Source organism: Streptomyces thermodiastaticus (genome assembly GCF_014656135.1).
In the GTDB taxonomy this organism is placed as follows: Bacteria; Actinomycetota; Actinomycetes; order Streptomycetales; family Streptomycetaceae; genus Streptomyces; species Streptomyces thermodiastaticus.
This window is the reverse complement of record NZ_BNBV01000035.1, coordinates 1-55,146: the sequence shown is the minus strand read 5'-3', so window position 1 is coordinate 55,146 and position 55,146 is coordinate 1. Positions and strand designations below refer to the sequence as shown.

The 55,146-nt window shown below is 72.9% G+C and carries 44 protein-coding genes and 3 pseudogenes; 21 read left to right on the top strand and 26 right to left on the bottom strand.

Features of this window, described 5'->3' with window-relative positions:
- Nucleotides 1–224, top strand: a pseudogene (locus IE286_RS24115) (Dyp-type peroxidase domain-containing protein); the annotation flags it as partial.
- A gap of 175 nt (nt 225–399) precedes the next feature.
- Complete coding sequence (locus tag IE286_RS24110; RefSeq protein WP_189798879.1) at nt 400–2,241, top strand: phospholipase C; 1,842 nt, start codon at nt 400–402, stop codon at nt 2,239–2,241.
- Nucleotides 2,242–2,373: 132 nt separating this feature from the next.
- Here the strand turns inward: IE286_RS24110 and IE286_RS24105 are convergent, their stop codons facing one another.
- The 4 genes from IE286_RS24105 to IE286_RS24090 all read right to left on the bottom strand — a co-directional run bounded on the left by IE286_RS24105 (nt 2,374) and on the right by IE286_RS24090 (nt 9,143).
- Nucleotides 2,374–3,708 (bottom strand): lipase family protein, encoded by a 1,335-nt coding sequence (locus tag IE286_RS24105; protein WP_189798878.1) that lies wholly within the window; start codon nt 3,706–3,708, stop codon nt 2,374–2,376.
- A 285-nt stretch (nt 3,709–3,993) separates the two neighbouring features.
- Nucleotides 3,994–6,768 carry a SpoIIE family protein phosphatase gene (locus tag IE286_RS24100; protein ID WP_189798877.1) on the bottom strand — a complete coding sequence of 925 codons (2,775 nt, stop codon included), beginning with the start codon at nt 6,766–6,768 and terminating at the stop codon, nt 3,994–3,996.
- A 283-nt stretch (nt 6,769–7,051) separates the two neighbouring features.
- A complete protein-coding gene (locus IE286_RS24095) occupies nt 7,052–8,506 on the bottom strand; it encodes a glyceraldehyde-3-phosphate dehydrogenase (RefSeq protein WP_189798876.1) in 1,455 nt (484 codons plus the stop codon).
- A gap of 196 nt (nt 8,507–8,702) precedes the next feature.
- Nucleotides 8,703–9,143, bottom strand: coding sequence for an SPW repeat protein (locus IE286_RS24090; protein WP_189798875.1), 441 nt, complete (start codon nt 9,141–9,143; stop codon nt 8,703–8,705).
- 369 nt (nt 9,144–9,512) lie between these two features.
- Here IE286_RS24090 and IE286_RS24085 point away from each other — a divergent pair, with 369 nt between their 5' ends.
- The 5 genes from IE286_RS24085 to IE286_RS24065 all read left to right on the top strand — a co-directional run bounded on the left by IE286_RS24085 (nt 9,513) and on the right by IE286_RS24065 (nt 12,408).
- Nucleotides 9,513–10,058 carry a hemerythrin domain-containing protein gene (locus IE286_RS24085; RefSeq protein WP_189798874.1) on the top strand — a complete coding sequence of 182 codons (546 nt, stop codon included), beginning with the start codon at nt 9,513–9,515 and terminating at the stop codon, nt 10,056–10,058.
- Entirely contained in the window at nt 10,055–11,140 is a 1,086-nt protein-coding gene (locus tag IE286_RS24080; protein ID WP_189798873.1) for an NADH-quinone oxidoreductase subunit B family protein, read from the top strand. Before IE286_RS24085 ends, IE286_RS24080 begins: the two co-directional genes overlap by 4 nt.
- A gap of 58 nt (nt 11,141–11,198) precedes the next feature.
- A complete protein-coding gene (locus IE286_RS24075; protein ID WP_189798872.1) occupies nt 11,199–11,405 on the top strand; it encodes a hypothetical protein in 207 nt (68 codons plus the stop codon).
- 189 nt (nt 11,406–11,594) lie between these two features.
- A complete protein-coding gene (locus tag IE286_RS24070; protein WP_189798871.1) occupies nt 11,595–11,744 on the top strand; it encodes a hypothetical protein in 150 nt (49 codons plus the stop codon).
- A 145-nt stretch (nt 11,745–11,889) separates the two neighbouring features.
- Nucleotides 11,890–12,408, top strand: a complete 519-nt coding sequence (locus IE286_RS24065) for a hypothetical protein (protein ID WP_189798870.1) — start codon at nt 11,890–11,892, stop codon at nt 12,406–12,408.
- A gap of 38 nt (nt 12,409–12,446) precedes the next feature.
- Here IE286_RS24065 and IE286_RS24060 read toward each other — a convergent pair whose 3' ends face one another.
- Complete coding sequence (locus IE286_RS24060; protein WP_189798869.1) at nt 12,447–13,379, bottom strand: DMT family transporter; 933 nt, start codon at nt 13,377–13,379, stop codon at nt 12,447–12,449.
- 240 nt (nt 13,380–13,619) lie between these two features.
- The gene (locus IE286_RS24055) at nt 13,620–14,429 is read right to left on the bottom strand and encodes a YhjD/YihY/BrkB family envelope integrity protein (protein WP_372462577.1); all 810 of its coding nucleotides are present in this window, start codon (nt 14,427–14,429) and stop codon (nt 13,620–13,622) included.
- Nucleotides 14,430–14,806: 377 nt separating this feature from the next.
- Here IE286_RS24055 and qcrB point away from each other — a divergent pair, with 377 nt between their 5' ends.
- Nucleotides 14,807–16,480 (top strand): cytochrome bc1 complex cytochrome b subunit, encoded by a 1,674-nt coding sequence (gene qcrB / locus IE286_RS24050; protein WP_189798868.1) that lies wholly within the window; start codon nt 14,807–14,809, stop codon nt 16,478–16,480.
- A gap of 80 nt (nt 16,481–16,560) precedes the next feature.
- On the opposite strand, the gene IE286_RS24045 is transcribed toward qcrB, so the two are convergent.
- The 4 genes and pseudogenes from IE286_RS24045 to IE286_RS24030 form a co-directional block, all read right to left on the bottom strand.
- Nucleotides 16,561–16,986: an SPW repeat protein gene (locus tag IE286_RS24045; protein ID WP_229863503.1), complete on the bottom strand. Its 426-nt coding sequence runs from the start codon at nt 16,984–16,986 to the stop codon at nt 16,561–16,563.
- 156 nt (nt 16,987–17,142) lie between these two features.
- Nucleotides 17,143–17,553, bottom strand: coding sequence for an aa3-type cytochrome oxidase subunit IV (ctaF, locus tag IE286_RS24040; RefSeq protein WP_189798866.1), 411 nt, complete (start codon nt 17,551–17,553; stop codon nt 17,143–17,145).
- The gene (ctaD, locus tag IE286_RS24035; RefSeq protein ID WP_189798865.1) at nt 17,550–19,268 is read right to left on the bottom strand and encodes an aa3-type cytochrome oxidase subunit I; all 1,719 of its coding nucleotides are present in this window, start codon (nt 19,266–19,268) and stop codon (nt 17,550–17,552) included. Before ctaD ends, ctaF begins: the two co-directional genes overlap by 4 nt.
- A 19-nt stretch (nt 19,269–19,287) precedes the next feature.
- Nucleotides 19,288–20,211, bottom strand: a pseudogene (locus IE286_RS24030) (radical SAM protein); the annotation flags it as partial.
- 654 nt (nt 20,212–20,865) lie between these two features.
- Here IE286_RS24030 and IE286_RS24025 point away from each other — a divergent pair.
- Nucleotides 20,866–21,660 carry an SAM-dependent methyltransferase gene (locus IE286_RS24025; RefSeq protein ID WP_189798864.1) on the top strand — a complete coding sequence of 265 codons (795 nt, stop codon included), beginning with the start codon at nt 20,866–20,868 and terminating at the stop codon, nt 21,658–21,660.
- 105 nt (nt 21,661–21,765) lie between these two features.
- Here IE286_RS24025 and IE286_RS24020 read toward each other — a convergent pair whose 3' ends face one another.
- The 4 genes from IE286_RS24020 to IE286_RS24005 all read right to left on the bottom strand — a co-directional run bounded on the left by IE286_RS24020 (nt 21,766) and on the right by IE286_RS24005 (nt 23,801).
- On the bottom strand, nt 21,766–21,960 hold the full coding sequence (locus tag IE286_RS24020) for an antitoxin (RefSeq protein WP_189798863.1): 195 nt from the start codon (nt 21,958–21,960) through the stop codon (nt 21,766–21,768).
- Between the two features lie 110 nt (nt 21,961–22,070).
- A complete protein-coding gene (locus IE286_RS24015) occupies nt 22,071–22,559 on the bottom strand; it encodes an ATP-binding protein (protein ID WP_189798862.1) in 489 nt (162 codons plus the stop codon).
- 209 nt (nt 22,560–22,768) lie between these two features.
- A complete protein-coding gene (locus tag IE286_RS24010) occupies nt 22,769–22,924 on the bottom strand; it encodes a DUF6131 family protein (RefSeq protein WP_189798861.1) in 156 nt (51 codons plus the stop codon).
- An 82-nt stretch (nt 22,925–23,006) separates the two neighbouring features.
- A complete protein-coding gene (locus IE286_RS24005; protein WP_189798860.1) occupies nt 23,007–23,801 on the bottom strand; it encodes a polysaccharide deacetylase family protein in 795 nt (264 codons plus the stop codon).
- Between the two features lie 272 nt (nt 23,802–24,073).
- Between IE286_RS24005 and IE286_RS24000 the strand changes: the two genes are divergently transcribed.
- Both IE286_RS24000 and IE286_RS23995 read left to right on the top strand, forming a co-directional pair.
- Entirely contained in the window at nt 24,074–27,448 is a 3,375-nt protein-coding gene (locus IE286_RS24000) for a pyruvate carboxylase (protein WP_189798859.1), read from the top strand.
- A 172-nt stretch (nt 27,449–27,620) separates the two neighbouring features.
- Nucleotides 27,621–28,448, top strand: coding sequence for an alpha/beta fold hydrolase (locus tag IE286_RS23995; protein WP_189798858.1), 828 nt, complete (start codon nt 27,621–27,623; stop codon nt 28,446–28,448).
- A 13-nt stretch (nt 28,449–28,461) separates the two neighbouring features.
- Here IE286_RS23995 and IE286_RS23990 read toward each other — a convergent pair whose 3' ends face one another.
- On the bottom strand, nt 28,462–29,892 hold the full coding sequence (locus tag IE286_RS23990) for an amino acid permease (RefSeq protein WP_189798857.1): 1,431 nt from the start codon (nt 29,890–29,892) through the stop codon (nt 28,462–28,464).
- A gap of 239 nt (nt 29,893–30,131) precedes the next feature.
- On the opposite strand from IE286_RS23990, the gene IE286_RS23985 reads away from it, so the two are divergent.
- Nucleotides 30,132–31,214, top strand: a complete 1,083-nt coding sequence (locus IE286_RS23985; protein ID WP_229863501.1) for an ABC-2 transporter permease — start codon at nt 30,132–30,134, stop codon at nt 31,212–31,214.
- A gap of 382 nt (nt 31,215–31,596) precedes the next feature.
- On the opposite strand, the pseudogene IE286_RS23980 reads toward IE286_RS23985, so the two are convergent.
- Nucleotides 31,597–32,517, bottom strand: a pseudogene (locus tag IE286_RS23980) (LysR family transcriptional regulator); the annotation flags it as partial.
- Between the two features lie 266 nt (nt 32,518–32,783).
- On the opposite strand from IE286_RS23980, the gene snpA reads away from it, so the two are divergent.
- Entirely contained in the window at nt 32,784–33,461 is a 678-nt protein-coding gene (gene snpA, locus IE286_RS23975) for a snapalysin (protein ID WP_189798856.1), read from the top strand.
- A 264-nt stretch (nt 33,462–33,725) separates the two neighbouring features.
- Here the strand turns inward: snpA and IE286_RS23970 are convergent, their stop codons facing one another.
- Nucleotides 33,726–34,310, bottom strand: coding sequence for a TerD family protein (locus tag IE286_RS23970; protein ID WP_189798855.1), 585 nt, complete (start codon nt 34,308–34,310; stop codon nt 33,726–33,728).
- Nucleotides 34,311–34,649: 339 nt separating this feature from the next.
- Between IE286_RS23970 and IE286_RS23965 the strand changes: the two genes are divergently transcribed.
- Complete coding sequence (locus IE286_RS23965; RefSeq protein WP_189798854.1) at nt 34,650–35,510, top strand: serine hydrolase; 861 nt, start codon at nt 34,650–34,652, stop codon at nt 35,508–35,510.
- Nucleotides 35,511–35,610: 100 nt separating this feature from the next.
- On the opposite strand, the gene IE286_RS23960 is transcribed toward IE286_RS23965, so the two are convergent.
- Together IE286_RS23960 and IE286_RS23955 are read right to left on the bottom strand one after the other, a co-directional pair.
- Nucleotides 35,611–35,826: a hypothetical protein gene (locus IE286_RS23960; protein WP_189798853.1), complete on the bottom strand. Its 216-nt coding sequence runs from the start codon at nt 35,824–35,826 to the stop codon at nt 35,611–35,613.
- A 71-nt stretch (nt 35,827–35,897) separates the two neighbouring features.
- Nucleotides 35,898–38,225 carry a GH92 family glycosyl hydrolase gene (locus IE286_RS23955; RefSeq protein WP_189798852.1) on the bottom strand — a complete coding sequence of 776 codons (2,328 nt, stop codon included), beginning with the start codon at nt 38,223–38,225 and terminating at the stop codon, nt 35,898–35,900.
- A gap of 628 nt (nt 38,226–38,853) precedes the next feature.
- On the opposite strand from IE286_RS23955, the gene IE286_RS23950 reads away from it, so the two are divergent.
- The 5 genes from IE286_RS23950 to IE286_RS23930 all read left to right on the top strand — a co-directional run bounded on the left by IE286_RS23950 (nt 38,854) and on the right by IE286_RS23930 (nt 43,522).
- Nucleotides 38,854–39,105 (top strand): LysM peptidoglycan-binding domain-containing protein, encoded by a 252-nt coding sequence (locus tag IE286_RS23950; protein ID WP_189798851.1) that lies wholly within the window; start codon nt 38,854–38,856, stop codon nt 39,103–39,105.
- Nucleotides 39,106–39,623: 518 nt separating this feature from the next.
- Nucleotides 39,624–41,255, top strand: a complete 1,632-nt coding sequence (locus IE286_RS23945) for an MFS transporter (protein ID WP_189798883.1) — start codon at nt 39,624–39,626, stop codon at nt 41,253–41,255.
- Nucleotides 41,256–41,340: 85 nt separating this feature from the next.
- Nucleotides 41,341–42,546, top strand: coding sequence for a cytochrome P450 (locus IE286_RS23940; protein ID WP_189798850.1), 1,206 nt, complete (start codon nt 41,341–41,343; stop codon nt 42,544–42,546).
- Entirely contained in the window at nt 42,543–42,821 is a 279-nt protein-coding gene (locus tag IE286_RS23935; RefSeq protein ID WP_189798849.1) for a ferredoxin, read from the top strand. The genes IE286_RS23940 and IE286_RS23935 overlap by 4 nt, the downstream gene beginning before the upstream one ends.
- A 95-nt stretch (nt 42,822–42,916) precedes the next feature.
- A complete protein-coding gene (locus tag IE286_RS23930; protein WP_189798848.1) occupies nt 42,917–43,522 on the top strand; it encodes a TetR/AcrR family transcriptional regulator in 606 nt (201 codons plus the stop codon).
- Between the two features lie 13 nt (nt 43,523–43,535).
- On the opposite strand, the gene IE286_RS23925 is transcribed toward IE286_RS23930, so the two are convergent.
- The 7 genes from IE286_RS23925 to IE286_RS23895 all read right to left on the bottom strand — a co-directional run bounded on the left by IE286_RS23925 (nt 43,536) and on the right by IE286_RS23895 (nt 52,842).
- Nucleotides 43,536–44,732 carry a lanthionine synthetase LanC family protein gene (locus IE286_RS23925; protein WP_189798847.1) on the bottom strand — a complete coding sequence of 399 codons (1,197 nt, stop codon included), beginning with the start codon at nt 44,730–44,732 and terminating at the stop codon, nt 43,536–43,538.
- A 71-nt stretch (nt 44,733–44,803) separates the two neighbouring features.
- Nucleotides 44,804–44,956 carry a hypothetical protein gene (locus IE286_RS23920; protein ID WP_189798846.1) on the bottom strand — a complete coding sequence of 51 codons (153 nt, stop codon included), beginning with the start codon at nt 44,954–44,956 and terminating at the stop codon, nt 44,804–44,806.
- Between the two features lie 22 nt (nt 44,957–44,978).
- Complete coding sequence (locus tag IE286_RS23915; RefSeq protein WP_189798845.1) at nt 44,979–47,615, bottom strand: lantibiotic dehydratase family protein; 2,637 nt, start codon at nt 47,613–47,615, stop codon at nt 44,979–44,981.
- A 2-nt stretch (nt 47,616–47,617) separates the two neighbouring features.
- The gene (locus tag IE286_RS23910) at nt 47,618–48,592 is read right to left on the bottom strand and encodes a thiopeptide-type bacteriocin biosynthesis protein (RefSeq protein WP_229863495.1); all 975 of its coding nucleotides are present in this window, start codon (nt 48,590–48,592) and stop codon (nt 47,618–47,620) included.
- 318 nt (nt 48,593–48,910) lie between these two features.
- Nucleotides 48,911–50,464 carry an MDR family MFS transporter gene (locus IE286_RS23905; RefSeq protein ID WP_189798882.1) on the bottom strand — a complete coding sequence of 518 codons (1,554 nt, stop codon included), beginning with the start codon at nt 50,462–50,464 and terminating at the stop codon, nt 48,911–48,913.
- 178 nt (nt 50,465–50,642) lie between these two features.
- Nucleotides 50,643–51,335: a TetR/AcrR family transcriptional regulator gene (locus IE286_RS23900; RefSeq protein WP_189798881.1), complete on the bottom strand. Its 693-nt coding sequence runs from the start codon at nt 51,333–51,335 to the stop codon at nt 50,643–50,645.
- 169 nt (nt 51,336–51,504) lie between these two features.
- On the bottom strand, nt 51,505–52,842 hold the full coding sequence (locus IE286_RS23895; RefSeq protein ID WP_189798843.1) for a dicarboxylate/amino acid:cation symporter: 1,338 nt from the start codon (nt 52,840–52,842) through the stop codon (nt 51,505–51,507).
- 737 nt (nt 52,843–53,579) lie between these two features.
- Between IE286_RS23895 and IE286_RS23890 the strand changes: the two genes are divergently transcribed.
- Nucleotides 53,580–54,365: a polysaccharide lyase family 7 protein gene (locus IE286_RS23890; protein WP_189798842.1), complete on the top strand. Its 786-nt coding sequence runs from the start codon at nt 53,580–53,582 to the stop codon at nt 54,363–54,365.
- Between the two features lie 566 nt (nt 54,366–54,931).
- Nucleotides 54,932–55,146: Hsp70 family protein (locus IE286_RS23885; RefSeq protein WP_189798841.1), on the top strand; the 215-nt coding region annotated here is incomplete at its 3' end.

Here is a 55,146-nt window from a genome sequence, read left to right as displayed (position 1 = left end):
CCTACAACTACGACCGGGGCACGGACACCAACGGCAACCTCGACATGGGCCTGCTGTTCTGCTGCTACCAGCAGGACCTCACGCGCCAGTTCGAGACCGTGCAGCGGCGGCTGGAGGGCGAGCCGCTCACCGACTACATCACGCCGTTCGGCGGCGGCTACTTCTTCGCCCTGCCCGGAGTCCGGGACGAGACCGACTGGTACGGGCGCGCGCTGCTGAGCTGACGGAGAACTGCACGGAGTTGACCCATTTGGTCAATACAAGATCAGAAATTGTTGCGCGTCCTCTTTCCCCGGCGTTCACCCGCACGCCATCATGGCTCAGCCGTCGCACCGCCGAGCCGGCGGAGCGTCCCGGTCCGTTCGCAGCGAGAACGATCCTGCCCGGAGGGTGACGAACATGGCCAGCAGGAGGAGACGAGCAACGATACGGAGTCTCGGGGCGCTGGCCGGCGCCGCGGCACTCGCCGTGCTGGGCGGCAGCGCGCCCGGCTGGGCCGCCGCGTCCGCCGGCGAGGGACAGCCGCGCACGGCCACACCGATCGAGCACATCGTCGTCCTGTTCGACGAGAACATCTCCTTCGACCACTACTTCGCCACCTACCCGAAGGCCGCGAACACCGACGGCACCAGGTTCACCGCGGCGAAGGACACCCCGAAGGACATCGACACCCTCGCCAACGCCGGGCTGCTGAAGCACAATCCGAACCAGTACCCGCCCAAGCGTCTCGGCCCCGACCAGGCGGTCACCTGCGACCAGAACCACTCCTACGGTCCCGAGCAGTACGCCTACAACGGCGGCAGGGCCGACCAGTTCGTGCAGAACACCGAGGTCGACAAGTGCAGCGGCGGCCTGTTCGGCGAGCCGGGCCTGGTGATGGACTACTACGACGGCAACACCGTCACCGCCATGTGGAACTACGCCCAGCACTACGCGATGAGCGACCGTTCCTTCAGCTCCACCTACGGGCCGTCCACACCCGGCGCCATCAACCTGATCTCCGGTCAGACGCACGGCATCATCTCCGTCGACCCGGCCTCCGGCACCGAGAACCCCGAGCAGACCGCCACGCCCGACCCGTACGTGGTCCAGTCCCCCGACGAGCACGGCGTGGGGACGATGATCAACGACCCGGACCCGGCCTTCGACGACTGCTCCGGCAACAACCACACCAGCGACAGCGCGCTGGCCGTGATGACCGGCCGCAACATCGGCGACCTGCTCAACGCCAAGAACGTCACCTGGGGTTGGTTCCAGGGCGGCTTCAGGCCCTCCACCGCGTGGAGCGGCACAAAGGGCGAGTACGCCCGGTGCGAGACAGCCCACGCCAATGTCGGCGGGGCCGAGGTCGTCGACTACAGCCCGCACCACAACCCGTTCGCCTACTACAGGTCGACGGCCAACCCGCACCACCTGCCGCCGGCGAGCGTCGACGAGATCGGCCACGACGGGCAGGCCAACCACAACTACGACCTGACCGACTTCCACGCGGCGCTCACGGCGGGCAAGCTCCCGGCCGTCAGCTTCGTCAAGGCGCCCGCCTACCAGGACGGCCACGCCGGCTACTCCGACCCCATCGACGAACAGCACTTCCTGGTCGAGCAGATCAACGCGATCCAGAGCTCGCCGCAGTGGAAGTCCACCGCGATCGTCATCGCCTACGACGACTCCGACGGCTGGTACGACCACGCCTACGCGAAGGTGCGCAACGGCTCGACCGACACCTCGATCGGCTCCAACGGCAAGGCCACCGACAGCCCGGCCTGCCAGAGGGGACCGAAGCCGGCCGGCGGCTACCTGGACCGCTGCGGACCCGGCACCCGCCAGCCGCTGCTGGTCATCTCCCCGTACAGCAAGGTCAACAAGGTCGACCACACGCAGACCGACCAGGCCTCGATCATCCGCTTCATCGAGGACAACTGGCACACCGGCCGCATCGGCGACCACTCCTTCGACGCCACCGCGGGGCCGCTGACCGGTCTGTTCGACTTCCGGCACCCCAACAACAAGCAGGTGCTGCTCACCATGGACGGATCGGTGAAGTCCGTGGGACCGATCCGGCCGGTGCGCCCGGTGGCCACCAGCATCACGCCGGGCCCGGACATGCAGAACACGGCCGTCGCCACCGAGTCCTCCGCCTTCCCGGCCGTGCCGGTGGGGCTCGCGGTGGGCGGGCTGCTGGCCGTCGGGGCCACCGGCACGTATCTGACCATGCGGCGCCGGGCCCGGGGCACCGCCTGAGTCCTCACCGCCACGGGTCTTGCTCCTCACGACGGGATGTCCGGCCCGGGCCGGCGCAGGCCGGGGAGGAAGGGAGACACAAGGGGCCGTCCCGCCCGCGGCAGGGCGGCCCCTCGTCGTGCACGGACGCCGTCAGGGCTGTGACGGCAGCGTCGCGCAGGTGGAGGCGGCCGGCTTGCCGGCCAGGCGGTCGGTGAGCCAGTCGACGGCCGCGCCCTGGTCGGTCAGCAGCGGCCCGAAGTGGTTGAGCAGCGGGCTGACCACGTCCGGCAGGACGACGGGTTCGTAGACGACGTCGGCCCCCTGGGCGCACCAGTCGACGGCGAGCTGCCGGGCCTGACCGTGCGGCACGAGGTTGTCCTGGGTGCCGGTGGCGACCCGGACCGGACCGGCCGGACGGAGCCGGCCGATGCGCTGGGTGTCCAGGAACTCCTGCAGCTGCGGGGCGGAGTCGATGATCTCGCTGAGGGTCTGCCCGTCGGTCGTCCACGTGCTGCTCTTGGCGTAGCCGTAGCGCAGGATCGCGTCGCCCACGCACATGGTCGACAGGTCGGCCAGGGCGTCCTTCCCGGCGGCGTCGAGGTGGGCCTCGGCGATGGGCCGCAGCTCCGGGTCGCTCTGCAGGAAGCCGTTGAGCGACCAGCCCAGCGCGCCCGTCAGCTCGGTGCCGTCGATGCCCTCGGTGACCTTCGTGAGGTCGGCGGGCGGTGCGCCCGCGTAGGTGCCGGCGAGGCGGACGTCCGGGGCGTACTGCGGCTGCAGTTCGGCGGCCGCCGCGGTGGCGCCGCCGCCCTGGCTGTAGCCGAACAGCCCCACGGGCGAGTCGGCGGTGACCGAGGCACCCTGCACGGACCGGGCGGCGCGGGCCGCGTCCAGGACGGCGTGGGCCTCGTCGACGCGGTTGACGTAGGTGTGCAGCCGGTCCGTGGCGCCCAGGCCGACGTAGTCGGTGACCACGACCGCGGTGCCCCGGGCCAGCAGCCGGTAGACGGACAGGTCCTCGTAACCGACCGACACCGTCTGCCCGTTGACCGTGACCGGATGCTCCAGGCCCAGGGAGGCCGCGCACTGGTCGCCCTGGCCCATGGTGCCCGGTGCCACGACGACCAGGGGACGCGGCCCGGATCCCGTCCAGCGGGCGGTCGGCTCGATGTAGGCGCCGGTGACCGCGACGGGCTCGCCGTTCGCGTCGGTCGACTTGTACATCAGCCGGGTGGCCCGGCCCGGCAGCGGGCCGTGCAGCGAGGGCAGCCACAGCGCGAGCCGCAGCGGCTCACTGCGGATCAGGGTGCCGTCGGCGTCGGGGAGTTCGGCGGGCGGATTGTAGAACTCCGGGATGGTGACGCCCCGGGAGACCACGGACGCGGAGGCGGTGGACGCCTCGGCGGCGGTGGCCGCGAGCGCCTGGACGCCGAGACACGACAGGGCGGTGAGCGCTGCGGCGAGCAGACGTCTGCGCACGGGCATGGCAGGACCTCCTGGATCGGCGGGACAGGAGTCACGGAGCCTCGTCGCCTCCGGGCGGCGCTCGGGCCGGTCCGGGCACGAGGACGGAACAGACGGGCAAACGGGGCGGCAGGAACGTCCACCGGCTGCCTCGTGCCGGTGGGCCATGACGGAAGAGACCGTACCCAGCCCCTGTTACCGCCGGTAAGTATCCGGGAGGTTACGATTGGGTAATGTGACTGAGGGTCAGATGAGTGATGTGCTTCGGCCGGTCCGCCCCTGGCCGGGGCGCCCTCGGGACGCGGCTCACCAGGCCATCTGGTCCAGCAGTGCCGTCGGATCGGGCTTCGGGACCCCGCCCGGGTTCAGCTCCGCCCAGATCACCTTGCCGTGGGCCGCGTACCGGGTGCCCCACCGTCCGGCGAACTGCGACACCAGGAACAGGCCGCGCCCGCCTTCGTCGGTGGTCGTCGCCTGCCGCGGCCGCGGCGAGGTGTTGCTGCCGTCGGACACCTCGCACACCAGGGTGCGGCCCAGCAGCAGCCTCACCCGCACCGGCGGGGCGCCGTAGCGGATGGCGTTGGTCAGCAGCTCGCTGAGGATCAGTTCGGCGGCGAACAGGGAGTCCAGTAGCTGCCACTCCTCCAGCCGCCGGTTCACCTCCGCGCGCACCCGGGAGACCGCCGCCGGGTCGAACGGCACGTCCCACGACGCGACACGGTCCGCCGCCAGCAGCCGAGTCCGCGCCACCAGCAGGGCCACGTCGTCGCTGGGCCGGCCCGGCAGCATCGCCTCCATCAGCGCCCGGCAGGTCTCCTCGGGCGTCCGGTCCGAGCCCGCCACTGCGTCGGCGAGCATCCGCAGTCCCTCGTCGATGTCCCGCCTGCGGTCCTCGACCAGCCCGTCGGTGAACAGCACCAGCCGGCTGCCCTCCGGCAGGATCAGCTCGCCCGCCTCGAACGGCTGCCCGCCCACGCCGAGCGGCGGTGACAGCGGAAGGTCGGGGAGGGTCACCCGGCCCTCAGGGTCCACCACCGCCGGTGCCACGTGCCCGGCCCGCGCCACGGTGCAGTGGCCGCTCACCGGGTCGTAGATCGCGTACAGGCAGGTCGCCCCCGTCACCAGGGAGCCCTCGCCGTCCCCGCCGCCGAGGACGTCCATGCGTCCCACCATCTCGTCGAGATGCCCCAGCAGCTCCTCCGGCAACAGGTCCAGCGAGGAGAAGTTCAGTACGGCCGTGCGCAGCCGGCCCATGGTGACCGCGGCGTGCAGCCCGTGCCCCACCACGTCGCCCACGACCAGCGCCACCCGGAACCCGGGCAGCGGGATCACGTCGAACCAGTCCCCGCCCACCCCCGACTGGGCCGGCAGGTACCGCCAGGCCACCTGAACCGCGTCCTGCTCCGGGAGGTCCTGCGGCAGCAGGCTGCGCTGCAGCGTCACCGCCATCTCGTGCTCCCGGGCGTACCGGCGCGCGTTGTCGATCGCGACGGCCGCCCGCGCGCCCAGCTCCTCGGCGACCGCGACGTCCTCCTCCTCGAACTGCGGCGTGCCGCTGCCCCGCCAGAAGCTGACCATGCCGAGCACCACGCCGCGCGCCCGCAGCGGCACCGTGATCAGCGAGTGGATCCCCGACTCCAGCACCCGGCGCGCCCCTTCTCGGTCGTGCGCCCGCCAGTCCTCCGCCCGGTGCAGATCGGGCACCAGGACGGCCTTGCCGCGCCGCAGCGCCGCCGCCATCGGTGTGTCGGCCACGACGAACCGGATCGGTTCGCCGACCGGCTGCAGCGGGGTCTCCGGCAGGGCTCCGCGCACGGCCGTGCGTCGCATCCGGTGCACGGCGCCCGTGGGCTCCTCGCCCGACAGCACGGACTCCAGCAGCTCCACGGTCACCACGTCCGCCAGCCGGGGCACCGCCACCTCGGCGAGCTCCTCGGCGGTGTGCCGCACGTCCAGCGTGGTGCCGATGCGCACCCCGGCCTCGTACAGCAGGGTCAGCCGGCCCCGGGCCACCTCGGCCCGGCCGGTAAGCCGCTGCAGCTCGGTGGTGTCGCGGAAGCTGGCCACCAGGCCCGGCGCGCCGCCGTAGGGCGCGGTCCGCCGGGTGTTGACCGCCAGCAGCCGGTCCTTGACCGGGCACACCTGGTCGGAGGCGATCTCGCCGGCCACCAGCAGCCGGGTCAGCTGCGGGCCCAGGTCGAGCTCGGTGACGTGCCGCCGGTCGGCGTCCGGCGGCAGGTGCAGCAGCCGGCGCGCCTCGTCGTTGGCGAGCAGCAGCCGCCCGTCGGCGCCGACGATCAGCACGCCCTCGCGGACCGCGTGCAGCACCGCGTCGTGGTGCTCGTACATCCGGGTCATCTCGGCCGGGTCCAGGCCGTGGGTCTGGCGGCGCAGCCGCCGGCTGACCAGGGCGGTGCCGCCGGTCGCCAGCGCCAGGGCGAGCGTCGCCCCGCCCACCATCATCGGCACCTGCCGGTCCAGCAGATGCCCGAGGGTGCCCACCCGGATGCCTGCCTGGACGACGCCGACCACTCGCCGGTTCTGGTCCGTCACGGGCACCACCGCGCGCACCGCCTCGCTCGGCTCGTCGCGGTAGCGGTCGGTGAAGGTCTCGCCCGCCAGGGCCCGGCCGACCTCCCGGGCCCGGGTGCCGACGCGGTCCGGCGCGCTGTCGGCCACCCGCGTCCCCGTGGTGTCCAGCACGGCGACGAAGTCGAGGTCGGCGCCGGCCTTCGCCCGCACCGTCGCCGCCTGCAGCAGCGGTGCCGGATCGGACGAGCGCAGGGCCGCCACCGTGCCGGGTGCGTTCGCGAGCGTCTGCGCGGTGGCCAGGGACCGCTGCCGCGCACTGGTCTCGGCGTCGTGCCGGGCCTGCAGCACCAGAGCGCTGGTCGCCGCGGCCACCAGCAGCAGCACCACGACGACCTGCAGCAGGAACACCTGCGCGGCCAGGGTGCCCGGACCCGGGATGCGGCGGCGGTGCCCGGGGGGCCGCCGTGCCCGCGAGGCCGGACCGGCTGACCGCCGGTCTCCGGGCGGTGGCACCGCCTGGGACCGGGACCGGCGGAAATGTCCGATCATGCTCCCAGTTCTCACACTGCCCGTCGACGGCGGGCGACCGATGTATCCGCTGTATCTGCAAAGCGCGGGTACCCGTCCGGCGGTGCCGCTATCCGGCGCCGGCGCGTCCGGGCGGCCGGCGCGGCGCCGGAAGGCGGCGGGACGCGGTGCACGCAGCCGGTGGCCGGGCGGCACCGGCCGCTGCCGCCCGGGCCGCTGCGGGCGCTGTCCCGTGGTGCGTCCGGGCAGCACGCCGGACGGCCGGCTCCGCCTGTCGCGGAACCGGCCGTCCACGGTGCCGCCCTCAGGCCGTCGGTGCCGGGAACGTCGGGTACTCCACCCCCGAGACGTACTGGACGACACGGATGACCTGGCAGGAGTAGCCGAACTCGTTGTCGTACCACAGGTAGAGGATCGCGTTGTCGCCGTCGACCTTGGTGGCCCCGGCGTCCACGATCGAGGCGTGGCGCGAGCCGATGAAGTCGCTGGAGACCGCGTCGGGCGCGCTGATGAAGTCGATCTGCCGCTTCAGCGGCGAGGTCAGCGAGACCTGGCGGAGGTGGTCGAGGACCTCCTCGCGGGTGGTCTCCCGCGCCAGCTGCAGATTGAGGATCGCGATCGACACGTCCGGCACGGGCACGCGGATCGAGCTGCCGGTGATCCGCGCCTTCAGGCCGGGCAGCGCCTTGGCCACCGCGGATGCCGCACCGGTCTCGGTGATGACCATGTTCAGCGGCGCGCTGCGGCCGCGGCGGTCGGACTTGTGGTAGTTGTCCAGCAGGTTCTGGTCGTTGGTGAACGAGTGGACGGTCTCCACATGGCCTCGCCGGACGCCGAACTCGTCGTCCATCGCCTTCAGCGGCGGGACGATGGCGTTGGTGGTGCACGAGGCGCAGGACAGGATCCGCTCGTCCGGCTTGATCGTGTCGTGGTTGACGCCGTGCACGATGTTCGGCACGTCGCCCTTGCCCGGCGCGGTCAGCACCACCTTGTCGATGCCGGGGCGCAGGTGCTGCGACAGGCCCGCGCGGTCCCGCCACTTGCCGGTGTTGTCGATGAGGATGGCGTCCTTGATGCCGTAGGCCGTGTAGTCGACCTGGGACGGGTCGTCGGCGTAGATCACCTTGATCGCGTTGCCGTTGGCGACGATCGTGCTGTCGGCCTCGTCGACGGTGATCGTGCCCTGGAACTGGCCGTGGATGGAGTCGCGGCGCAGCAGCGAGGCGCGCTTGACGAGGTCCGCGCCGGCCCGGTCGCCGCCGCCGCGGACGACGATGGCGCGCAGCCGCAGGCCGTTGCCCGAGCCGGCCTTCTCGATGAGCAGGCGGGCCAGGAGGCGGCCGATGCGGCCGAAACCGTACAGGACGACGTCGCGCCCCTGACGGCCCTCGATCTTGTCGGCGCCGGTGGCTCCCGCGACGGCCTCGGCGGTGAACTCCGCCACGGACAGGCCGCGGTCGTCGGTCTTGTACATCGCCGCCAGCATGCCGATGTCGATCTGGGACGGGCCCAGGTCGAGCGTGGTGAGGGCCTTCAGGAAGGGCAGGGTCTCGGTGACCGACAGCTCCTCACCCGCGATCTGCCGGGCGAAGCGATGGGTCTTGAGGATGCTCACCACCGACTTGTTCACCAGGGAGCGGCTGTGCAGCAGGACGGTCACGTCCCGCTCCCGGTGCAGCTTCCCGATCATCGGGATCATCGACTCCGCGATTTCCTCGCGGTGCTTCCAGTTGGTGAACGAGTCGTCGTTGACAGTCACGGATCCATCTTTCGAGCTAGGGGGCGCTCATATGATACGCATGCGAGATGTCGATCGATCCGGACTGTGTCGAAGATCGCCCCGGACACGACGGCGGGCCGTCACCGCGCAGCTCCACGGTGACGGCCCGCCGTCGGCCGGCGCCGTGCTCGTACCGGCGCCGGGGACGCCGCCCTCGCGGCGGCGGCCTGCCGGCTCAGTGGCGCGGGCGCCGGGCGACCGTCAGCCCCATGGCGGCGAGCCCCAGCACGGTCACGATCAGGCCGAGCACGACGTTGTTCCAGATGATCCCCGCGCGCGCCGAGTGCGTGGCGGTCACGATCCACGGCGAGATGATCAGCCAGATGCCGAGCGGCACGAGCAGCCAGCCCATGCGCATCATCCGCTGCGGTGCCAGTGCCATGCCGAGTCCGATCAGGCCGATGGTGATCCCGACGATCAGGTTGTTCACCGTGATGTTCGGCTGGCCGGAGAAGTGCACGACCCAGGGTGAGATCGCGGCGTAGAGGCCGGACAGGGCGATCAGGCCTTCCAGAGCGATCCCCTGCCCGCTGGATCCCGCGCGTTCCAGACGCTCGCGCATCTCGCGCATCTCGGGGTGGGTGCCCATGTCGGTGGAGTGCTGCGAATACGACATCGCCGCCGTCTCCTCTCCGTCAGAAGTGTGGTGTCCACTGCGCCGGTTTTCCCCCTCGCGCCCCGGTTTTCCGGGGCGCGTCCCGGGTTCCCCGCTGTCACCCGGTGTCCCGCATCGCCTCTGCTTTCGTCCTCGTCTCCCGTCGGTGCCGCCGTACCCGCCGGGCAAGCGGCCGGGGCGCACGCCGAACCGGGTGCCACTGCGGGGGAGCGGCAAACACGGCACGGGCCGCGGCCGGCGGCTGCGCCCGGCTCTCCGTCCCGTCCGCCGCCGGGCCGTTCACCCCACTGTCCCGCTCGGCGCGCGCTCCCCGGCGGGCGGTGCCAGCCTGGTGCGGGGGCGGACCCACCCTCCTCGAGGAAAGGTGCGATGGACGCCATCGAGTTGTTGCAGCACGACCACCGGATGGTGGAGCAACTGTTCCGCGACTACCACGCCGCGGCCAGCGACACACAGCGTCGTGGCGTGATCGAGCTGATGATCCGCGAGTTGTCCCGGCACGCCGCGCTCGAGGAGATGATGTTCTATCCGATGGTCCGCAAGGCCCTTCCGGAGGGCGCCCGGCGGGCCGACGAGCATCTCGCCGGGCACACGGCCGTCAAGAAGCTGCTGCACGACCTGGACAAGCTGCCCGCCGGCGCGGCACGCGAGGCCGACCTCGTCCGCCGGCTCCACGGCGCCGTCGAGCAGCACATCCGCACGGACGAGGAAGAGCTGGCACCCGAGGTGCGCGACCACGTCCCCCAGGAGGACCTGGAGCGGCTCGGGCGGCTGCTGAAACAGGCGAAGCAGTCGGCACCGACCCGGCCGCACCCGGGAGCCCCGGACCGTCCCCCCGGGCTGACCCTGCTCGGGCCGGTGGCCGCCGCCTACGACCGACTCCGCGATCGTCTCCAGGGGAGGCCGAGCACATGAGCACAGACACCACCGTCGAAGCGAACCAGGAGGCCTCGGCGGCCGAGGACAGAGCCGGCTTCGACGAGATCCACATCCTCTGGATCTCCGAGGGCATGAGCTGCGACGGCGACACGGTGTCCATGACGGCCTCGGGCCAGCCGGCCATCGAGGACGTCGTGCAGGGCCTGGTCCCCGGACTGCCCAAGGTGCACCTGTACAACAAGGTTCTCTCGCCGAGCCTGGGCGGCGAGGACTACCTGGCCCCCTTCCGGGCGGCGGCCCGGGGCGAGCTGGCCCCGTTCATCCTCGTCATCGAGGGCTCCGTGCCCAACCAGAACATCATCGAGGACGGCGGCTACTGGACCTCCTTCGGCAACGACCCGGACACCGGCGAACCGCTCACCCTCAACTGGTGGATCGACCAGCTGGCCCCGAAGGCGTGGGCGGTCGTCGCGGCCGGCACCTGCGCCACCTACGGCGGCATCCACGCGATGGCCGGCAACCCCACCGGCTGCATGGGCCTTGCCGACTACCTCGGCTGGGACTTCCGCTCCCAGGCCGCGCTGCCGGTGATCAACGTGCCCGGCTGCCCGATCCAGCCCGAGAACTTCATGGAGACCCTCACCTGGGTGCTCTACCACGCCGCGGGATCGGCGCCCCCGCCGCCGCTGGACCACATGCTGCGCCCGCAGTGGCTGTTCGGGAAGACGGTGCACGAGGGGTGCGACCGGGCCGCCTACTACGAGCAGGCCGACTTCGCCAAGGACTACAACTCGCCGAAGTGCCAGGTGAAGGTGGGCTGCTGGGGGCCGGTGGTCAACTGCAACGTGCCCAAGCGCGGCTGGATGGCCGGCATCGGCGGCTGTCCGAACGTCGGCGGGATCTGCATCGGCTGCACCATGCCGAGCTTCCCCGACGCCTTCATGCCGTTCATGGACGAGCCGACGGGCGGCAGCGTGTCGACCACGCTCATCAAGCCGTACGGCGCCGTCATCCGGCGCCTGCGCGGCATCACCAGCATGGCCGTCAACAAGGAACCCAAGTGGCACCACAACGGGCCGGAGCTGACCACCGGCTACGACCCGCACTGGCGTCCCTGAACCAGCGGCCGGTCCCGGGCGGGCACGGCCCGGGACCGGCCACGGCAAGGAGCGGATCATGGGCAGGATCAGAGTCGGCAGGGCGCACGTCAGGCCCGACACCCCGAGCCACGTCCCCGGACAGGGCCAGGGCAACGCCGGTCCCCGCACGGCCCAGCCGGGACACCACCCGGACGGCACGGCCGACGCCCGCAGGTCCACGGGCATCCACTGGAAGAAGCACGACGCGATCTCGAAGATCATGCCGGACATCTCGCCCGGGTGACCGGCCGGACGGGGTGACGGCGACGACGACAGCAGCGACCGCGACGGCGGCAGCAACGACAGCGACGACCGCGACGGCGACAGCGACGACGACGCCGGCGACGCGGCACGAGTCCGAGACCACGAGACGCATGAGCGGGTGGAGCGAGCGATGAGGACGACGAGGCGCAGGACGAGGGCAGGAACGGGCATGCCGGCCCGGCGTGTGCTGGCGGCACAGCTCGCCGTGGCCGGCGGGGCGGTGCTCGCCCTGCTGGCGAAGGAGATCCCCGGGATCGTGCGCGAGGTGCGCATCTGGCGCATGGTCGGCCTGGGCGCCGGTCACCGCCGCCCGGCCTGAGGACCGTCTTCACGGCACGACCGCAGCCCGTGCGGGAAAGCCCGCCGCAGTGCCGTCCGCCTCCGAGCCGTGGGGCGGCCGGCACGGCACCACCGCCCAGGGGGAGGACCGAGCGCAGGGGGAGGACCGAGCGCAGGGAGAGGACATGACCCCGAGCGGGGAGCAAGCGGACGCCCGCATACGCATGACCCGCACCGGTACGTGGTCGGTGCTGACGGTGAGTTTCGCGGCGACGCTGGGCATGCTGGTCTGCGTCGCCGTCACCCTGCCGCCCCTGTGGGCGCTGCAGGGCCTGCTGCACAAGGAGCTCTGGCCGTCCCCGGAGTGGGTGCCGCCGCTGGCGACCTGCGCGGTCGTCGCCGTCCCGGTGGCCGCGACACTGTGCGCCGCTCTGTTCAACCTCACCTCCCGGTGCGGCGGCGGACTCGTGCTGACCCTGGCCGGGGACGCCATGGCCCCGGCAGCCGCCGCGGACCGGGACGCCGACGACGGCGCCACCGCGGCCGCCGGCCCCGGCGCGGATCAGGCGGCGGATCCCTGGGGCCCGGCCGCCCTCGATCCGGTGCACCCCGTCCCCGCGCATCCCCCCGGTCCGTTGGGTGACCGGGACCCGGACCACCGGGACTCCGAATCGGCGGCCGCGGGCCCCCCTCCCCGCGACTGAGCGCCGGCCGGGCCCGGCAGGTGCCGAGGCCACCGGGGTCAGGACCGCTGTGAGGCGGAGCGCCCGGCGCCGGGGCCGGAGCCGCAGCGTCGCCCCGGGGTGCTGTCCCAGGAGCCGTCGGCGCTCGTGGCCGCCGCCAGACCGATGCTGCCCGCACCGATCAGGGCCACGCCGACCGCCTCGGGCAGCAGCCGCACGCCCAGCCCGATGTACTCCTGGTACAGCACCCAGCCCAGCGCCACGCTGGTCAGGGCGTCGCCCAGGGTCAGAGCCGGCTGCGAGGCGGTCAGGCTGCCGGCGAGCAGCGCCAGCTGCAGCAGCAGGAACGCCAGCCCCCCGGCCGCCAGGGTCGCGTACAGCGGCCAGTCGGACAGCAGCACGGTGACGCCCCGCTCCAGCCGCCCTACGCTCTCCTTCATCAGCGCCGCCGTCGCGGCGAACGACACCGCGGACGCCAGCCCCAGCAGCCCCGCCCGCGGCGCGCCCCGCACCAGCCGGGACGCCATCAGCACCGCCGTCACCAGCACCAGCAGCGCCACGCCCACCGCGAGCCACACTTCCGGCTCGGCGGTGTCCCGGCCCTCGGACGGCGCGGCCGCGCCCAGGAAGAGGGACAGACCCACGGCGAGGGAGGCGAAGGCCGCCCAGGTGCGGCCGTCGGGGCGGCGCCGGAAGACCAGGCTGCCCACCGCCAGGGTGAACAGCAGCTCGCTGGCCATCAGCGGCTGCACCAGGGCCAGGCTGCCCACCGCCAGCGCCGCCGCCTGCAGCACGGTGGACAGCGCCAGCATCGCCGCACCGGCCAGCCAGTAGGGCCGCCGCAGCACATGGACCAGCCACCGCACCGCCTGCCGCACCCGGGCGCCCTCCTCGCCGCCGGTCTCGTCGGCGGCGGCCCGCCGCTGCAGCACGGAGGCCGCGGCGTTGCTGAGCGCCGCGAGCAGGGCCAGGACGACGGTCAGGGTGTTCACCGGGGCAGGCCCCGGCACGAGGCCGCCTTGCCGGCGGACGGCGGCGCGGCCGGTCGTGCGTCGGGGGAGCAGGAGCCGGAGCGCGCAGTTGACACGGTCGGTGACCTCGGCGGCGACGGGGAACGCCGGGGGAAGGCGGCCGGCGGCGCGGCCGGTCCCCGGGTCCGGACGGGCTGGACGTCTCGGAGTATCCCCGCTGCGCTGCCGCCAAACGCCCACGCCGCACCGTGCGCGCCGGTGTCAGCGCCGATGAGGTACGTGGGGAATCCAGTGATGCTCGCAGAACCAGCGCCCGAACATCGCGCCTCCGTAGACGACGAAGCCGACCCCGGTGAGCCAGGACTCCACCACGAGCACGATCCCGACCGCTCCGTAGCTCAGCGCGTTGTCGACGATGAGCGGGGTGAACACCAGGGTGGAGAAGACCCGCAGGCCGCCCAGCCCGACCATGGTGGCCATCGCACCCGGCAGCAGATGGCGCCAGCGGATCTGGCCGCCCAGCAGGAAGTGCTGCCCCCACCAGAAGAACAGCACACCGGTGCCCGCGGACACCGCGACCCGCTCCCAGCCGTGGAACTGGTAGCGGCTGATGACCTCCTGGTACAGGTACGCCGTCAGCCCGGCCAGCCAGGTCGCCTGCCGCCACACCCGGTGCCACGGACCGGGCGGCAGCCCCCAGATCCGCTCGTAGCCGTTCTGGACGCTGCCCGCGAAGGACACCCCGAACACGGCGACCAGGACACCGCCCCAGACGCTGGTGGTGCTGATCACCCGCACCGGGGGACTGATGATGTCGGTGAGCACCTGGGCGGACCGTCCCGACAGCCCCATGCCGTCCACCAGCCAGAAGGCGAAACCGCCCTCGCCGAGCGGGGCGACGGCGGCCACCACGATCAGCAGCGGCGCGAGGGTGACCAGGGACAGGGTGGCGAACCCCATGGCCCGGTGCATCAGCTCCAGGTCACGGCCGCGCCGGACGAGGGCGAGCGCGGCGAGCCGGCGCTCCAGGCGGAGCGCCCGCTGCCGGATGCGCGGCAGGTGCCGTCTCACGTCCGCCGTCCCGCACCCGGGCGACCGACACGGCCCGCGGGAGGCGTCCTGGTGCCCTCACCGGTCATCCCGCCGCTCCTCGGATCTCGGTGCTCGGCGGCCCGCCCGGCCGTTCGCTCTTCCGACGTCCAGCTTGCGCCGACTCCGGCGCCGTCGCACGCCCCGCGATCACCGCACCGCCGGCCGTCCCCTCCGGCACCGCACGCGGTCAGCGACGCCGGGTGCCGGGAAACAGGGGTGCGCCCGGCATGCCTGCGCGGCACACCCGGTCCGCACACCCAAGATGGAACCACCCGGCAGCAGACGGTCCCGGGCCGAGCCGTGCCCGGCGGCGGCCGGGCACGGACGGACCGACCCGACAGGAGCGTGAGACGGGCGTGCTGATGCGGCGGCGCAGGGCAAGAGCCGAGGCGAGGGCCGGGCAGGCCGCGTTCCGGGCGTACATCGCCGCCGACCGGCGCGCCCCCGTGTCGGAGCTGGCCGCAGCGCTGCTGCGCAAGGCGTTCCCCGACCACTGGTCGTTCCTGCTCGGCGAGATCGCCCTGTACAGCTTCGTGGTCCTGGTGCTCACCGGCAGCTATCTGACGCTGTTCTTCGACCCGAGCCTGGCGCAGGTGCGCTACGACGGCCCGTACGGGCCGCTGCGGGGTGTGCTGATGTCCAAGGCCTACGAATCCACCCTGCACCTCAGCTTCGACGTGCGCGGCGGCCTGCTGATGCGGCAGATGCACCACTGGGCCGCCCTGGTGTTCGTGGCGGCCATCGGGGTGCACATGCTGCGGGTCTTCTTCACCGGGGCGTTCCGCCGGCCGCGGGAGCTGAACTGGACGGTGGGGGTGACCCTGTTCCTGCTGGCGCTGCTGGAGGGTTTCTGCGGCTACTCCCTGCCCGACGACCTGCTCTCCGGCACCGGCCTGCGCACCGCGAACACCATCGTGCAGTCGGTCCCGGTGGTGGGCACGTATCTCGCCTTCTTCGCCTGGGGCGGCCCCTACCCGGGGGACGTGCTCATCCCGCGCCTGTACATCGTGCACGTGCTGTTCGTGCCCGGATTGATGATCGCGCTGATCGCGGTGCACCTGTTCCTGGTGGTCTATCTGAAGCACACCCAGTGGGCCGAGCCCGGCCGGACCAACCGCAATGCGGTGGGGCAGCCGATGTTCCCCCAGTTCGCCGCCCGGTCCGCCGGGCTGTCCCTGGCGGTGGCCGGAGTGCTCGCCGTGACCGCGGCCGTCGCCCAGATCAACCCGGTGTGGGCCTACGGGCCGTTCCGCGCCGACCAGGTGTCCACCGACGCCCAGCCGGACTGGTACGTCGGGTTCCTGGAGGGGGCGCTGCGCCTGGTGCCCGGCGTGGAGTGGAACGTCGCCGGTCACACCGTGATGTGGAACGTGCTGCTGCCCGCGGTGGTGCTGCCGGCGCTGCTGTTCCTGCTCCTGTACGCCTACCCGTCCTTCGAGCGGTGGGTCACCGGGGACCTGGTGGAGCACCATCTGTGCGACCGGCCGCGGGACCGGCCCGTGCGCACCGGGCTGGGTGTGGCGGCCGTCGTCTGGTACGCCGTGCTGCTGGCCGCGGGCGGCAACGACGTCATGGCCTACACGTTCCACGTTTCCGTCAACGGGCTGACCTGGATCTTCCGAGCCGCGTTCGTCCTGGCGCCGGTGGCCGCCTACCTGATCACCCGCCGGGTGTGCCTGGCCCTGCAGCGGCATGAACGGCTGCTGCTGACCAAGGGAGAGGAGACGGGAGAGGTGTACCAGGACCTGCCGGGTGGGATGGCGGAGAGCCGCCGGCCCCTGGACGCGCGGCGCCGCTACCGACTCCTGGTCAGGGAGATCCCGCTGCCGCTGGCGGCCCCGGGACGCGATGCGCCCGTGCGGCACAGACTGCGGGCCGCGCTGAGCGGCTGGTACTACCGCGAGCGGGTCGAGATGCCCGCCACGGCCGAGGAGCGGCTGCAGGCCGCAGCCCGTACCGCGGACCCGGTCGCCGGTGGCACCGGGACCGGGCCGCGGCAGGAATCACGACCTCCTCGGGAGAACACCTGAACGGGGGCACCGGGCGGGGGACACCGGGGCGGGTCCACGGCGTGCCGCCGGGGTGCTCAGCGGTGGGACGCCGCGACGGGTCACCGCCGCCGGCCCTCGTGCGACTTGCCGATGGTCATGCCCATGGCTGCCAGGCCCAGGAGCGCGGTCACCGCACCCACCCAGCAGTTGTTCCAGACGATGCCTGCCCGCGCGCCGTGTGTCGCGGTCACCACCCACGGCGAGATGAACAGCCAGAGGCCGAGGGGGACGAGCACCCATGCCAGCCGGAACATGCGCTCCGGAGCCAGGGCGAGACCGAGTCCGATCAGGCCGACGGTGATGCCGACGATCAGGTTGTTGACGGTGATGAAGGGCTGGCCCGCGAAGTGCACCACCCAGGGGGAGATCGCGGCGTAGAGGCCGGTCAGGAGGATCAGGCCCTCAAGGACGACTCCCGGCCCGCTGGAGGCGGTCCGCTCGAGGCGTTCCCGCATCTGTGTCATCTCGGGATGCGAACCCGTCATCTCCGGATGCTGGGTGCCAGTGCCCACGTCATTGGAGCGATGTGGATACGACATCGCTGTCGTCTCCTCTCAAGGGGTTGCTTTGCACCTCCAGAATTCCCCTACGCGGGTGACTTATGCGCTCTTTATGTAGGTTCTTCCGGTATGCACCCACGGTCATACGGCCCGGGTGTCCCGGCCGCTCTCCCGGCCCGCGTACGCCAGCACCATGCCGATCACTCCGGCCGCGACCACACCCACCCCGATCGCGAACAGCCACACCCCGTAGACGACCCCGACGGCACACAGGGTGACCCCGGCGGCGGTGACCACCGGATGGGCGCTGTACGGAGGGAAGAAGCCGACATGGCCCTTGCGCTCCCGGATCTCCCCGGCGGGCCGGTCCTCCGGGCGCGTGCCCCGCCGCCGGTGGTTGACCGCGCAGAAGAACGCGATCACCGCCGCCATGAAGCAGGACACCGTCAGCGCGGCGATACCCGCCGGCTCGCGCGCGAACCAGATGTACGACACGTCGGTGAGCAGGAAGAACACCGCCACACCGGCGAACAGGTACGCCTCGGGTCTCATGTGCTCTGCCTCCCCAGCGGGTCGGGCGTCGCCTCCGCGGCCCCGTGCTCGGTCGCCGGCAGCGTGCGGAGCACCTCCGGATGGTGCAGATCGAAGGCCGGGGAGTCGGAGCGCACCCGCGGCAGCGCGGTGAAGTTGTGGCGGGGCGGCGGGCACGAGGTCGCCCACTCCAGCGAACGTCCCCACCCCCAGGGGTCGTCCACCTCCACCGTCGTCCCGTGGCGGGCGGTGCGCCACACGTTGTACAGGAACGGCAGAGTCGACGCGCCCAGCAGGAACGCACCGGCCGACGAGACGGCGTTGAGCACGGTGAACCCGTCCGCGGGCAGATAGTCGGCGTAGCGGCGGGGCATGCCCGCCTCGCCGAGCCAGTGCTGGACGAGGAAGGTGATCTGGAAGCCGGCGAACAGCATCCAGAAGTGCGTCTTCCCGAGGCGTTCGTCGAGCATCCTGCCCGTCATCTTCGGCCACCAGAAGTAGAATCCGCCGAACATCGCGAAGACGATCGTCCCGAACAGCACGTAGTGCAGGTGCGCGACGATGAAGTAGCTGTCGGTCAGGTGGAAGTCCAGCGGCGGGGAGGCGATGATCACGCCGCTCATGCCGCCCAGCAGGAACGTCACCAGGAAACCGGCCGCCCACAGCATCGGTGTCTCGAAGGACAGGCTGCCGTGCCACATGGTGCCGATCCAGTTGAAGAACTTCACCCCGGTGGGCACCGCGATCAGGAACGACAGGATCGAGAAGAACGGCAGCAGTACGCCGCCCGTGGCGAACATGTGGTGCGCCCAGACGCTGGCCGACAGCATCGTGATCGCGATCGTCGCACCGACCATGCCCGCGTACCCGAAGACCGGTTTGCGGCTGAACACCGGGATGATCTCCGTCACCACACCGAAGAACGGCAGCGCGACGATGTAGACCTCCGGGTGCCCGAAGAACCAGAACAGGTGCTGCCACAGCAGCGGGCCGCCGCTCGCCGGATCGTAGATGTGCGCACCGAACTTGCGGTCGGCCTCCAGGGCCAGCAGCGCGGCGGTGAGCACCGGGAACGCCAGCAGTACCAGGATCGAGGTGAACAGCACGTTCCAGGTGAAGAGGGGCATCCGGAACATCGTCATGCCCGGCGCCCGCAGACACAGGATCGTGGTGATGAAGTTGACCGCGCCCAGCGTGGTGCTCAGGCCCGCGACGACCAGTCCCATCACCCACAGATCGCTGCCGCGGCCGGGGGAGTGGGCGGCGTCGTTCAGCGGCGCGTACGCGAACCAGCCGAACGGCGCCGCTCCGTTGTCGACCGCGAACCCGGACAGCACCGTCAGCCCGCCGAACAGGAACAGCCAGTACGTCAGCGCGTTCAGCCGGGGGAAGGCGACATCGGGCGCGCCGATCTGCAACGGCATGATCGCGTTGGCGAACCCGGCGAAGGTGGGTGTGGCGAACAGCAGCATCATGATGGTGCCGTGCATCGTGACCAGCTGGTTGTACTGGTCGCGGTTGACGACCTGCTGTCCGGGAGCGGCCAGTTCGGCCCGCATCAGCATCGCCATCACGCCGGCGGCCAGGAAGAAACCGAAGGACGTGACGAAGTACAGGTGACCGATCTTCTTGTGGTCGGTGGTGGTCAGGCAGTCGCGGATCAGCTCCCCGGTCCGCCCCCTGGGCGCCCGGGCGGCGGCGCGCTGCCGCGGTCCACCGGTGTGCGTCGTCGGCATCTGCGTCCTGCCCGCCGTCTTACTCCGGCAGCCCGGCCGGTCGTGAGGAGCGCGGCACCGGCCGGGTGCGGACGTACAGCTCCCGGCGGTCGCCGACCGGTGCCGCGGGCGGCAGCGGCAGGTCGTAGCGGACCGGCCGGTGGTGGTCGGCGAGCTGCCGCCCGGCGTTGTGCACCCGGTCGAACGTCCACAGCATCCGCGCGAAGTCGGTCTGCCCGTGCGCCAGCCGGCCGCCCAGGATCCGGCCCGCGCCGAGGGCCGTGTGCAGGCCCCGATGCTTGCCGTTGATCACCGACTGGGTCCGCGTCAGTTCCTCGTGGAAGCGCTCCAGCGGCAGCGTGGTGGGGACGACGGCGTGCTGGATGGCGAACAGCCGGTGAGCGCGGGTGGTCAGCCGGCGTGACTTGCTGTGCCGGATCTCGGTGCCCGGACACGGGGTCATCACCGTCATGTGCCCGATGTCCGGCACGGACAGCGCGAACTCCCGCACCAGCCGGACACGTTCGGCGCCCCACGCCGAGGCCACGATGAGGTCGACGGCGACGCTGATCCCCAGCTTCCGCGCGGTCTCCTGCTTCCGCGCGGTCTCCAAGGCGCGGACGTCGTCGTCGGGGCTGACCCGCTTGCGGAACAGGTCCAGGCCCTCGGTGTCCAGCGCCTGCATGCCGAGGCCCATGGAGCGCAGCGCCGGCCGCGTCCACCGCTCGAACACCTCGATGTGACGCGGCAGCAGGTCCGCGCGGGTCTCCGGGCAGTACTGCTTGCGCACCCGGCGGCGCTCCAGCTCGGCGGCGATGGCGTCACCGTGCTCGGGCCGGATGAACGCGACGTCGTCGACGGTGAAGACGTTCGGCTCGGCGATGCCGGCCGGCTCCTCGGCGGCGGCCTCAGGGCCGGCCTTGCGGCAGCTGCGCCCGTAGAACGTCCAGGCCGAGCAGAAGGAGGGGTGCACGAGCAGGACACGCATGGATCACCTCGGGTCACGCGGCAGGAGGGCAGGACGGCGGCCCGGCGGCCGGGCGCGGGCCGGCGCGGCCGGCCGCGCGGCACGGGGCGGAACGACGCACCCACCACCGTCCGGGCCGCCTGCCGGCACACGGCCTCCCCCGGGCCGTCACATCCGCAGCGGGAACGGACGGGCACGGCGCGGCGGGCATCGCATCCTCCGACGGCGGTCGAGGTCTGCACAGGCGGGCTTCCCCTCGGTGGACGACTGCGCCCGGCATTGCTGACGGGCCGTGACCGTCGCCCGGGACCCTGTGATTCGACCCGCTCGCGCCCCGTCCCATGCCGGCCTTCCCCCGGCTGCTGCGCACGTTCCGTCTCACGGGTGACCCGGCCCGCATGTCGCCGCCGCCCGGTCCCGCCGGCCCGCTCGGCGGGGGAGCGCGCCGGGCCCGGACCGCTCCGGGAACCAGGTGCGCCGGCACCGCGGGCGACCGGGCGGGCCGGCCAGGACCGGCCGGACCACGTCCCCCGCCGTGCTGCGGAGATCGCCAACTGTGCTTACCCGAAGGGCAGATGATGTGCGAGACTACAGAGATCGACTTGCCTGCTCGATCCGCTCGATGCACTCGTACGTACGTTGGAGTACGCCATGGCGACCGGCACACCCGACCTCCCGTCCGCGCCCATAGACACCAGCCGGGCCCACCCGGCTCGCGTCTACGACTGGCTGCTCGGGGGCAAGGACAACTACCCCGTGGACGAGGCGGTCGGCCGCAAGCTGCCGCCCGAGGCGCACGACGCCGCGCGGCAGAACCGTGAGTTCATGCACCGCGCGGTGGCCTGGCTCGCGTCCCAGGGCATCGACCAGTTCCTGGACATCGGCACCGGCATCCCCACCGAACCGAACCTGCACCAGGTCGTCCAGCGCATCGTGCCCACGGCCCGGGTGGTCTACACGGACAACGACCCGATCGTCCTGCGCCACGCCGAGGCGCTGCTGGTGAGCCGCCCCGAGGGCGCCACGGACTACATCCAGGCCGATGTGCGCCGGCCGGAGCAGATCGTCGAGCACGCCCGGAAGGTGCTCGACTTCTCCCGCCCCGTCGTGCTGTCCCTGATCGCCCTGATGCACTTCATCACCGACGAGCAGGACGCCCACGGCATCGTCCGCGAGCTGGTGCGTGTGCTCCCGCCGGGCAGCCACCTGGTGCTCTCGCACGCCTCCAGCGACCTGTACCCGGAACTGTCGCAGCAGGTCGTCGACGAATACGCCAAGGGCGGCATACCTCTGGCCTTCCGCACCCGCGAGGAGGTCGCGCGGTTCTTCGAGGGGCTGGAACTGGTCGAACCCGGCCTGGTCACGGCCACCGAGTGGGCCAAGTCCGAGCCCGCGCCGCGCAGCGAGGACTGCGGCATCTACGCCGGTGTCGCCCGCGTTCCCTGATACGTGCCCTGGGTTCCCCGATACATGCCCTGATGTGCCACCGCGGCCCGCGGAGCGTGCCCCGGGACCGGTTGCGGCCCGCGGCGCGTGCCGCGGGCCGCGCCGTCACCGCGGGGGCTGGTCGGGGCCACGGTCCTGGTCGCGCAGCTCCTGACGCATGCGCTCCTGGCCCTTGTCGACCTGGCCGCCGTACTTGCCCTGCGTGCGGTCGTCGACGTAGTCACCGCCCTTGTCGACGGCCCTCTCGGCGTGTTGCCGGTGCTCCCGCAGCATGCTCTTGAGCTTGTCCATCATGCTCATGGCGCACTCCTTAGCGGCGTGGTTCCCTCTCAGCATCTCCGACCTCCGCGGGCGCCGCATCCGCAGTCCGTCCGGCACCTCAGGGGTACGGCCGGTGCGGGCCGGACCGGTCAGCCGGCGTCCGGCGGACAGGGTGCCGGCGGCGCCAGACGGGCCGTGACCCGCTTGCCGGAAGCGGGCAGAGCCGTCACCGTGACCGCCTGGCAGACCGCCCCGACGATCTCCATGCCGTGACCGCCGACCCGCCGGCCGTCGGGCGGGCGCCGGGTCGGCGGCACCGGCGAGGTGTCCCACACGCTGATCTCCACCTGGCCGTTGTCCGGCCGCACCTCCACCCCCAGGCCGCACAGGCCGGGGGCGTGCTGCACCACATTGGTGATCAGTTCGCTGACCACCAGCTGCGCGTCCTGCGCCAGGCGGTCGGGCACGGCGACGCGGCCGGTGGCGCGGATCCGGTCCAGGAAGCGGCCGACCGCCGCGCGGGCGTCGGCGGCACTGATCGCGCCACTGTGCCAGCGGGCGTCCCAGCGCAGCGCGGCGGGCGTCCTGCTGTGCCGGTCCGGCCCCTGCGGTCCCAGGTGCCCGAGCGGGACGGCCATGTGATTGCCTCGATGAGTCACGGTGCGTCATGTATCGTCCGCTTCTGCGGCTACCCGTCCCGGAGGCACGTAGGCACCGCCGACGCCCGTACGGAGCACCCCGGGCCGGCAGACGAGTGAGCCCCGCGCACCATGAGGGTGCACGGGGCTCGGTGCCGTCGGGCCTCACGGCCCGGCATCGGGTGCGGACCGGCCGCCGGTGCGGCCGGTCACCAGTAGTGCCGGTGGCCGGCCACCGCGTGCCCCGTGGCACCCAGCAGCCACAGGACGGCGCCGATCACCGCCAGGATGATGCCGATCGTCCACAGAATGGAGATGCCGGTGACGAGACCGACGACGAGAAGGATGACGCCAAGGAGGATCATGACCGCCTCCGGATCCGGGTAGTGCGTCCTCCGGGTCACCTGATCGGGTCCGGTGAAACCCCCGGCGCCGCGCCGGTCACGCTCAGCGCACCACAGGGAAACCGAACGTGTACCCCTGCTGCTTCAGCCAGGGCAGGACCTGGCGCAGCGCGTCCACGGTCTGGGAGCGGTCGCCGCCCGCGTCGTGGAACAGGATCGTCGGCCCGTTGGCGACCTCCTGCTTCACCGTGGCGACGATGGCGGCCGTGCCCGGACGTTCGAAGTCCTTGGAGTCCACGTTCCAGCCCAGCGGCCGCATGCCGTGGGAGGCGGCCACCTCGCGGCTGTACGGGGTGAACGCGCCGCCCGGCGCCCGGTAGTACACGGGGCGCACGCCCCCGGACGCCTCGGTGATCATCCGCTCGGCGTCCAGGATCTGCTGCCGCTGATACGACTCCGCCTTGTGATCCATGCCGGTGTCGTGCGCGACGCTGTGGTCGCACAGCCGGTGCCCGTCCGCCACGACCGCCTTCACCAGGTCCGGGTGCGCCCGCGCCTGCGGACCCACCATGCAGAACGTGGCCTTGACGCCGTTGTCCCGCAGCACCTGCAGCACCTGCGGGGTCCACACCGAGTCCGGCCCGTCGTCGATGGTGATGTTGACCCCCCGGGCGCCTCGGTCGGAGGCGTGGACGATGCTCCGGGGCACGTCGGCGGGCACCGCACCCGGCGCCCCGGCGACCGTCGGGGACGGCCGCGCAGCGGCGTCCGTCCGCTCGTGCCGCACCGGATGTGCCTGCGCGGTCCACACCGAGGCCGTGGTCGCCAGCACCGCCACCCCCAGGGTCGCCGCGAGCACCCGGCCGCGCCAGCCCCGTCCGCCCCCATGCCGCACCATGTCCGCACTGCTCCTCGTCGTGTGTGTGGATCTTGCACAGATCAAGACGATCGAACAGCCGTCCGGGATCCGGCTGTTACCAATCAGGGACATTCGGCGCGGGTGACGGCGATGCGGGGGGTGGGGCTCGCCGGTCGTCACCGGGACGAGTGGCCCGGTTCACCTGTCCACGGCCCAGGGCACGGCCGGGAGAGTGGTGCGCTCACCTGGCGTCGCGCCGGTGGCGCCGACACCATGGTCTTCCGTCACCGGGCAGGCCGAAGGGATCCACGATGTTCCGCAAGGTACTGGTCGCCAACCGCGGCGAGATCGCGATCCGCGCATTCCGCGCCGGCTACGAACTGGGCGCGCGCACCGTGGCCGTCTTCCCCTACGAGGACCGCAATTCCCTGCACCGGCTCAAGGCCGACGAGGCCTACGAGATCGGCGAGCCCGGGCATCCGGTGCGGGCCTATCTGTCCGTGGAGGAGATCGTCCGGGCGGCGCTCAGAGCCGGCGCCGACGCCGTCTACCCGGGCTACGGCTTCCTGTCGGAGAACCCCCAGCTGGCGCGCGCCTGCGCCCGGGAGGGCATCACCTTCGTCGGCCCGGACGCCTCCGTGCTGGAACTGACGGGCAACAAGGCCCGCGCGGTGGCGGCCGCCAAGGAGGCGGGTGTGCCGGTGCTGGGCTCCTCGGTGCCCTCCACCGACGTCGCGGAACTGGCGCGGGCCGCCGAGCGGATCGGCTTCCCGCTGTTCGTCAAGGCCGTGGCCGGGGGAGGCGGCCGCGGCATGCGGCGGGTGGAGGACCCCGCCCAGCTGCCGGAGGCCGTCGAGGCGGCCGGCCGGGAAGCCGCCTCCGCGTTCGGTGACCCCACCGTCTTCCTGGAGAAGGCCGTGGTCGAGCCGCGCCACATCGAGGTGCAGATCCTCGCCGACCACCACGGCGACGTCATCCACCTCTTCGAACGGGACTGCTCGGTGCAGCGCCGCCACCAGAAGGTCATCGAGATGGCCCCCGCGCCCCACCTCGACCCGGCGCTGCGGGAGCGGATCTGCGCGGACGCGGTGCGTTTCGCCCGCGCCATCGGCTACCGCAACGCTGGCACGGTGGAGTTCCTGGTGGACCGGGACGGCAACCACGTCTTCATCGAGATGAACCCGCGCATCCAGGTCGAGCACACCGTGACCGAGGAGGTCACCGACGTCGACCTGGTGCAGGCTCAGCTCCGCATCGCCGCCGGGGAGTCGCTGGCCGGCCTCGGACTGTCCCAGGACACGGTGCGGCTGCGCGGCGCGGCCCTGCAGTGCCGTATCACCACCGAGGACCCCGCCAACGGCTTCCGTCCCGACACCGGCCGGATCAGCGCCTACCGCTCACCGGGCGGCTCCGGCATCCGCCTGGACGGCGGCACCACCCACGCGGGCACCGAGATCAGCGCGCACTTCGACTCCCTGCTCGTCAAACTCACCTGCCGAGGACGGGACTTCCCGACCGCGATCGGCCGGGCCCGGCGCGCGGTCGCCGAGTTCCGCATCCGGGGCGTGGCCACCAACATCCCGTTCCTGCAGGCCGTCCTCGACGACCCGGACTTCCAGGCGGGACGGGTCACGACGTCGTTCATCGAGCAGCGCCCGCACCTGCTGACCACCCGCTCCTCCGCGGACCGCGGCACCAAGCTGCTCACCTACCTGGCCGACGTCACCGTGAACAAGCCGTACGGCGAACGCCCCGCGACCGCCGACCCGGTCGCCAAACTGCCCCCGCTGCCCGACGGGGAGATCCCCGCCGGCTCCCGCACGCGGCTGCTCGCCCTCGGCCCCGAGGCCTTCGCCCGCGCCCTGCGGGACTCCCCCGCCCTGGCCGTGACCGACACCACCTTCCGCGACGCCCACCAGTCGCTGCTGGCCACCCGGGTGCGCACCAAGGACCTGCTGGCCGTCGCCCCGCTCGTCGCCCGTACCCTGCCCCAGCTGCTCTCCCTGGAGTGCTGGGGCGGCGCCACCTACGACGTCGCCCTGCGCTTCCTCGCCGAGGACCCCTGGGAACGACTCGCCGCGCTGCGGGAGGCGGTGCCCAACATCTGCCTGCAGATGCTGCTGCGCGGCCGCAACACCGTCGGCTACACCCCGTACCCCACCGAGGTCACCGACGCCTTCGTCCAGGAGGCCGCGGCCACCGGCATCGACATCTTCCGCATCTTCGACGCGCTCAACGACGTCGATCAGATGCGCCCCGCCATCGACGCCGTGCTCGCCACCGGCACCGCGGTCGCCGAGGTCGCCCTGTGCTACACCGGCGACCTGTCCGACCCCGGCGAACGCCTCTACACCCTGGACTACTACCTGCGCCTGGCCGAGCGGATCGTCGCCGCCGGCGCGCACGTCCTGGCCATCAAGGACATGGCGGGCCTGCTGCGCGCCCCCGCCGCAGTCGGGCTGGTGACCGCGCTGCGCCGCGAGTTCGGCCTGCCCGTCCACCTGCACACCCACGACACCGCGGGCGGCCAGCTCGCCACCTGCCTCGCCGCCGCCCAGGCGGGCGTGGACGCCGTGGACGGCGCGGTCGCGTCCATGGCCGGAACCACCTCGCAGCCGTCCCTGTCCGCGCTGGTCGCCGCCACCGACCACGGCGAGCGGCCCACCGGCCTGGACCTGAAGGCGGTCGGCGACCTGGAACCGTACTGGGAGGCCGTCCGCAGGATCTACGCCCCGTTCGAGGCGGGCCTGGCCGCGCCCACCGGACGCGTCTACCACCACGAGATCCCCGGTGGCCAGCTGTCCAACCTGCGCACCCAGGCCGTCGCCCTCGGCCTCGGCGACCGGTTCGAGGACATCGAGGCGATGTACGCCGCCGCCGACCGCATCCTCGGCCGGCTGATCAAGGTCACCCCGACCTCCAAGGTGGTCGGCGACCTGGCGCTGCACCTGGTCGGCGCCGGGGTCGATCCCGCGGAGTTCGAGCAGAACCCCGGCCGGTTCGACATCCCCGACTCCGTCGTCGGCTTCCTGCGCGGCGAGCTGGGCACCCCGCCCGGCGGCTGGCCCGAACCGTTCCGCACCAAGGCGCTGAAGGGCCGCGCCCCCGCCAAACCCGTGCGGCAGCTGAGCGAGGAGGACCGCCGGGGACTGGAGAAGTCCCGGCGCGCCACCCTGAACCGGCTGCTCTTCCCCGGGCCGGCCCGCGAGTTCGAGGAACACCGCCGCATCTTCGGCGACACCGGCGTGCTGGACACGAGGTCCTTCTTCTACGGGCTGCGCCCGGCCACGGAGTACGCCGTCGACCTGGAGCCGGGCGTGCGGCTGCTGATCGAGCTGCAGGCCGTCGGCGAGGCCGACGAGCGCGGCATGCGCACCGTGATGGCCACCCTGAACGGGCAGCTGCGCCCGATCCAGGTGCGGGACCGGGCCGCCGCCCGCGACGTCCCCGTCACGGAGAAGGCCGACCGGTCCGACCCGGGCCATGTGGCGGCGCCCTTCGCGGGCGTGGTGACGCTCGCCGTCGCCGAGGGCGACGAGGTGGAAGCCGGGGCGACCGTGGCCACCATCGAGGCGATGAAGATGGAGGCCGCCATCACCGCCCCGAGGGCCGGCCGGGTGACCCGGCTCGCCATCGGCCCCGTCCAGCAGGTGGAGGGCGGCGACCTGCTCGTCGAGGTGTCCTGACCCTGCCGTCCAGGGAGGGTGCCACCGCGGGCGGCCGGATTGCGGGACGCGGCGCGGCGGAGACGATGGACGAAGGCCCGGTCGGGCGCGGACGTGCCCGCCGGTGCGCGGTCCGCCGCCGCGCCGCCGGGCCTGACGGGTGCCTTCCCCGGCTGGACGAGAGGTGACGAGCATGCCCGTGTGCACCACCCGCGACGCAGTGGAGATCTTCTACAAGGACTGGGGGCGGGGACGGCCCGTCGTGTTCTCGCACGGCTGGCCCCTCAACGGCGACGCCTGGCAGGACCAGCTCAAGGCCGTGGCGGACGCCGGGTACCGGGCCGTCGCCCACGACCGGCGCGGGCACGGCCGCTCCACGCCCGTCTGGGACGGCTACGACTTCGACACCTTCGCCGACGATCTCGCCGACCTGCTCGACCACCTCGACCTGCGGGACGTCACCCTGGTGGCGCACTCCATGGGCGGCGGCGAGGTCGCCCGGTACATCGGCCGGCACGGCACCGGACGGGTCCGCTCGGTCGTGCTGCTGTCCGCCATCACTCCGCTGATGCTGCAGGGCCCGGACAACCCCGAGGGGGTGCCGCAGAGCGTCTTCGACGACCTCAAGGCGGGCATCCTGCGAGAGCGCTCGCAGTTCTGGAAGGACATCGCCGAGACCTTCTTCTCCGCCGGCCGTCCCGGCAGCACGGTCACCCAGGGCAACAAGGACGCCTTCTGGTCCATGGCCATGCAGGAGACCATCGAGGGCGGCGTCGCCTGCGTGGACGCCTTCGCCGCCACCCGCTTCCACGACGACCTGAGCACGTTCGACGTGCCCACCCTGATCGTGCACGGCGACGACGACCGCGTGGTGCCCATCGACGCCACCGCCCGCAAGGCCGTGCAGCTGATCGCCGGCGCGGAGCTGAAGGTGTACGAGGGCGGCAGCCACGGCATCGCCCTGGTCGACGGCGACAAGCAGCGCTTCACCGCCGACCTGCTGGAGTTCCTCCGCCGGTGACGCCCGGGCCCGCTCAGTCGCCGGCCGGGGCCGACGCCCGCTGCCGGGCCGCCATCACGGCGTACACCAGCACACCCGCGAACAGGAACAGCACACCCTGGTACACCGCCGCGTAGCCGGCGCCCGCGACCAGCCACAGCGAGAACGCCGCGGCGACCGCCGCGATCACGGCGTCGCGGGCCAGCCGCCGTCCGTCCACCCGTTCGCGGCGGCCGGAGACCAGATGGAAGATCTGCGCGGCGGTGGCCAGCAGATACGGCACGGTCGCGGTGAACGTGGTGATCAGCACCAGCACCTGGAAGACCTTCCCCGAGCCGGAGGCGTAGTTGTAGACGGTCAGCAGGGAGGCCAGGACGACGGTGACGGCGACTCCGACGGTCGGCACACCGCGCCGCCGGCGGGCGAAGGCCGCCGGGAACAGGCCGTCCCGCGCGGCGGCGTAGGGGGTCTGCGCGCTCAGCAGGGTCCAGCCGTTGAGGCAGCCGGTCATCGAGATCAGCGCGGCCAGCGCGACGGCCCAGCCGCCCCAGCTGCCGCCGAACATGGCGTTCACGGCGTCGGAGAACGGCGCGGTGGACGCCACCAGCCGGTCGTGGGCCACCGTGCCGAACACCGACACCGTGCCCAGCAGGTACACCAGGGCCGCACCGGCGGTGCCGATCACGGTGGCACGGCCGACGTTGCGGCGCGGGTTCTGCACCTCTCCGGCGCTGACCGCGGCGGACTCCACGCCCAGATAGGAGAAGAGCAGGATGGCGGCGGAGGCGGACACCGCGCCGACGGGACTGCCGCCGCCGGGGTTGAACGGGCCGAGGTTGCGCGCGTCGAAGAAGAACAGCCCGCCGACGGCGACCAGCAGCAGCGGCAGGAACTTCAGCACCGTGGACACCAGCTGCACGGCGCCGACGTACCGGGTGCCGGCGAAGTTGGCGAGCGCGGGCAGCCACCCCAGGACGAGCGCGGCCAGGCACGCCGTCCACCGGTGCTGGTTCACCGGGATCAGCACGTCCAGGTATCCGACGGCGGCGACGGCGAGCGCGGCGTTGGACACCCAGGTGGTGATCCAGTACGCCCAGGCGGCGAGGAAGCCCGCGAAGTCGCCGAAGGCCTCACGGGCGTACACGTACGGGCCGCCGGTGAGCGGGGTGCGCTCGGCGAGCCGGCCGAACACCAGGGCGAGAGCGATGGCGCCGACGGTCAGCACGCCGAAGGCGAGCAGGCTGACCGTGCCGTACGGCGCGACGGAGGCCGGGAGCAGGAAGATGCCGCCGCCGATGATGTTGCCCATGACCAGCGCGGTCGCGACGGGCAGCCCGAAACGGCGGGCGTGCCGGCTGTCGGAGGCGGCCGGGGTGCCGTGGTCCGGGGAAGCGGCCGGGGAGCCGGAGGGGGAGGTCTCCTGCGGGGCCGGAGCCGACTGCGGGGCGGTTCCGGGGACGTGCATGGGGGTGGTGCTGCCTCTCTTCGAACTGATGCCCGGGATCGCCGGACCGTGCCCCATGGTCCGGCATCGCCGAAGGGCACGGCAAATCGCCTCGAATCGTCCGCCGGGGGGTGCGGTGATCCGCAAAAAGTGCGTCGCCGCACGGTTCCGGCCGGGGATTCTGCGGACCCGCCGTGCGGGACGCCGCCGGGGGAGTTTCGCCGGGGGAAAGGCCCGCCGGATGATCTAGCGTGAGCGGCATGTCCGACATGCCGACCAAAGGGCCGGTGCCGCCCCGGGAGGAGGGCCGCCGCCCGCGCACCCTCTCCGAGTGCTGGAACGCCTTCCGGCAGTCGCCCTTTCTGCCCGCGACCGTGCTGCTGCTGATCATCTCCGCCGCGGCCGGGGTCTTCGCCGGCTCCTACACCTACGCCATGGCCGACCCCACCCCGCGGTCCGTCCCCACCGCCGTCGTCGGCGCCTGGGACCGCGAGCCGGCGCGGCGTTTCGTCGCCGGCATGGAGAAGGCGCTGGCCGCCTCCCTCAAGCTGCATCCCTACGACAGTCTCCGCACGGCCGAGACCGCGGTGGACGATCAGCGGATCTTCGCCGTCCTGGACGTCCCGGCCACGGGGAACTCGGTCACGCTCCACCTCTCCAGCGCCTCGGGCTCCTCCGTCGCACAGGTGCTCCAGGATGCGGCGCGACAGGTCGGCCCGGCTGCCGGGGTGCGCGTCACCGTCCGCGATCTCAAGCCGCTGCAGCGCGGCGACCCGCGCGGACTGGCGATCTTCTACATCTCCCTCGCCGCGGTGATCATCGGATTCGTCGGCGCCATCCAGCTCAGCGTGCACGCCCGGGACCTGAACCCGGCCGAACGTGTCGCCTTCACCCTCGCCTACTCCCTGCTCGGCGGCTTTGTGATCGTCGCGGTGGTGGACTGGTGGCTCGGCGCGCTCCGGCTGCCGTTCGTGGAGTCCTGGCTGATCCTGGCGCTGACCATGTTCACCTCCGGCATGGTCTTCACGATGTTCAACACCCTCATCGGGCGCTGGGCCATGCTGCCCACGTGGGGCCTGATGGTGCTGCTCGGCAACCCCTCCTCCGGCGGTGCCGTCTCCTGGCCGCTGCTGCCCTCCGCGCTCGGCACGATCGGCCGCTGGCTGCCGCCGGGCGCCTCGGTGAACGCCCAGCACACGGCCGTGTACTTCGCCGGCCACCAGCACGCCTTCCCGTTCCTGGTCCTGGCGGGCTGGACGGTCGTCTCCTGCGCCGTCTTCTGGATCTGGCGGCACCGCCACCCCGGCGGCCGCACCGAACCGGCGCCGCAGTCCCCGTCGTGACCACCGCACCCTCCGGGCCGGCGGACCGCGCCCGCCGACCGCGCCGAGCGGCGGCCGGGGACGGCGGCCGGGCGACGGACACCGGCGGGGACGGCCGGGCGGACGGCGCGGCCCGAGCTCACGAGGCCTGACGGGCCGTCGGCAGCGCGGGCGCCTCACGGCCGGATCCGGCACCCCGCACCGCGGCCGTCTCCTCCGGCACGCCACCGGGTCCGCGGGCGGGAACGGCCGCCGGCACCGCCGCGGGGCCCGCACGGCGGACGGCCTGACGCAGGGGGCCGGATCCCCGGGCCGCCCCCGCGCGGCCGGGTTTGTGCGGGGCCCCGGCCTCCGGGACCGGGCCGGCCTCGTGCGCCCGGGCGGAGTCCCGTTCCGTCCGCCGGTCCTCGAGCCACCGCTGGTAGACCGGGGACTGGCGGGCCACTTCCCAGTACGCCTCCTCCAACGGTCGGAAGGCGCGGTCGAGTTCGCTCTCCGTGCGGGCCGCCAGCAGCAGCCGCACCCCGATCGGATCGCCCTGCAGCGGCCGGACGGCGAGATCGGGCCGCGGCTGCGCGGTGGGCTGGCTGACCGTCACCACCTCTCCCATGGCGGCCAGCGAGTACGCGGTCAGGTAGTCGCCGTGCAGCATCTCCGGCTCCACCCCCGCTGACCGCAGCGCCCGGGACAACGCGTCCCATTCGCCGTCGACCGTGGAGTCGATCATCCAGCGCTCACCGGCCAGGTCGGCGAGCCGTATCTCGCGCCGCGCGGCGGCCGGGTGGTCCGCGGCGAGCGTGACGAACTGCGGTTCCCGCTCGACGAGCACCCGCAGCCGCAGGCCGGGCGGCACCCGCAGCGGACTGCCCTCGACCTCGTGCACGAACGCCAGGTCGATCCGGCCCTCGGCGACCATGCGCAGCAGGGCGTTGGCGGAGACGTCCATCTGGAGCGTGGGTTCGCTGCCGGGCGCCGCGGCCCGCAGCCGCCGCAGCCAGCCCGGGATGGCCCGGCTCGCGGTGGCGCCGATGCGCGGGTGACAGCCGCCGGCGGCGCGTGCGGCGGCCGCCCGGGTCTCGGAGACGATCGCGGCGAACTCGGTGACCAGCGGCCGGGCGCGGCTGAGGACCGCGTGTCCCAGCGGCGTGGGGCGGCAGCCGGTGCGCGAGCGCACGAACAGCTCGGCGCCGAGCAGATGCTCGATGCGCCGCAGTTGCGCACTCAACGAGGGCTGCGCCAGGCCCAGCTGGCGAGCCGCCCGGTGCAGGCTGCCGGAGTCGGCGATTGCGCACAGCACCCGAAGGTGTCTGACCTCCAGCTCCATGGTGGGGAGGGTAGGCGGCGCCCACGGCAGTGCACCAGATGCTCATTCTCACCACGAGCCACGGCAGTTGACGGGTGATAGCACGATGCTGTCCCCAGGTGCCATCATCCGCCGGGGGCTGCACCTGATCCAGACTCGTCCCTGACCGATCGTTCGACCCCCACTGGGGTTCGTCGTGCGGACCGGCCGGAGCGGCAGGCGGTGCCGGGTGGCCCGCGAGCCCGGCACGACCCGGACGACAGGCCCTAGGACGAGTAGGAGAATCCATGCAGTCCTCCCGCACGAGCGCCAAGAGACTTCTCGCCCTCGCGCTCGGTCTCGGTCTGGCAAGTGCCGCACTGGGCACCGCGACCCCGGCCAGTGCCCACACCGCCGCCCCCGACACCACCCGTGCCGCCTATGCCCCCCACGCCGGCACCGGTGAGAGCGCCGCCGGGAACAAGGCCTTCTTCGAGGCCGTGCTGAAGTCGGTCGCCGAGAAGCAGGCCGCGAACCCGAGCCTGAAGTCGGTGACCGTCTACTACAACGCTTCCCAGGCGCCGAGCTTCGCCTCGCAGATAGCGAGCGCCGCCTCCATCTGGAACAGCTCCGTCTCCAACGTCAAGCTCCAGGCCACCTCCGGCACCGGGGACTTCGCCTACTACGAGGGCAACGACGCGCGCGGTTCCTACGCGTCGACCGACGGCCACGGCCGCGGCTACGTCTTCCTGGACTACGCGCAGAACCAGGAGTACGACTCGATCCGCGTCGTCGCCCACGAGACCGGTCACGTGCTCGGCCTGCCCGACCACTACGAGGGTCCGTGCAGTGAGCTGATGTCGGGCGGCGGCCCCGGCCCGTCCTGCACCAACCGTTACCCGGACGCCACCGAGCGGGCCAAGGTCGAGCAGCTGTGGGCCAACGGCCTGGCCAAGGCCCTGCAGAAGGTCGACCACGTGCGCTGACCGAGCCGGCGGAACGCGCGCCGCCGCCGCGCGCACGGGCGGGGGCCCGACCCGTCCGTGACGGCCGCGGCGGCACGCGGACGCGGGTATGCGGCCCGGCCGGCCGACCGGGCCGCGCCCGTGAAGGGACCGCGGTGGGGGCCGACGCCGCCCGGCCGTCCCGCCGCACCGCGCTCCGGCGGACACGCCCGGAGCGGATCACCGTGGCGCCGCTGTCACGCGGGGAACACCGGCCGCCACGGTGATCCGCGGGGTGAGGGGGGATCACATGCTGACGGCGAACCGCATCAGCGCCCGCTCGTCCCCCTGCTTGATCTTCCCCGTCTCGTTGATCACCTGAAGCTTCCACCTGTCGCCCACCCGCACGGCCTTGGCCACGACGCAGCCGTTGTCCTGGGTGAGCATGCTCGGCCAGATCTCGGCGACCTGCTCGGAGTCGCCCCCGGTCGCGTCGTACACCTTGAAGCTGATGTTGCGTGCCTTCTGGAAGGAACTGCCCCTCTTGAAGGCGGCGGCGATGAACACGATCGAGGTGATCTGCGGCGGGATACGGGCGAATTCGACCGTCACGGTCTCGTCGTCGCCGTCGCCCCGGCCCGTCTGGTTGTCACCGCTGTGCACCAGCGAGCCGTTGCCCAGCGGATCCAGCGAGTCCAGGCCGGCCAGCCGCACCGGCTCCGAGCCCCGCATGGCGATCGCGATGAGGTCGAGGTCCGTACCGGCCTTCCGGCGGAGCAGGCCCATCACCCCGCCGCTGGCCCCGGAGGTGGGGTCCCAGGAGACCCCGATCGACATGTGGGTGACACCGTCCAGGTCGGCGGGGCCGTCTTCCTTCGTGAGCACAATCATGGCTCGATCATCCTGGTGAGCGGTCGCGGCAGGCAAAGTCCGCCGGGACGCGGGCGAGTTCGCTGCCACCCGTGAGCCGTGCGGTGACCCGCCCGGCCGACGGGGGCCTCGGCGACGGGTGCCGGGAGCGGGCGGCGCCGTCACCGTGCCGCCGCCCGCGAGACGGCAGGGCGCGCAGCGCGGTCACGGGCGGTTCCAGGTACACACCGCCCGGTGCTGTTGCGCTCGTCACAATCCCGCCCGATACGGGCTTTCCGTGACGGGCGCCACGTCGTGATGCGCGTGGTTTGTCTACGTTCATCTCCACTGCCCGTGACATCTCCCCCGCGAGGGTCGTCTATGTCGTATCCGTCCCCGGCGCCCGTGCAGTCCGTGGCCCGCCGCCCCGTCGCCTGCGCCGGCGTGCTGCTGACCGCCGCCCTCGTCCTCCTCGGCGCACTGCAGGCGCCGCCGGCGGCCGCCGATCCGGGCACGCCCCGGGCCGCCGCCGCGACCGCGCACCCGCACAGCGCGCCCCGGGTCGCCGCGGCCGTCCTCGATCTCGACGGCGACAGCCGGGAACCCGTCGTCCGCGGCGACGACACCCCCTACGACACCGCCAGCATCGTCAAGCTCGACATCCTCGCGGCGCTGCTGCTGCGCGCCCAGGACGCCGGACGTCCGCTCACCGCGCGGGAACGGGCCCTGGCCGAGCCCATGATCGAGCACAGCGACAATGCCGCGGCCAACGCCCTGTGGCGCCGCATCGGCGGTGCCCCGGGCCTGGAGGCGGCCAACAGGCGCCTGGGCCTGCGCGCCACCGAGGGCGGGCCCGGGCACAGGTGGGGGCTGACGCGCACCACGGCCTGGGACCAGATCCGGCTGCTGCGCGCGATCTTCGACGACCCGGAGCCGGGCGGCGGCACCCCCGCACTGCACCCCGGCTCCCGCCGCTACATCCGGACCCTGATGAGCCGGGTCGCCCCCGAGCAGGCCTGGGGTGTCTCGGCGGCGTCGGGCTCCGCGACGGCGCTGAAGAACGGGTGGCTGCGACGCAGCACCACCGGTCTGTGGGACGTCAACAGCGTCGGACGCATCACCGCGGGCGGGCACCGCTACCTGGTCGCCGTCCTGTCGGACGGCAGCGCCACGATGGACGAGGGCGTCGCGATGGTGGAGCGGGCGGCGAAGGCGGCCGTCGCCTCGGCCGCCCGCGCATGACCGGGCGGCGGTCACCCGTCCGCGGAACGGGAACGGGCCGGGCGGCGCGGGCGGCTGTCAGCCGTGCGGCGCCGCCCGGCCCGCCCGCAAAGGACCGGCCCTAGGCCGGCCGCCGGTGCAGCACCCGTGCGGCCGCCTCGTGCTCGGCCGCGGGCGGGGACAGCTCGCTGAGCGTGTCCAGATCGGTGTCCTGCCGCAGTTCCGTCTCCCATGCCTCGGCGAGCCCTTTCTGCTCGGCGTGCGGCAGCTTCCGGATGCGTTCCCGGTCGGGCGGGGGGAGGGCCGCCAGGAACCGTTCGACGGTGTCGATGGGCATCTTCGCCTCCTCGGTCGCAGGGCGACGACGATCCCTGACGGGTACCCTCCCTCCCGCGCCCCGACCGCCGGTCAGCGCAGCGCCGGGGGAGCGGCCTGCGGGCCGGTGCCCCAGGCCGACGGCTCGGTGCCGACGGTGAACGCCAGCGTCCGCGTCCGGCGCAGGTCGTCCGTGGTCAGGTACGTGCGGCCGTACGCGGTGCCGTCGACCGACGCCGACTGGATGTAGCGGCGGGCGTCCGAGGTGCCGGGCGCCGTGATCGTCAGCGAGCCTCGCGGGTAGTAGCGCCGGTCGAGCCGGAGGTCGACCCGGTCGAAGACCGGGGTGGACAGCCCCCAGGTGGCGTAGCCGGGCTGCACCGGGAAGATCCCGATCGACGACAGCACGTTCCAGGCGGACATCGTGCCCAGGTCGTCGTTGCCGGTCATGCCGGTCGGGGTGTCCGTGAACAGGGTGAGCGCGGCGTGCACCACGTCCGTGGTCTTCCACGGCTGCCCGGTGGACAGGTAGGTGTACGGGGCGATCAGGTCCGGTTCGTTCTGCGGGTTGTACTTGTCGGCGTTGTAGTAGTCGTACGGGCCGTTCACCCACACCTCGCGGGCCGTCCTCGCCGGGTCCTTCAGCAGCTGGTCGTAGGCGAAGAAGGAGTCCAGGCGGTCGTTGGCCGCCTGCGTGCCGCCGATCAGGGAGATCATGCCGGGCAGGTCCTGCGGCACCAGCCACTGGTACTGCCAGGCCGTGCCCTCGTGGAAGCCCTCGCTCTGCGCCGGGTCGGCCGGACCGGTGAAGGCACCGGAGGCGTCACGCGCCCGGAAGAACCCGGTGGAGGCGTCGAAGATGCTGCGGTAGTTCTGCGCGCGGGCCGCGTAGCGTGCCGCGTCCGCGTCGTGGCCCAGGTCGCGTGCCATCTGGGCGAGCATGGCGTCGGCCAGGGCGTACTCCAGGGTCGCGGAGGCGCCGTGGTCGTAGTCGGAGTCGCCGGGCTTGGCGTGCGGACGGCCCTTGATGTAGGGCGCGTAGCCGTTCGCCAGGTACTCCGTGTTGGCCTCGCGGCCCACGGCCGGGGAGTCGGCCGGCGGCACCCCGTCGGCGTTCTTCTTCAGGGCCCGGTAGGCCCGCTCCTCCCAGCCCCCCAGCAACCCCTGCTGGTAGGCGTTGGTCAGGAACGGGGTGACCGGGTCACCGGTCATGATGTTCGTCTCGACCGTGCCGTAGCCCCACTTGGGCAGCCAGCCGCTCTCCTCGTCGATCGTGATGACGGAGATCGCCATGTCCCGGGCCTCGCGCGGCGCCAGCAGCGACAGCAGCTGGGTCTGCGTGCGGTAGGTGTCCCACAGCGACCAGTTCTGGTAGTAGGTGAAGCCGCGGGCGCGGTGGATTAGGTGGTCCCAGCCGGTGTAGCGGCCGTCGGCGTCGCTGCCGATGTTCGGCGCGAGGAACGAGCGGTACAGCGAGGAGTAGAAGGTGCGGCGCAGGGTCTGGCTGCCGCCCTGCACCCGGACGTCGTCGAGACGGTCCTCCCAGGCGCGCCGTGTCGCCTCGCGCACCGCGTCGAAGGAACGGCCGCCCTCCGCGCGCAGGTTGACGGCCGCGCCGTGCGCGTCCACGTACGACAGGGCCGTCGTCGCCTCGACGGTACGGTCCTTCGTGGTGTCGAAGCGGAGGTAGGCGCCGCCCGTGCCGGTCTTCGCGCCCGGGGTGACGGTGGAGCCGGTCCATGTGCCGTAGGCGGTGAACGGCCGGTCGAACCGGGTGATCGTGTACACGGTGTACGGCTCGGTGTCCTGGCAGAAGCCGCGGCCGGTGATGGCGGTGCGCACCGTGCGGTTGTCGAGCACCTCCACCTCGGACGACACCGTCTGGTGCAGCGACTGCGCGGCGTTCAGCAGCACGTTGGCCTTGTCGGTGGCGGGGAAGGTGTAGCGCTGCACACCGGTGCGGGCGGTCGCGGTCAGCTCGGCCTGGATGCCGCTGTCGAGTCCCACCTTGTAGTAGCCGGGGCTCGCCTGCTCGTCGTCGTGGCTGAACCCGGCTGCGTACCGGGCGTAGTCCGTCTCCGTGACGTCGCCGGTGGTCGGCAGGACGGGCAGGTCGCCGCCCAGCCCGCAGCCCACACCGGACAGATGGACGAGGGAGAAGCCGCGGATGTGGTCCTGGGAGTAGTCGTACCCGGTGTTGTGCCCGGTGTCCGGGGAGAACTGCACCATGCCGAACGGCACCGCCGCACCGGGGTAGGTGTTGCCTTCGTTCTGCGTGCCGATGAACGGGTTGACCAGATCGGTGAGTCTGTCCTCCCGGGCGCCGGCCGCGTGGGCGGCGGGCGCGGCGAGAGCGGCGGCGAGCAGGGCGACGGCCGCGGCGACCGTCCCTCCGCTCCGCAGGCGTGGGGTCCATCTCATGGGCGTCAGCCCCTCCCCGAGGAGAGATTCGGATCCGTGGACAACGTTGTCAGACAACGGCCGCGGGCCATTCTTCGGGGTGAACGTGTACTCGTCAAGACTGGTGACGGGACGGTCCTCCGGCGGGGGTGAGGCGCCCGAGCGGGCTAGGCCCGGGGGACGTCACCCGACAGGGGCACTTAGCGTCACGAGTGAGTGACTCGTCTCGCTGCGACACCGCCGGAGGTGGAATGTGCGCCGGATTCCCTCGCGCACGGCGCGACCGTCCCGCATACGTCCGGGCACCCGGGTGGTGCGCCCGGGGGCACGGGTGGCCACGGCGGTGGCCGCCGGACTGGCCACCGGCTCTCTGGTGCTGGTGACGAGCGTTCCCGCGCTCGCGGCGGCACCGGACCCCGGCGGCTCGTCACCGCCGTCCGCCCCGCCGCTCGTGGACCCGCCGGCCGCCCCCACCGGACCGGTGCCCCCGCTGGTGGAACCGCCCTACCCTCCGGTCGCCTCCGTCCGCCCGTCGTTGCCGCACACCACGCCCACGGCATCCGCCTCGTCCGCCGCACCAGTCACGTCGGTCCCTTCTGCCTCACCGCCTGATCCGCGGCCGAGCGAACGGACGGGGACCGGCTCACCGGTGCCACCGCTGGTGGTGCCGCCGGCCGAGCCGCCGCCGGAGCGGACGTGCGACAGCCCGGTCGCGGCGGGGGACACGCTCTGGGAACTCGCCGGCCGGCTGCTGGGCGACGGCGGCCGGTGGCGCGAGCTGTACGAGGCGAACCGTGCGGCGATCGAGGCGGAGGCGCGCGCCCACGGTCTCGCCGCGAGCGACGGCGGACGGCTGGTGTTCCCGGACATGCGCCTCCGCGTGCCCGGCGACTGCGTCTGACGGCGGCGGACCGCCCCCGCCTCCGCGCGCGCCGTCCGCCCGGCCGTGGCGGAGGCGCCGACCGGCGGCGGCACGAACCGGCGGCGGCACGAACCGGACGCGGCAGGTGAGAGGCAAGGGCGCCGGCCCGGCGGGGGCGGGGGGGAGTGCGGGACGGCCCGCGTCGGCGGGCACGTGGCGCCGGCGGCCCGCGTCGGCGGGCGTACCGTGCCGGCGCCGCGCGAGCCGGCCGGGCCGCGTCAGCCGCTGTATGCGACCGCGGTCCCATGGCCTCGTCTCCCCGGCGGGCGGAAACACCGGCGCACCGGGTACCCGGCGTCCCGCCCCGGCCGTCGGCCGGCGCACCGGCCGGTGTCCGCGGGCGCACCACGGGGCAACCGCCGCTGCGGCAGCAGGAGACGCTCCCAGCTCCGACGGCGATACCGTACAAGTCGGACACGCGAGGCAGGGTGGCGCTCGTGGACGTGACACCTGAGGGGCCGGCCGGCGCGGAACGGCTGCGGGACGCGCTGGCCCGCATGCCGCGACAGGTCCGCGAGGAGCTGACCCTGCGGCTGCGGCGCCGCAAGGGCGTGCTGCGCAGGGAGGACGTGCACGTCGTCGAGCCTCCGTTGCTCAAGCGCGCGGTCGGCGCCTCGGCGCTGGGCAACTGCATGGAGTGGTTCGACTTCGGCGTCTACAGCTACCTCGCCGCCGTCATCGGCAAGGTCTTCTTCCCCGGCGCCTCCCCCGGCGCGCAGGTGATCTCGTCCTTCGCCACCTTCGCCGCCGCGTTCGTGGTGCGGCCCCTGGGCGGACTGGTCTTCGGCCCGCTCGGCGACCGCATCGGCCGGCAGAAGGTGCTCGCCACCACCATGATCATGATGGCCCTGGGCACCTTCGCCATCGGCGTGATCCCCGGCTACGGCACCATCGGCATCGCCGCGCCGCTGCTGTTGCTGCTGGCCCGCATGGTGCAGGGCTTCTCCACCGGCGGCGAGTACGGGGGCGCCACCACCTTCGTCGCCGAGTACTCGCCCGACCGCCGCCGCGGCTTCCTGTCCAGCTGGTTGGACTTCGGCACGTTCGTCGGCTACGCGCTGGGCTCCGCCCTGGTCACGGTGCTCCATGTGCTGCTCGGCGACGAGCAGATGCTCGCCTGGGGCTGGCGTGTACCGTTCCTGATCGCCGGCCCCCTCGGTGTCATCGGCCTGTACATGCGCCTGAAACTGGAGGAGTCGCCCGCCTTCCAGCAGCAGCTCGACGAGCACGAGAAGAGCCTCGCCCAGAAGTCCGCGGGCAGCGAGTTCAAGACCATCGTCAGGGGCCACTGGCCGGAGCTGCTCATCTGCATGGGCATCGTGCTGCTGTACAACGTCACCAACTACATGGTCACCGGCTACCTGCCCACGTACCAGACGGAGACCCTGCACCGCTCCGCCGACTTCGCCGATCTGCTGGTGCTGCTGGGCATGGTGTGGATCGTGCTGCTGATCACGTTCATCGGCCGCCTCAGCGACCGCGTCGGCAGGCGCCGCGTCTACGGGGTCGCGGCGGCCGCGATGACCGTGCTGTCCGTCCCGGCGTTCGAACTGATCAAGACGCCCGGATTCTGGGCGCCGGTGGCCGGTGTGCTGATCCTGTCCACGCTGCTGGCCTGCTTCGCGGCCCCCAGCGCCGCCACCCTGCCCGCGCTGTTCCCCACCGCCGTGCGCTACGCCGCCATGGGGATCGGCTTCAACATCTCGGTCGCCGCCTTCGGCGGCACCACCCCGCTGGCCACCGCCGCGCTGGTGGAGGCGACCGGCAACGACCTCATGCCCGCCTTCTACCTCATGGCGGCCGGGCTGATCGGGCTGGTGACCGTGAAGTTCCTGCCGGAGAGCGCGCAGGTGCCGCTGCGCGGCTCCCGGCCGATGGTGGGGTCCGCGGAGGAACGGCGCGAGTTCCTGACCACCGTCGAGGCGCTGTACCGGGCCTCCGACAAGGCGGGCCGGACGGGGGAGCCGGACAGGTGTGCCATGCCGTCACGGAGCGCGTCCCCCGGGGCGGTGAAGTGCCCGCTTGCTGGCGCGGAATCGCCGATTCCATGCGGCCGAAAGCAATATTGCATCCGACTGCAAGATTGCTTACGGTGGCAAGCGGGGACGACGAAAACGCACGAAACGTGATGATCCGGGTGGCAGCCGGTCACTCCGGGTCGATCGGCGCCACGGCCCTGAGAACAGATGGTTCCCCCACGAGAGGCAGCCCCTCATGACCATCACCGACCCTCACCCCTTCCCGTTCAGCGAGCCCGACGAGCTGCGCATCGATCCGCGGTTCGAGCAGATCCGCGAGAAGGAGCCGCTGTGCCCGGTCCAGCTGCCGCACGGCGAGCCGGCCTGGCTGGTCACCCGCTACGAGGACGTCAAGACGGTGCTCGGCGACCCCCGGTTCAGCCGGGCCGAGGCCGTGCGCCGGGACGAGCCGCGCACCCGGTACCACCGCGGGCTGCCCGGCAACATCATGGAGTTCGACCCGCCCGAGCACACCCGGCTGCGCCGCGTGGTCGCCAAGGCGTTCACCGCCCGCCACGTGGAGGACCTCAGGGTCCGCGCCCAGGAGATCGCCGACCGGCTCGTCGACGAGATGATCGCCCAGGGGCCGCCCGCGGACCTGGTGAGCGCCTTCGCCCTGCCGCTGCCGGTGACGGTGATCTGCGAGCTGCTCGGGGTGCCGTTCGAGGACCGGACGCGCTTCCGCCACTGGTCGGACGCGCTGCTGTCGACCACCCGCTTCAGCCCCGAGGAGATCGAGCGCTGCGCCGGCGAGCTGTCCGACTACATGGCCGGCCTCGTCGCCGAACGCCGCAAGCACCCGCAGGACGACCTGCTCGGCGTGATGGTGGCCGCGCGCGACGAACAGGACCGGCTCACCGAGGACGAGCTGGTGGCCATGGGCGTCGGCGTGCTGGTCGCCGGTCACGAGACCACCGCGAGCCAGATCCCGAACTTCGTCCACACGCTGCTGGAGCACCCCGAGGAACTCGCCCGGCTCCGCGCCGACCTGGACCTCGTCCCGCAGGCCGTGGAGGAACTCATGCGGTTCGTGCCGCTGGGCAGCGCCTCCACCGCCCGCTACGCCGTCGAGGACGTCGAGCTGAGCGGCGGAGTGGTGCACGCCGGCGAACCGGTCGTCGTCTCCACCGCGGCGGCCAACCGCGACACCACCGTCTTCACCTGCCCCGAGCGGCTGGACCTGACCCGCAAGGAGGCCGCGCACGTCGGATTCGGGCACGGTCCGCACCACTGCCTGGGCGCCCAGCTCGCCCGGATGGAACTGCAGGTGGCCCTGAGCACCCTGCTGCGCCGCCTGCCCGGACTGCGCCTGGCGGGCACCGAGGAGGACCTGGTTTGGAAGGCGGGCTCCGGTGTGCGGGGCCTGGAGAAGATGCTCATCACCTGGGAGGCGGCGGCATGAGCGGCGCCGACCGGGAGGTCCCCGCGGCCTCGCCCGCACCCGGCACGCGGACGGAGATCTGGCGGGTGCGGGTCGACCCCAAGGCCTGCATGGGCACCGGCATCTGCGCCGGCGTCGCGCCCGACCGCTTCCAGGTCCGCGACGGCATCTCGCACCCCACGGCCGCGTACGTGCCGCCCGAGGACCAGGTGGTGGACGCCGCCGAGTCCTGCCCCCTGGAAGCCATCCGGGTCACCCACCGCGACACCGGCGCCCTGATCGCCCCCGAGGAGTGAGCGGCGGCACGGACCGTGTGAGGGGATCTTCTGCCCTCCCCTCGCCGGTCCGGCACCGCGGGCTCGCCCGCGGCGGCCCCCACTACGCTACGGCCATGACCGGCCAGACGACGAGCACGAGCCACCGCGAACGCAGCAAGGCCAGACGCCGGGAGGCCATCCGGCGGGCCGGCATGCGGCTGTTCGCCGAACGCGGCTACGACGGCACCACCATCGCCGACATCGCCGCCGCGGCCGATGTCGCCCCCCGGACCGTCTCGCTGTACTTCCCGTCCAAGCACGACATCGCGCTGTCCGTGCCCGACGAGATCGCCTCCCGGCTCACCGCCGTCTTCCGCAGCCGCCCCGGGGCCGGGTTCCTCGACTGCGTCGACACCTGGCTGCGCGGCGAGGCCGAGGCCCTGGACCCGGAGCTGCTCGCGCTGCTCACCGCCATGTACGAGGCCAACCCCGCGCTCAAGGCGCACGGCAGCAGCCAGATCGAGGAGTCCGTGCGGGTCACCGGACCCGCCCTCGCCGCGGCCACCGGCCTGCCCGCGGGTCACCCGCTCAACGCGGTGGTCGGCGCCGCCGTCGGCGCCGCGCTCAGCCAGTACTTCGCGGCCGTCCTGTGCCAGGAGAACGCCGCCGGTCTGCACGCCACGTTCATGGACTGCCTGCGCGCCCTGGTCGACGCCGCCCGGCAGGGCGCGACCGGCTGACACCGCGTCACCTTCAACGCAGCCCCAGACAGGGCAGCCAGGTGCGCGGCCCGCCGTGGGCGGCGGTCAGCAGCGCGGCGAGCACACCCGGCAGACCCGTCAGCAGATCCGCCGTCCACCCCTCGTCCTCCGGCCGGGGCAGCCGGGCCGTCAGATACCGCACCAGCCGCCGCTTGAGCGCCGCCGCGGCCGGCAGGCGCGCATGCCGGTCGAAGGCGTCGGCGACGGCCAGCACCCCCGCGGCACCGTGACACAGCCCGAGCCGGTCGGCGGGGGAGTCGCCGTACAGGTGGAAGGTCACGTCGTAGTGCTCGGCGAGCGTGGTGAAGGCGGACGCGGCCCAGCGCGCACCGGCCCCGTCCCCGAGGGCGTCGGCGGCGTCCCACAGCGCCCAGGCCACGCCCGGGGTGCCGTAGCACCAGGCCTGACGGGGATGGGCATGCGGCGGCGGCGCACCGTCCAGGCAGGCTCCGGGCCAGGTGCGGATGCCCCGCGCGTCGTCGTAGGCCTGGCGCACCAGCCAGTGCCGGGCGCGGTCCAGCGCCGCGGCGAGCTGCCCGGAGAGTTCCGGGTCCGCGCCGCAGCGGCGCACGGCGGCGGTGAGCGCGGCGACGACACCGGCGACCCCGTGTCCCATCCCGGTGTTGACGCGCCCGTGCACCCACGCCAGATAGGGGTGGTCCTGGTAGTGCCCCGTCCGCAGCCGGGGCAGCTCGTCCTCGTCGCACAGCAGCGCCAGATGCGCGGCCAGCAGGCGCAGCCGGGCGGCCGCCGCCCTGTCCGACGGGTCTCCGGCACACAGCGCGAGCAGCGTTCCGGCAGGTCCGCAGATCAGGTCGTAGTCGGCAAAGGTGACGGCCCGTGTGCGGTACCGCGGGGCGCGTCCGGCCAGATGGGCCCGGAGCCGGTCCGCCACCGGCCGCAGCGCGGGGTGGACGCGGGCGCCGAGGCGCAGGCCGACCAGGGTGCCGGCCAGACCCCCGTCGTACAGGCAGGGACGGGACGGTCCGCGGCCTGCCGTGCGGGCCCACGCGGCCACGGCGGCGGGTGCCGCCCGGTCGTCGGCGACCAGGTGTGCCAGGACGGGGATCCCCGGGTCGCACAGGTGCCCTCGGTCCGCGGGGGACACCGTCCACTGACGCAAGTACCGCACGGCGAGGCCGTGCACGCCGGCGAGGGGGGAGGCCGGTGCGGCCGGTTCCTGGACCATGGCGTTCCTCACGGGGGGCGTGACGTGAGCGGCGGAGCCGCCCGCGGGCGCGGGCGGCTCCTGAGCGACGGTCAGCAGATGACGACCGTGTTGCAGATGATGATCGTGCACAGGCCGCTGCAGCCCTCGGTGTAGGCGGAGGCCGACGGCAGGTCCTCGTCGGTGATCCGCTGCTCCAGGTCGCTGATCAGGGTGTCCAGTTCGGTCAGTTCGTTGTCGGGCATCTCGTTTCCCTTTCCCTTCCGGTCATCGGGTGTGGGCCGCCCCGGCGGGCCGCCCGGCGGGCGGGCCGGGGACGTCGGTCCGGCCGTCGCGCATCAGGGCGTCGGCGGCGGCCGCGGCGAGGCGGTCCGCGCCGACGTCGTGCGGGAGCCGGAGCAGCAGTTGGGCGGCGAGGGCCGCGCCGTCGTGCAGCGGGTCGCGCACCAGCAGGTCCTCGGGGGCCGGCAGCATCTCCTCCACCAGCAGCGCGCCGCCCGCCTCCCGGGCGCACAGCCGCTCGATCAGGGGGATCGCGGTCACCGAGGCCAGGTCCACCGGGACCGGTTTGCCGCCGGGCGCGGTCCGGGCGAAGGCGTGCCGGGGCAGCCCGGTGGCGCGGCGCAGCAGGGCCAGGGTGCGGACCTTGGTGAGCAGGTCGTCGCCCGGCCGCCACAGCCGGTCGCAGCCGATGCGCCAGGTGGCCGGGGCGAGGACGAGGTCGCCGCCCGCGGTCAGCCGCGGCAGCCGGTCCCGCTCGGGCAGCGCCCCGTCCAGCGCGTCCAGCCGGACCAGCCAGGAGGCCGCCGGATGGCTCGCGGCGAGCAGCAGCCGGACCAGGGTGTCGTAGGGCGGGGCGGGGGAGCGGGTGGCGTGATAGACCGGCACGATGCGCCGGCCGTCGGCCTCGGCGACGACACGGCCGTTGCTGCGCCGCAGACTGATGCGGTCCAGCGGAAGATGACGCGCCTGCCGGCCGGAGTCGCCGTAGTACGGCGCCGGGTCCGGGTCACCGGTCCACCAGCCGGTGGTCACCGGACGCCGCACCGCGTTGGCGGACCGCTCGGTCAGCGGCGGCACCAGCAGGTCGACGAAGCGGACCCCGGTGCGGCGCTCGACGGCGGCGAGGAAGGCGCGGTAGGCGTCGCTGTTGCCGTACCCGCCGTACAGAGCGCGCAGCCCGTCGGCGAACCGTGCGTCGAGCACCCCGGCCGGCGAGGCGGTCTCCAGCACCGCCACCGGGCCGCGTCCGCCGGGGCAGGGCAGCGGGCGCAGCAGGCAGTCGACCGGCCAGGGCGGCAGCACACCGTCGCGCGGTGCGCCCAGCGCGTCCAGCAGATCGTCGTCGATGTCGACGCTCGCCGCGCCGGACCGGGCGGCCGCGTCCAGATGGTCCAGCAGCCGCGCGTATCCCCCGGCCCGGTCCCGGGCGGGCGCCCAGCCCGTGTAACGGCGCGGCGCCGGCGGCGGGACACCGGCGGCCAGCCGGGCGGCGAGGATCTCCCCGACGGGACGCGGACGGTCCGTCACCTCCGCGAACTCCGGGTGCGACCACCAGGTTCCGGCCGCGTCGTCGGCGGCGCGCAGGGCGGCGACGCGGGCCGCGATCCGCAGCCCGCGGGCGACCCGGTCGACGGCCCGCCCGGAAACGGCCGCGTCGCGGCCGGCACGGCGGTAGGAGTCCAGGAACCAGGTGCCGGCCCCGCCGTCCTCGGGCTCCCGCGGCAGCGCGCCGGCCCGGGCGACCCTGCCGGCCGGGAGCCAGCCGCTGCGGTGCTGCCGGGGCGCCCGGCAGATCTGCACCACGCCCAGGGAGTGCAGGTGCTGCAGGAACCCCCGCACCACAGCGGGCGCCGGCGCGGGCCGGCCGGCCCGCGCGGTCAGGGCCGGCAGCACCTGTTCCAGGTCACCGAGGGTGCGCGGACCGTCCGCGAGCTCGGACAGCACCGCCTCCAGCACCGGGGTGCGGCGCAGGACGACCTGCCGCAGCCGGTCCGGGGCCCGGGGGTCGACGGCATAGCAGCGCAGCTGCCCGGGTGCGTCGCCGGCCTCGTCCCCGGGGGGTTCGGCGAAGTGCAGGGGCGCCGGCGCCAGCACCGTCTCCGGGGCGGCGGTGCGCAGGTCGGGCAGGGCCGTCCGCGCCCTGACCAGGTGCACGTTCTCCACCGCGAGGGCGGCGAGTGCCCCCAGGGCGGTGCCGGGTGCGAGCAGCGACGGGCACCCGCCCGGCTCGCAGACCACCGGGACGGCGGCGATCTGGCCCGCCCAGCCGCGCGGTGTCGTCTTCGCCGCGGCCCGGCCCACGATCCGCCACAGGAACGCGGCCCGTTTGCGCAGGCTCTTGTCCGACCAGGACTCGCCCGAGGCATGCCGCCGCGCGATGTCCTCGGCCAGACCGGGAGCGGCGCTGTCCAGGAACGCCCGCAGCACGGCACTGGAGCGGGCCGTGCGCCACACCTGCTCGGCCACCCGGTGCTGTTCGGCGGCGAGCGCCTGCCGCAGCCCGTCCTCGGCGGCCCGCACCGCCCCGGCCTCCTGCAGCAGGACGTGGCCCTGCTCCACGAGATCCGGGGGCACGGCGGGCGAGTGCCGCAGCAGCGCACAGTCCGCGTCCCGCGGCGGTGCGCCCGCGTGCAGCCGGCGCCGCAGGGCGAGCACGGCACCGCGGCCGGCGGCGTCCAGCAGCGGGTGCGGCACCACCTCGGTGCCCAGCCGGCCGGCCAGTGCCCGGGCCCGTGCGGTCAGCCGTCCGGTGTCGTCGGCGAGCCGGGCGGCGGCGTCGAACAGGTGGACGGCGCCGCCGGCGGTCCAGGCCGCTGCGGGCAGCCCGCCCACCCGCAGCAGTGCCGTGGCGCCCAGCGGCGCCTTTGGAGAGACACGTGTCTGTGCCGGCAGGTGTGCCATGCTCAGCCCACCTCCTGGTGACCGTCGGCGGCGAGCGCCTCGGTGAGCAGGCACTGGCGTGCCGTGGACAGCCCGCCCCGGTTCCAGTGGAAGACCGCATGGCGGGCGGCGGCCCGGCGCGGGCCCAGCGTGGCCTCACCGGAGGCGAAGCAGCCGGTGTGCCACTGCCGGGCGGCCGACTCCACCGCCCGCAGGTGTGCCTCCATGACGTCCCGCCAGGCCTTCGGCAGCGCATCGAGCCGGTCCTCGGGGCCGGACTCCCAGTAGCGGCGGATGCCGGCGGCGGCCCGCCGCAGGTCCGGTGAGTGCAGCCCGCGCGGCAGCCGGCGTCCGGTCTCCTCCTGTACCGCCTGCCAGACCCCGCGGTGCTCCCAGCCGACGATGCCCAGGGCGTCGCACACCGCGTGCAGCAGCGTCAGCGACACCCGCCAGGCGGGCGGCGCCGGTTCACCGGCCGCGGCGGTGTGCACCTGCAGCCAGGCGAGGGAGTCGGCGGTGAACAGCGCGTGCACGAAGGGCATCGCGCGCGGGCCGCCGAACAGATACGTCTCCGGCTCATACACACGTGTCACCGGCCGCTCCCAGGTGGGCCCTTGCCGCGGGGGAGCCAGCCGGCCGAGCAGCACCTCGCGCAGCTCCGGTGCACGGGAGGGATCCGCCGCGCGGAAGCGGATGCGCAGCCCCGGGGGCTTGTGCATGAAGAAGAAGTCACCGGCCGGCCCGGTCCCCAGCAACTCCTCGGCCACCGACAGGAGTTGTTCGTAAAGCCGGCGTTCCGGGCCGGGGGCCGGGCAGGACACGTCGAGCTGGACCCAGCCGTCCTGCCGGGAGCGGGCGCGCAGCGCCTCGAGACCGGCCGCCAGGAAGAGTTGGCGGGCCGCCGGGTAGCCGGCGTCCTGCGCCGTCAGAGGGACACAGCCGAGCGGTTCGGTGCGTGCGTCGTCCAGACAGTCGGCCAGTAAGCGCTCGACCCGCATCACGGGGCCTCCTCACCGGGGACGTAAGAGAACACCCCTGTGATGTCCTCGGCGCGCGGCTCCCAAAGCGCTCGACGCAATGGTCATATGATCGGCAGGTGTGCGCGGACGGTATGCCGCGCCGGGCGCACCGCCGGTTACTGCGCCGGTTTTCTGACGGTGCGCCGGTGGCACCGTCGTGCCGCCCGTTGACGTGGCCGGCCGGGCGGGGCGCGCGCACGCCCCGCCGCACGCGGCCGGTCCGGCCCGCGCGAACGCGAAAGGGGCGGTGCCGTCGCACCGCCCCTTCGCCGGGGAACCGTTTCCCCGCCCGTCCGGTCAGCCCACCGGAGCGGGCGGAGCCGCGTCGGCCTCCTCGGCCAGGCGCTCCATGCCGCTGGTGGTCTTCAGCGGCTTCTCCTTGATGAACACCACCGCGACGAGGGCGAGCAGTGCGAAGGGCGTGGCGATGAGGAACAGGTCCGCCGTGGCGACGCCGTAGGCGTGCTCCACGATCGTCCGGATCGGCGCGGGCAGCGACTTGATGTCGGGCACACCGCTCCCGCCGCCCGAGCCCGCCTGGGTGGACGTGGGGATGCCCGCCGCCTTCAGGCCCTTGGTCATCTCGGTGGTGACCCGGCTGGCGAGGACGGCGCCCAGGACGCTGGTGCCGATGGTGCCGCCCATGCTGCGGAAGAAGGACAGCACGGAGGTCGCGGCACCCAGCTCGGCGGCGGGGACGTCGTTCTGCGCCGCCAGGACCAGGTTCTGCATCAGCATGCCGACGCCGATGCCGAGCACCGCCATGTACACGCTCAGCAGGCCGAAGGAGGTGTCGGCGTCGATGGTGGACAGCAGCGCCAGACCGGCGGTCATGACGACGGCGCCCGCCACCAGGTAGACCTTCCACTTGCCGGTCCTGCTGATCACCTGGCCGGCGACGGTGGAGGACACCAGCAGGCCGAGGATCATCGGCAGGCTCATCAGACCCGCCACGGTCGGCGACTTGCCCAGCGAGATCTGGAAGTACTGGGAGAGGAACACCGTGCCGCCGAACATGGCCACACCGACCAGCAGGCTGGCGACGGTGGTGAGGGTGACGGTCCGGTTGCGGAAGATGTCCAGCGGGATGACCGGTTCGGGGGTGCGGGACTCCACGACCACGGCGGCGGCGAGCAGCAGCACACCGGCCACGGTGAGCGCGGCGGTCTGCCAGGACGCCCAGTCGAACTGGTTGCCGGCCAGCGACACCCAGATGAGCAGCGCGCACACGCCCGCCACGATGAGGAAGGCACCGAGGAAGTCGATGTGCACCTCGCGGCGGACGGTGGGCAGCCGCAGCGTGCGCTGCAGCAGCACGATGGCCAGCAGCGCGAACGGCACGCCGATGAAGAAGCACCAGCGCCAGCCCAGCCACGAGGTGTCGACGAGGACGCCGCCGACCAGCGGACCGGCCACCGTGCCGACCGCGAAGACGGCACCGAACATGCCGGCGTACTTGCCCAGCCGGCGCGGCGGGATGACCGCGGCCATGACGACCTGGGCCAGCGCGGTCAGACCGCCCGCGCCGGTGCCCTGGACGACCCGGCTGAAGATCAGCAGCCCGACGCCGTGCGAGAAGCCCGCCAGCAGCGAGCCGACGACGAACATGCTGAGCGACAGCTGCAGCAGCAGCTTCTTGTTGTACAGGTCCGACAGCTTGCCCCACAGTGGCACCGTCGCCGTCATGGCGAGCAGTTCCGCGGTGACGACCCAGGTGTAGGCGGACTGGCTGGCACCCAGGTCGGCGATGATCGTGGGCAGGGCGTTGGACACCACGGTGCCCGCGAGGATCGCCACGAACATGCCGGCCATCAGACCGGACATCGCCTGGATGATCTGGCGGTTGGACATGGAGGTGGGCGCCTGCTCGGACGCCGGCGGTATGGAGGTGGGCGCCTGCTCGGGCGCCGGTGGTGAGGTCACGGCAGCTCTCTCGGCCAAGTCACGGAAGGTCGACAGGTCAGGAAGGTCGGTCGGCCGCCCGTGTCACGGGCGGCCCGGTCGGCAGGGCAGTGGGGCGGACGGGCGGTCAGACGCGCGCCGGAGCCGGCAGCCCCGCGGCGAGGAGGGCGAACACCTGCCGGAAGACGTCGGCGAAGGACCCCTCCTCGGGGCGGGAGGACCAGTGCTCGACGCTGACCCGTACCGCGGTGGTCGCGACCGCGGCCACCAGACGGGGGTAGAGGTCCAGTGCCTTGCGCCGTTCCTCGGCGTCCTGCGGGCCCGCCCCGGTCCCCGCGGCCGCCTCACGGCCGCCGGATCCGGGGGACAGCCGCCGGGCGACGGCCTCGGCGAGCCGGGTCTCGTCCGCGACATGGGCGGAGAGACTGCGCACCAGCAGGTCCGGGGCGGCGCGCAGCACCTTGGCGTGCAGCGTCCACAGCTCGTGCTGCTGCTCGGCCTCCGCCAGCTCGCCGGCGAGGGCGTCCCGCACGGCTTGCAGCGGAGTGAGTCCGGCGGGTGCGTCGAGCACCGCGAGCCTGATCCGCTCGGCCGCGTCCGCGTCCACGATCAGGAACGCGTCGTCCCGCGACGCGAAGTAGTTGAAGAAGGTCCGGGGCGACACGCCCGCCTCGGCGCTGATGGCCTCGACGGTCACCTTCTCCACTCCGTGCCTGGCGGCCAGCCGCACCGCGGCCTCGGCCAGAGCGGCACGGGTCGCCCGCTTCTTCCGCTCGCGCAGCCCGCCCCGAGCGGATTCCCTCTCCGACATGACGTGCATCTTATGCAAACATGCATGCTGTGCAAAAATCGGTTTCTTCGTCCGGTGCCGGGCGGCCCCGGCCGGCGGCCGGAAGAGCGCGCGGCACGGCCCGCGCACAGCGCACCGCCCCGCCGGAGGATGACCGGCGGGGCGGTGCGTGGCCGCGAGGCGGCCGGGTCTGCGGGCGTCAGCCGGCCACGGTCGCGGCCGGCTGCGGCTCGCTGCGGACGTTCTCGTCCCCCTCGACGGGGGAGGCCGTGACGGTGTCGTACTTCGTGCGGTCCAGGATCTTCTCCCGGGCGGAGACGATGACCGGGATGAGGGCCTGGCCCGCCACGTTGGTGGCGGTGCGCATCATGTCCAGGATCGGGTCGATCGCCAGCAGCAGACCCACGCCCTCCATGGGCAGGCCCAGCGTGGACAGGGTCAGCGTCAGCATCACGGTCGCGCCGGTCAGGCCGGCGGTGGCGGCCGAGCCGATGACCGAGACGAAGGCGATGAGCACGTACTCCTTCACGCCGAGGTGCACGTCGAAGATCTGGCCGACGAAGATCGCGGAGATGGCCGGGTAGATCGCGGCGCAGCCGTCCATCTTCGTGGTCGCGCCGAACGGCACCGCGAAGGAGGCGTAGTTGAGCGGGACGCCCAGGCGGATCGCGGACTGCTGGGTGACCGGCATGGTGCCCACCGAGGAGCGGGAGACGAAGGCCAGCTGGATCGCCGGCCAGGCGCCCTTGAAGAACTGCAGCGGGTTCAGCTTGCCGACGGTGGCCAGCAGCAGCGGGTAGACGCCGAACAGGACCAGCAGGCAGCCGACGTAGATGTCGGCGGTGAACGTGGCGTAGTTGCCGAGCAGGTCCCAGCCGTACTGGACGATGGCCCGGCCGATCAGGCCCGCCGAGCCGATCGGCGCGAGCAGGATGACCCACCACAGGGCCTTCTGCAGCAGCTCCAGGACGTTCTCGGACAGGGACAGCAGCGGCTGGGCCTTGGGCCCGATCTTCAGCACGGCGACGCCGGCGACGACGGCCATGAAGACGATCTGCAGCACGTTCAGCTCGGTGAACGGCGTGACGACGTCGGTCGGGATGATCCCGGTGAGGAAGTCCAGCCAGCTGCCGGCGTGGTCCGGCTTGGCGCCGTCGGCCGGGGTGAGGTCGGAGCCCGAGCCCGGGTTGGACACCAGGCCGATGACGAGGCCGATGACCACCGCGATCAGCGAGGTGATCATGAACCAGACCAGGGTGCGGCCGGCCAGGCGTGCCGCGTTGTTGACCTTCCGCAGATTGGTGATGGACACCATGATCGCGAAGAAGACCAGCGGGGCCACGGCCAGCTTCAGCAGCTGGACGAAGATACCGCCGACCTTGTCGAGCGTGGTGGCGAGCCAGGACACGTCGTAGGTGCGGGCGACGAAGCCGAGCACCAGGCCGACGACGAGGCCCAGCAGGACCTGGGCCCAGAAGGGCACGGGTATCCGGCGTCTTGCCGTGGCGGGCTTGGACTCAGTGGTGTTCGAGGACACGGACGCAACTCCAGTGGGAAGCGCGGAAACAGATGAGGCGGGACATACCGGAGCGGCGACCGTGATGAGTCAACGGCGCCGCTGCATCGAGGAATGCGCACTCAGACGTGACAAGCCGCGGACATGCAGCGGCAGAGATCGACATGCAGGCGTGCCACGAGCTGGACGCCCGCGGCGTCGCGGCGGGCACACCACAGCGCGCCCACGCGGTTCGCATCTGCTGTCTTCATGGCGGAAACGTTAACACTTGTACTTTGAGAACATCAAAGCGAATGTTTGCCTTTCTGCGGCCGCGCGCCGGACTTCCCTTCGAAACCGCGTGCCGGACCCCCCGTGCGCACGGGAACGGCCGTCCGGCGGACCGGTGAGCTGCGGGCGCCGGTGGGGCGTGCACGGTGGGACAGAAGTGCGACGTGCGCCGATGCGGTACGCGGCGGTGGCGTGACCTGTGCAGCCGCGCGCCGGGATGCGGTGCGACGGTGGCCCGGTGGTCTGTGCGTCGCGCCCGCCGCGGTGCGATCTGGGATGGCGAAAAACCGACGGTTACGGGCCCTTAAGGGCGGGGCGCCGCGCGCCCTGCCCGGCCTGCTCTTGACGTGCTTGGTTCAGACCTTTAGGTTCACGGGTCGCCGACGGTCCAAGTAGATGTCTATTGTTCAGCGTGCTGAACACGGGGGCGCGCGGTCCGGCGGTTGACCGAGTCTTGCTCCAGTTCTCAGCGGAAGGACGACCTCCACATGACGCCTGTCCAGCGCTTCCGGACCTCTGCGACGGCGGCCCTGGCGCTCGCCGGCACCCTGGCCCTCTTCGGTGCCGGCACCGCGCACGCGGCGGACCCGCACGTCGCCCCGGGCGGCAACTTCGACCTGTCCGTCTGGGAGCTGCAGGAGCCGGTCGGCTCTCCCGGCCACCCGACCACCATTCCGTCGTCCCGTCTCCAGGGCCCCGACGGTTACCAGGACGACTACTTCTACACCGACACCCGGGACGGTGCGATGACGTTCTGGGCGCCGGAGAAGGGCGTGACCACCCCGAACTCCCACTACGCGCGCTCGGAGCTGCGGGAGATGAACCGCGACGGCAGCGCCGCCGACTGGTCGCTGTCCGGCAACCACCGGCTCAGCGCCACCCTGCGGGTGGTCTCCGTGACCTCCAACGTGTGCGTGGGGCAGATCCACCTCGGCTCCGGCGGCACCTCCACCAAGCCGCTGGTGGAGCTGTACTACCACGCGAACGGCGACATCGTCGTCGGCACCGAGAACTCCCCGGCGGGCGGCCAGACGCTGCACACGGTCGGCAATGTCTCCAAGGGCAAGACCTGGACCTACTCCATCGCCGTCTCGAACGGCAACACCCTCGACGTCACCGTCAACGGCAGCACCACCCACTACCCGATCGCCGACTCCTTCAAGCAGTACAAGCAGTACTTCAAGGCCGGTTCCTACAACCAGTCCTCCTCGGACAGCACCACCAACGGTGCCCGGGTGGCCTTCTACGGCCTGACCGTCTCGCACTCCTCCTGACGGGACGCCGCCCGCCGCCCGCACCGGCCCGGACGGGCCGGAGCCGGGCGGGGCGGCGCCCGGTGCAGGCGCACCGCCGGTGCCGTGCGGACGAACGGCCCGTGCGGCGGCCGCGCGGCGCAGTGCCCGGCGGTGCGCCTGCCTCGATGAGACTCGGCGAGCAGGTGAGACGGTGACCCCCTCTGCGGGGTGCCGCTCGGCCTGCTCGCCGTCTCGTGTGTCCAGGGGGGTGCGGGCGGCCGTGCGATCACCTCTCCTCGCGGCCCGCTCCCTCGGCGTCTCCTCGCCGCCGGCCGCGGACATCACCTGTGGACCGTCGCGCCGCCTGCCGCACCGATCCGGCCGTCTTCGCCCTGCTGCCCGCCCGGTGCCGCCCCCGAGAGTGCCGGCACCTCCGACGGCGACCTCTGCCGTCCCCTTGTGCCTCAGCGGTCCCGCTCCGTTCCCGCCCTCGGCCCATACTTGACAACAGGGCACTCAAAATTTATTCAGGCTTGTAGGCAACCTGGTCGGAAACCGCAGCTCGGGCGGTAGAGAAGCGGTAGAGAAGACGAGGAGGAGCCCAGATGGCGCGTGCGGTCGGCATCGATCTCGGTACGACGAACTCGGTGGTCTCGGTACTCGAAGGCGGAGAACCCACCGTCATCACCAACACGGAGGGCGCGCGGACCACCCCGTCGGTGGTGGCCTTCTCCAAGAACGGTGAGGTGCTGGTCGGCGAGGTCGCCAAACGGCAGGCCGTGACGAACGTCGAGCGCACCGCCCGCTCCGTCAAACGCCA

Excerpts from the sequence above, each read along its gene's own strand:
- IE286_RS23900 (WP_189798881.1), bottom strand. The coding sequence starts at position 51,335 with ATGCACGTCATGTCGGAGAGGGAATCCGCTCGGGGCGGGCTGCGCGAG.
- IE286_RS24025 (WP_189798864.1), top strand. The coding sequence starts at position 20,866 with ATGGCGACCGGCACACCCGACCTCCCGTCCGCGCCCATAGACACCAGC.
- IE286_RS23960 (WP_189798853.1), bottom strand. The coding sequence starts at position 35,826 with ATGCCCATCGACACCGTCGAACGGTTCCTGGCGGCCCTCCCCCCGCCC.
- IE286_RS23985 (WP_229863501.1), top strand. The coding sequence starts at position 30,132 with ATGTCCGACATGCCGACCAAAGGGCCGGTGCCGCCCCGGGAGGAGGGC.
- IE286_RS24075 (WP_189798872.1), top strand. The coding sequence starts at position 11,199 with ATGGGCAGGATCAGAGTCGGCAGGGCGCACGTCAGGCCCGACACCCCG.
- IE286_RS23925 (WP_189798847.1), bottom strand. The coding sequence starts at position 44,732 with ATGGTCCAGGAACCGGCCGCACCGGCCTCCCCCCTCGCCGGCGTGCAC.
- IE286_RS24090 (WP_189798875.1), bottom strand. The coding sequence starts at position 9,143 with ATGTCGTATTCGCAGCACTCCACCGACATGGGCACCCACCCCGAGATG.
- IE286_RS23905 (WP_189798882.1), bottom strand. The coding sequence starts at position 50,464 with ATGTCCAACCGCCAGATCATCCAGGCGATGTCCGGTCTGATGGCCGGC.
- IE286_RS24070 (WP_189798871.1), top strand. The coding sequence starts at position 11,595 with ATGCCGGCCCGGCGTGTGCTGGCGGCACAGCTCGCCGTGGCCGGCGGG.
- IE286_RS24110 (WP_189798879.1), top strand. The coding sequence starts at position 400 with ATGGCCAGCAGGAGGAGACGAGCAACGATACGGAGTCTCGGGGCGCTG.
- IE286_RS23995 (WP_189798858.1), top strand. The coding sequence starts at position 27,621 with ATGCCCGTGTGCACCACCCGCGACGCAGTGGAGATCTTCTACAAGGAC.
- IE286_RS23930 (WP_189798848.1), top strand. The coding sequence starts at position 42,917 with ATGACCGGCCAGACGACGAGCACGAGCCACCGCGAACGCAGCAAGGCC.
- IE286_RS24045 (WP_229863503.1), bottom strand. The coding sequence starts at position 16,986 with ATGACGGGTTCGCATCCCGAGATGACACAGATGCGGGAACGCCTCGAG.
- IE286_RS23965 (WP_189798854.1), top strand. The coding sequence starts at position 34,650 with ATGTCGTATCCGTCCCCGGCGCCCGTGCAGTCCGTGGCCCGCCGCCCC.
- ctaF (WP_189798866.1), bottom strand. The coding sequence starts at position 17,553 with ATGAGACCCGAGGCGTACCTGTTCGCCGGTGTGGCGGTGTTCTTCCTG.
- IE286_RS24065 (WP_189798870.1), top strand. The coding sequence starts at position 11,890 with ATGACCCCGAGCGGGGAGCAAGCGGACGCCCGCATACGCATGACCCGC.
- IE286_RS23935 (WP_189798849.1), top strand. The coding sequence starts at position 42,543 with ATGAGCGGCGCCGACCGGGAGGTCCCCGCGGCCTCGCCCGCACCCGGC.
- IE286_RS23890 (WP_189798842.1), top strand. The coding sequence starts at position 53,580 with ATGACGCCTGTCCAGCGCTTCCGGACCTCTGCGACGGCGGCCCTGGCG.
- IE286_RS23945 (WP_189798883.1), top strand. The coding sequence starts at position 39,624 with ATGCCGCGACAGGTCCGCGAGGAGCTGACCCTGCGGCTGCGGCGCCGC.
- IE286_RS24080 (WP_189798873.1), top strand. The coding sequence starts at position 10,055 with ATGAGCACAGACACCACCGTCGAAGCGAACCAGGAGGCCTCGGCGGCC.
- IE286_RS23940 (WP_189798850.1), top strand. The coding sequence starts at position 41,341 with ATGACCATCACCGACCCTCACCCCTTCCCGTTCAGCGAGCCCGACGAG.
- IE286_RS23915 (WP_189798845.1), bottom strand. The coding sequence starts at position 47,615 with ATGGCACACCTGCCGGCACAGACACGTGTCTCTCCAAAGGCGCCGCTG.
- IE286_RS24100 (WP_189798877.1), bottom strand. The coding sequence starts at position 6,768 with ATGATCGGACATTTCCGCCGGTCCCGGTCCCAGGCGGTGCCACCGCCC.
- IE286_RS24000 (WP_189798859.1), top strand. The coding sequence starts at position 24,074 with ATGTTCCGCAAGGTACTGGTCGCCAACCGCGGCGAGATCGCGATCCGC.
- IE286_RS24020 (WP_189798863.1), bottom strand. The coding sequence starts at position 21,960 with ATGAGCATGATGGACAAGCTCAAGAGCATGCTGCGGGAGCACCGGCAA.
- IE286_RS23955 (WP_189798852.1), bottom strand. The coding sequence starts at position 38,225 with ATGAGATGGACCCCACGCCTGCGGAGCGGAGGGACGGTCGCCGCGGCC.
- IE286_RS24085 (WP_189798874.1), top strand. The coding sequence starts at position 9,513 with ATGGACGCCATCGAGTTGTTGCAGCACGACCACCGGATGGTGGAGCAA.
- IE286_RS23990 (WP_189798857.1), bottom strand. The coding sequence starts at position 29,892 with ATGCACGTCCCCGGAACCGCCCCGCAGTCGGCTCCGGCCCCGCAGGAG.
- ctaD (WP_189798865.1), bottom strand. The coding sequence starts at position 19,268 with ATGCCGACGACGCACACCGGTGGACCGCGGCAGCGCGCCGCCGCCCGG.
- IE286_RS24005 (WP_189798860.1), bottom strand. The coding sequence starts at position 23,801 with ATGGTGCGGCATGGGGGCGGACGGGGCTGGCGCGGCCGGGTGCTCGCG.
- IE286_RS24015 (WP_189798862.1), bottom strand. The coding sequence starts at position 22,559 with ATGGCCGTCCCGCTCGGGCACCTGGGACCGCAGGGGCCGGACCGGCAC.
- IE286_RS24010 (WP_189798861.1), bottom strand. The coding sequence starts at position 22,924 with ATGATCCTCCTTGGCGTCATCCTTCTCGTCGTCGGTCTCGTCACCGGC.
- snpA (WP_189798856.1), top strand. The coding sequence starts at position 32,784 with ATGCAGTCCTCCCGCACGAGCGCCAAGAGACTTCTCGCCCTCGCGCTC.
- IE286_RS23910 (WP_229863495.1), bottom strand. The coding sequence starts at position 48,592 with ATGCGGGTCGAGCGCTTACTGGCCGACTGTCTGGACGACGCACGCACC.
- IE286_RS23920 (WP_189798846.1), bottom strand. The coding sequence starts at position 44,956 with ATGCCCGACAACGAACTGACCGAACTGGACACCCTGATCAGCGACCTG.
- IE286_RS23970 (WP_189798855.1), bottom strand. The coding sequence starts at position 34,310 with ATGATTGTGCTCACGAAGGAAGACGGCCCCGCCGACCTGGACGGTGTC.
- IE286_RS24105 (WP_189798878.1), bottom strand. The coding sequence starts at position 3,708 with ATGCCCGTGCGCAGACGTCTGCTCGCCGCAGCGCTCACCGCCCTGTCG.